Here is a 57075-nt window from a genome sequence, read left to right on the forward strand (position 1 = left end):
CGGCCCCCCCCCCCCCCCCCCAACCCCCCCCCCCCCCCCCCCCACCCCGGCCCCCCCCCCCCCCCCCCCCCCCCCCCCCCCCCGCCCGGTCGTCAAAAGCCGCTCGTCAGAGGGCGCTTCCCGCCGTCCAGGCGCTCCACGACATGTTCCAGCCGTTGAGCCCGTTGTCCGGCGCGACCGTCTTGTCGGGGGAGTTCTTGACCGTCACGACGTCCCCGATGAGGGAATTGTCGTAGAACCACTTGGCGGTCGTGTCCCCGCGCGCGCCCTGCACGTCGGCAAGTCCCACGCAGCCGTGGCTCGTTCCCTGCCGGCCGAAGGGCGGGTTCCCGCGGTTGTACCAGTAGTTGCCGTGGATGAACGTCCCCGACGTCGTCAGCCGCATGGCGTGCGGCACGTCCGCGATGTCGTACTCGCCGCCGTAGCCGACCGTCGAGCCGTTCATCCGGGTCTGGACGAACTTCTCGGAGATCACCATCTGCCCGTTGTACGTGGTGTGCTCCGGGCTGCCCGCCGAGATCGGCACGGACTTGAGGGTCTTGCCGCCCCGCACGACGGTCATGGTCTGCGTGCGGACGTCGACCGTGGAGACCTGGGAACGGCCGATCGTGAACGTGACGGTCTTCTTCTGCACCCCGTAGACGCCGTTCGCGCCTTCCACGCCGTCCAGGTCGATCTTCATCGTGACCTTGGAGCCGGCCTTCCAGTACGTCTCGGGCCGGAAGTCGAGCCGCTGTGCCCCGAACCAGTGGCCCACGACCTGCTGGCCGCTGCTCGATGTGACCTTGATGTGCGACTGCACGGCCTTCTTGTCGCCGATCACCTTGTCGAAGGTGAACGACACGGGCATGCCGACGCCGACGGTGGATCCGTTGTCCGGCGTGTAGGTGCCGATGAAGCTGTTGCCCGAAGACACCGTCGTGAAGATGGAGTTGGCCGCCGAGGTCCGCCCCTTCGCGTCCTTCGCGGTCGCCGAGATCTGGTACTTCGTGCCCCGCTCCAGCTGCTCCTTCGGCTTCCAGGAGCCGCCGCTCGCGGATATCGTCCCGGGCACGGCCGTCCCCGTCCCGGCCACCGTCATCTTCACGTCGGTGAGCTCGCCGTCGCTGACCTTCACCCCGGTCGCGTTGATGGACGCGCCCGTCGAGCCGTCCTCGGCCGAGATGACGATCTTCGCCGTGGACGTCCTGGTCGCGCTCTTGCCGTCCTTGCCGCTGTCGGCGTTGGCGTCGCCGCCGCATGCGGTGAGGGTGAGGGCGCCGACCATCAGGGCGGCACAGGCCCCCAGTGCGCGCCGTGTTGTCCTGTCCGGCGTTGTCACGGGCTGCTCCAGTTTCGTGTGATGCGCGGGTTCCGCTCGGTTTCGAGGACAAAGAGCGAGCGTCGACGCGTCGGGTTCCCTCCGATCGCGCCGGATGCCATCACGTGACAGAACCGGGACAATCGCCCAGCGGCGGCTGCCCGTAGAGCTCCTCGTAGGACGGCCACAGGCCGCCCGGCCCGTCCACCGGCACAGCGGCCCGTACGGCCCGCACGATCGCCCGCGTCACCAGATCCGCGCCCGCCGCGAGAATCTCGTTGAGTGCGAGGGGGTTCTCCGCGTCGAGCGGCCGGGCACCCGTGGCCAGCGCGAACACCGTGTCCCCGTCGTTCAGCAGATGCACCGGCCGCACCGCGCGCGCTATCCCGTCGTGCGCCGTGCCCGCCAGCTTCTGCGTCTGGGCGCGCGTCAGATCGGCGTCGGTGGCGACCACGGCGAGCGTCGTGTTCAACGGGGGCGGGGTGTTCCTCGCCGCGGCCTCGGCGAGCCGCGCCCGCGCCGCCTTGTGCACCGCCGCCGAGGGGTACTCCACCCGCCGGCTCAGCAACTCCCCGTACAGCGCCCCCGTTTCCGGATCCGTCGCCGATCCCGCCGCGTTCGCCACCACCAGCGCGCCCACCGTGATGCCGGACTCCAGCACCGCGCTCGCCGTGCCGACACCGCCCTTGAGCCGCCCGACCACCGCCCCGGTGCCGGCGCCCACACAGCCCTCGCGCACCGGTTCGCCCGGCTCGCTCGCGTCCGCCGCCTCGACCGCGGCCCGGCCGGTGGACGCGTCGGGCCTCGCCCGGAAGTCGCCGCCGCGGCCCAGGTCGAAGACGCATGCCGCCGGCACCACCGGCACCACGTGGGCCGGGTCCGCGCCCACGCGCACCCCACGCCCCCGGTCCTCCAGCCAGGCCATCACGCCCGACGCCGAGTCCAGCCCGTACGCGCTGCCACCGGTGAGCACCACGGCTTCGACCTTCTGCACCAGATTGCGCGGGTCCAGCGCGTCGGTCTCCTTGGTGCCGGGCCCGCCGCCGCGCACGTCGACAGCCGCGGTCGCGCCGCCTTCCGGGGCGAGCACCACCGTGGTGCCGGTGAGCCAGCCGTCCCCGGTGCGCGTCGCGTGCCCCACCCGAAGACCCGTGACATCCGTCAGAGCGTCAACTGTCATGCGCTCAGCCTTCCCCGCACACCGGGTAATACGATCACACCACCGCACAACCACCCAGGCGCATGACGACCCGGGGCACGACCACCCGGGATGTGACCGCCCGGGGCATGGCCACCCGGGCCCCGGCTCCCACCCGACCGCCCTCTCTCTGCCCCGACTGCCCGTCTACGCGGTTCTCGGCGTCCGTCCCGCGATCGTCCGGGCCGGAAGCAGCATCCCGATCACCACCGACAGGGCCGAGACGATTCCCGCGGCGAGCACCGCCCACTCGCCCAGGAACGTGCACACGATGACCAGCAGCGCGGTGGTGGGCAGGACGAGCTGCTGCGCGATCCCCATCTTGAAGTGGCGGGAGTGCAGCGTCCAGACGGTGAGGAAGAACAGCGCCGTCGGGAGAGTCACCGCGGCGGACGCCGAGAGCGTCGAGATGTGCGCCTTGCCGACCGCCTGCTCGACCGCCACCTCCAGCCCCGCGCCGATCGCGGCCGCCGACGCGAAGATCAGGTAGTGGCCGTACCCCCACAGGAACGCGTGCTTGCTGGAGCGCAGATGTCCGTGGATCGGCACCACGAAATAGATCCACCAGGCGGAGAACACGATGAGCAGCCCGCCCACGGCGATCGGGATCAGCTCGCCCACCGCCTCTTGCTCGTCGACGGCGGACTTCACGGCGATCGTGGCCGCGGCGATCGTCTCCCCGAGCACGATGATCGTGAACAGGCCGTACCGCTCGGAGATGTGATGCGGATGCCACGACGTGTTGAAGTCCTTCTCCGCGTACACCGGGACGCACAGTTCGGCGATCACCATCACCAGGTACACCCACGGCCGGCCGGACTCCGGCAGGACCAGCAGCCCCAGCCAGCCGACCTGACACAGCAGCACTCCGCCCGCGTACCGCAGGGCCATGGTTCTCTCGGCGCCCCGCGTGGAGCGTGCGGCCCGCAGCCACTGTGCGATCATCGCGAACCGCATGATCGCGTAGCCGAGCCAGACGAGCATGTAGTCGTGCTTCTCGAAGGCCTCGGACACCCCGGCCGCGAGGACGAGGACACCGGCGATCTGCACCAGGGTGACGAAGCGGTAGAGCGCGTCGTCGTTGTCGTACGCCGAGGCGAACCAGGTGAAGTTCATCCAGGCCCACCAGATCGCGAAGAAGATCATCGCGTAGTTCAGGATGCCCTCGCCGGCGTGCCCCTCGGCCACGGCGTGCACCAGCTGCATGCCCGCCTGGGCGACGGCCACGACGAAGCACAGGTCGAAGAAGAGCTCCAGCGGGGAGGCGACCCGGTGTGCCTCCTCACGGCCGCGGGCGGTCATGCGGCGCAACGGCGTGCGGCCGGAGGGCCGGGGCGGGGCTGCGGCCGGCTCGGAAGCGGGGCTGGACGTCATACGGCCAAGCACAACAGAAAAGCGCCGGAAATTCATGTGAAGGCGTTCACAAGCGATCCTGGGTGCGGTGCCCCCGGCGTACCCTGAACGCATGAGTACCGTCCCCGCCCCCGAACCGCGCGATCCGAAGCCCGCGCTGGTCTTCGACGACCCGCTGAACCAGCAGTCCTCGGACGACACGGACCGTGGGTGGGGCGAGCGGGGCGAGAGCACCGGCGACAGCGCGGCCGACCTGAAGCGCTTCCTCGACGAGAAGCCGCCCCACCACATCTGAGCCCGGCCGCCGCGCGCTCGCGGACGGCAGCCGGGGTCCGCCGTCAGTCCTGGGCGCGTCCCTGGCCGCGCTGGGCGACGAGCTCGTCGCGGATCTCCTTGAGCACCTCCAGCTCGGTCACCTCGATGACCTCGTGCGTGCTCTCCTTCGCCTTCCGGCGAGCCTCCACCCGCGCGAGGTACTTGGCCATCGGCAGCACCATCAGGAAGTAGACGACGGCCGCGGTGATCACGAAGCTGAGCGTCGCGCCCAGCACGGAGCCCCACAGGATCCGGACGCCCGTCGCGGTGTCCCCGCTGCCGGTGCAGGGGTCCTTGATGCAGGTGCTGTAGCTGTCGAGGTTCTTCGTGCCGATCGCGCCCACCAGCGGGTTGATGATGCCCTTCACCACGGAGTTGACGATGTTGGTGAAGGCCGCGCCGATGACCACCGCGACGGCCAGGTCGACGACGTTGCCACGCATCAGGAAGGCCTTGAAGCCCTCCCAGATGCCGGGTTGCTTCTTCTCGCTCACGAGCAGGCCCCTCCGCACAGGTTGTGGAACAAACAGCTCCGCAACCTACGTCAGGCCGTGCGGGGCCTGTCCAATTGGGCAATTCCGACATGGCACTTGGCGCCACGTCCTCACTCATCGCAGCGTCACCGCCAGTCGTGCGCCGGCACTCGCGCCGGCCAGCCGCGCCGCCGTCGGCCGGGGGACCGAGAGGAGGACCAGTGCTCCGCTCTCGGTGGCCTCGACCTCCGGCACCTCGGTGACGCGAGCTCCGGCCGCGACGACCCGGCCCGTGCCGCCGCCGTCCGCGGCGATCACGTCGATCAGGTCGCCCGGCCGCAGCAGACGGACCGTGGCGGCGTCCGTGATCCGCACCGGAGCCGTCACCGTGTCGGCGGCGCGGTGGTCGCGCACGGGATCCGCGGCGGCCGCGGACGCCGCCGCCGAAGGGGCCGGGACGGCGTCCGGTGGATGCCCCCGCGACGGCTCGGAGTCCTGTGGGCCCGCCGCCACGAGCGCAGCCGCCGTGACCGCGAGTCCCGCGGCCAGGGCACGCTTTTGGTGCCGCGCGAGACGCCGCAGCGCATACCGTCCGCCGTGCACGCGCACGGGGGCGAAGTGCGGCACCTCGCAGATCGCAGGCGCGTCCGCGCCGGGCGGGCGCACGAGAAGGGAGAGCTGAGCCATGGGTGACCACCACCTGCGACGAGAGACCGGCTTGCGATCCCACGATGCGGCTTCGTGGCCGAGCCCGCCGCGCCCTGTGGACCACCCCCGGGTTGTGGACAACTCCCTCACCCGAACGGGAAGTTCCACCCTGCAGGAGTCCCTGCCGTCAAGCCACGCGTCCCCCCGGCGTCTAGACGGGTGTCCCCGCCGCCGAGCCAGGTGTCCCCGCCGCCAAGGGCACTCCCGCACCCGCCCGGAGCGCCCCGCACCGCGTCACGGCAGGTCGAACCCCGGGTCCATCCCGCCGAGCGCCTTCGTGCACAGGCAGTCCCGCGTCCCGCTCTCCGGCAGCCCCGCGACCGCGTCGAAGAGCACGCCCCGCAGCCGGTCCACGTTCGCCGCGAACACCTTCAGCACCTCCTCGTGCGAGACGCCCTCACCGCTCTCGGCGCCGGCGTCGAGGTCGGTGACCAGGGTCAAGGAGGTGTAGCAGAGCTCCAGTTCGCGGGCGAGCGCGGCCTCCGGATGGCCGGTCATGCCCACCACCGACCAGCCCTGCGCCTGGTGCCAGAGGGATTCGGCACGGGTGGAGAACCTCGGTCCCTCGACCACGACGAGCGTGCCGCCGTCCACCGGCTCCCAGTCCCGACCGCGCGCGGCGTCGACGGCCGCCTTGCGCCCGACAGGGCAGTACGGGTCGGCCAGCGACACGTGCACCACGTTCGGGACGGAGCCGCCCGGCAGCGGCATCCCGTCGAAGTACGTCTGCGCGCGCGTCTTCGTGCGGTCCACCATCTGGTCCGGGACGAGGAGGGTTCCGGGCCCGTACTCCTCGCGCAGCCCGCCGACCGCGCAGGGGCCGAGGACCTGGCGTACGCCCACGGAGCGGAGCGCCCACAGGTTGGCCCGGTAGTTGATGCGGTGCGGCGGCAGATGGTGGCCGCGGCCGTGGCGGGGGAGGAAGGCGACCCGCCGTCCGGCGATCTCGCCGAGGAACAGGGAGTCGCTGGGTGCTCCGTAGGGCGTGTCCACCTGTATCTCGGTGACGTCGTCGAGGAAGGAGTAGAAACCCGAGCCGCCGATCACACCGATCGCGGCCCTGGCCGCGGTCTGCTCCTCGTCGGGGCGCTGTGCGTTCTCCGTGTTCGCCATGGACCGCACACTAGCCGGACGGGCGGCGTCGCAGCCGGGTCGGGGAACGCCGAAGACCCCGCCGTCGTACGACGGCGGGGTCTCGCGGGAGAACGGGTCCGGGGCCTGACGGCGTTCCGGGAGCAGTGCCGGCCGAGGAAGCCCGGCCGGGCGGTCCGGGCAGCCCTGCCGAGCGGCACGAGACGGCCGGCCCGCGGCTGCGCAGTGGCAGCCGTGCCCCGGCGGGCTAAGCGGCGGAGCTGCTGGACGAGCCGGTGCCCGACGACTTCGAGTCGGAGGACGACGACGAGGCCGTCGAGGACGACGAGGTCGACGTGGAGGAGCCGGACGTCTTCGACGACGCCGGCGAGCTGCTCGACGAGGAGCCGCGGCTGTCGTTGCGGTAGAAGCCGGAGCCCTTGAAGACGATGCCGACGGCCGAGAACACCTTCTTCAGGCGGCCACCGCAGTTGGGGCACGCGGTCAGGGCGTCGTCGGTGAACTTCTGCACCGCCTCAAGGCCCTCGCCGCACTCGGTGCACTGGTACTGGTAGGTCGGCACTTGTCTTCCTCCTGGCACTCTCACTCAATGAGTGCTAACGACGGTCCATAGTGACGTATTCCGAGAGATCAGTCCACTGTCACCGGCACTCGGTGACCGACGCCACGCGCCACGGTGCGCCCCGCACCCCTGGGTGTCAGGCGTGACCGCAGTGTCACCAGGGTCGCCAGAGCCAGCACCGTACCGGCCATCGGGACCAGGAAACCGGCGCCGTCCCAGAGGCGGTCCTCCATCTGCCCGGCCACCGTGACGGCCGCGGCCTGGCCCAGCGCGACGGCGCCGGTCAGCCAGGTGAAGGCCTCGGTGCGGGCGCCCTGCGGCACCAGGCCCTCGACGAGGGTGTAGCCGGTGATGAGGGCCGGTGCGATGCACATGCCCACGAGCAGGCCGATCCCGGCGAGCACGACCACCGAGTGGGCCGTCCACAGGCCGGAGGCGGTCAGTGCCAGGGCCGCGTACCCGATGACGAGACGCCGCTGCGGCGCCGCCTTCCAGGCGATGGCACCGCACACGACGCCGGAGAGCATGTTGCCCGCGGCGAAGACGCCGTACAGGACGCCGTTGAGGCCGGGCTCGCCGATCGACTCGCTGAACGCGGCCAGGGAGACCTGCATGCCGCCGAAGACGGAGCCGATGCCCAGGAAGGTCACGATCAGGACCCGCACGCCGGGGACGCGCAGGGCGGAGACGTGCTCCACGCGCGCGTGCCCGCCGGTCGTGACGGCCGGCTGCGTGCTCCTCTGCGCGGCGAACAGCAGACCGCCGACCAGGGTCAGCGAGGCCTCGGTCAGCAGTCCCGCGGCGGGGTCCACGGCCGTGCACAGCGCCGTGGCGAGCAGCGGGCCGAACACGAAGGTCAGCTCGTCCGTGACGGACTCGAAGGCCGCCGCCGTGGTCATCAGGGGGGAGTCCTGGAGCTTCGCGCCCCAGCGGGCCCGCACCATGGGGCCGATCTGCGGCACCGAGGCACCGGTCGGCACGGCGGCGGCGAACAGCGCCCACAGGGGGGCGTCGGCGAGCGCGAGGGCCGTCAGGGAGAAACCCGCCAGCGCGTGCACCAGGACGCCGGGCAGCAGGACGGCCCGCTGTCCGTGGCGGTCGGCGAGACGGCCCGTGAAGGGCGCGAACAACGCCATGGAGACACCGGTGACGGCGGCCACGGCGCCGGCGCTTCCGTACGAGCCGGTGGTGTGCTGCACGAGCAGCACGATGGAGATGGTCAGCATCGCGAACGGCTGGCGTGCGGCGAAGCCGGGGAGCAGGAACGTCCAGGCGCCGGGGGTGCGCAGCAGCTGTCCGTATCCGGGGCGGGAGGTGACCGTGGATGCCACGGCCCGTGCCTTTCTGCCACCTGGTAGCGCGACCCGTCGCGCGTGCTCGCCTCAGGGGTGCCGGGGCCGGTGCCGGGCGGTGACCGTGCGGGCCCCTCGGACTCGCGCGCTCACGCCCTGGACTCCGGCGCTCCCCTTCGACTCACTCGCCCTGCGGGGGCGCCGAGAGCTGTCCTCTTGCGCGGAACTGCGGTAGATACCGTCGCCCACTGCGGGAGGGCGTCACGGCCGCCGTGCGGTCGCGCCAGCTCTGCGTCAGGCAGAGGTGGTTCGATCTAGGTGTGCCTTCATCGTACAGGGGTCGAAGAGGCCGGGCCTGTGAAAATGAGCACCGCGGCGGCGTCCGCCTGTGAATGCCCATCGCTCCTCAGTGTCCTGTGCGCCGGTGCGTTCCCGGGCCGTCGGTGCCCAGCCAGCCGGCCAGCTTGCCGCCGTGCCCCACGGCGCGCAGCCGCTTCTCGGCGGCGTCCCGGACCTGGTCGGTGGCGACGACCAGCAGTTCGTCACCGCGGCGCAGCACGGTCGTGGGCAGCGGGACGAACGAGGTCTCGTCGCGCACGACGAGGGTCACGGCGGAGCCCGCGGGCAGCCGGAGCTCGCCCACCTCGACGCCGTGCATGCGCGAGCCCTCGGGGATCGCGACGGACAGCAGGTGGCCGCGCAGCCGCTCCAGGGGTGCCGACTCGATGCCGAGGTCGGCGGCGCCCGTGGTCTCGCCCAGGTGCAGCTTGCGCGCCAGCCACGGCAGGGTGGGCCCCTGGACGAGGGTGTAGGCGACGACCAGGACGAAGACGATGTTGAAGATCCGGCGGCTGCCCTCGATGCCGCTCACCATCGGGATGGTTGCGAGGATGATGGGCACGGCGCCGCGCAGTCCGGCCCAGGACATCAGCGCCTGCTCCTGCCACGGGATGCGGAACGGCAGCAGGCCGGTCACGACGCTGAGGGGCCGTGCCACCACGGTGAGGACCAGGCCGATGACCAGCGCGGGCACGATGTCGTCGCCCATGTCGTGCGGGGTGACGAGCAGGCCGAGCAGCACGAACATCCCGATCTGGGCGATCCAGCCGAGCCCCTCCGCGAAGCCGCGGGTGGCGGGCCAGTGCGGCAGCTTGGCGTTCCCCAGGAACATCGCGGCGAGGTAGACGGCGAGGAAGCCGCTGCCGTGGGTGAGCGCGCCGGCGGCGTAGGCGGCGACGGCGATGGCCATCACGGCGATCGGGTAGAGGCCGGAGGCGGGCAGCGCCACGTGCCGCAGTCCGTACGAGCCGAGCCAGCCCACCGCGATGCCGACGGCCGCGCCGATGGCCAGCTCCAGTGTGATCTCGCCCAGCAGCTCGTACCAGTGCTCCACGGGGCCCGCGGCGCAGAACGCGACGACGAGGATCACGACGGGGGCGTCGTTGAAGCCCGACTCGGCCTCCAGGACGCCCGTCACGCGCGCGGGGAGCGGGATCTTCCGCAGCACGGAGAAGACCGCCGCCGCGTCCGTCGAGGACACCACCGCTCCGATGATGAGCGCCTGCCGCCACTCCAGACCGATCAGGTAGTGGGCCGCCGAGGCCGTGACGGAGACGCTCACCGCGATACCCACCAGCGCCAGCGAGGAGGCGGCCGGGAGGGCCGGCCTGATCTCCTTCCACTTCGTGCCCAGGCCGCCCTCGGCGAGGATCACGACCAGTGCCGCGTATCCGATGACCTGGGTCAGTGCGGCGTTGTTGAACTGGACGTCGCCGATCCCGTCCTGGCCGATCGCGACGCCGATGCCCAGGTACACGAGCAGCGTGGGGAGCCCGCTGCGTGAGGAGATCCGGACGGCCACGACCGCGAAGAGCAGGACGAGCGAGCACACGAGCAGGAGCTGGTTGAGGTGGTGGACAGTCAGCGGCCGTTCCTTTCTCGCCAATCCGGTCCCGCCGTGGCGGGCGCCAGGATCTGAGCACTGGAATCCGGTACTTCAGTGCAAGTACTTCGTTACCTTACCTAACTCTTGACGCTTTCTTGACGCTTCCTGGGACAAGATCGAACGTCCGTGCTCCCGGCTACCCGACTCCGCGTCAAGGCGCTCTTGGCCCTGCGCCTATGGTTGCTCCAGCACTCCAGGACCGCCTGCCGCTCGCGTTAGGACAGCAAGGACAGCGATGCCCCCCAACACCACCGCCTCTTCCGGCACGAAGCCCGGCAAGTCCGGCAGGAAGAAGGGGCGCAAAGCCCGTCTGTTCTTGATTGTCCTGGTGCTCGCCGTCATAGCAGGCGTCGCCTTCGGCGCGTACTGGAGCATCAGCACCGTGCGCGCGTCCTTCCCGCAGACGAAGGGCAGCATCCGGCTCGACGGGCTGTCGGGCCCGGTCGACGTCAAGCGTGACAACTACGGAATCCCGCAGGTCTACGCCTCCTCGGACGAGGACCTGTTCATGGCGCAGGGCTTCGTGCAGGCGCAGGACCGGTTCTACGAGATGGACGTGCGCCGGCACATGACCTCGGGCCGGCTGTCCGAGATGTTCGGCAAGGGCCAGGTCGACAACGACGAATTCCTGCGGACCCTGGGCTGGGACCGGATCGCGAAGCAGGAGTACGACACCAAGCTGTCGGCGTCCACGAAGAAGTACCTCCAGGCATACGCCAAGGGAGTCAACGCCTACCTGAAGGGCAAGGACGGCAAGGACATCTCCCTGGAGTACGCGGCCCTCGGCTTCACCAACGACTACAAGCCCCAGGAGTGGACCCCGGTCGACTCGGTGGCCTGGCTCAAGGCGATGGCCTGGGACCTGCGCGGCAACATGCAGGACGAGATCGACCGCTCACTGATGACGAGCCGGCTCGGCCCGAAGCAGATCGCGGACCTGTACCCCGACTACCCGTACAGCCGGAACAAGGCCATCGTGCAGGAGGGCCGCTACGACGACGTCACGGGGTCGTACGTCCAGGGCGACACCACCTCGACGACCACCACGGGCACCGGCCTCGCGGGCGGCGCCACCGCCCCCTCCGGCTTCCAGAGCCAGCTCTCCGGGCTCTACGACGTCCTCGACGACGTGCCCACGGCCGTCGGCGTGAACGGCAACGGCATCGGTTCCAACTCCTGGGTCGTCTCCGGCAAGCATACGATCACCGGCAAGCCGCTGCTGGCCAACGACCCGCACCTGTCGGCCTCGCTGCCGTCGGTCTGGTACCAGATGGGCCTGCACTGCACCAGCCTCTCCGACAAGTGCCGGTACGACGTCTCGGGCTACACCTTCGCGGGCATGCCCGGCGTCGTCATCGGCCACAACAAGGACATCGCCTGGGGCATGACCAACTCAGGGGTCGACGTGACCGACCTCTACCTGGAGAAGCTCACCGGCGACGGCTACCAGTACGACGGCAAGGTGCTGCCCTTCAAGTCCCGCAAGGAGACGATCAAGGTCGCGGGCGGCGCCTCCAAGAAGATCGTCGTCCGGGAGACCAACAACGGGCCGCTGCTGTCCGACCGCGACGACGAACTCGTCAAGGTCGGCAGGAAGGCCACCGTCGACACCGCGGCACCCGACCGCGGCGACGGCTACGGCATCGCGCTGCGCTGGACCGCGCTGAACCCCGGCACCTCCATGGACGCCGTCTTCCAGATGGACAAGGCGTCCGACTGGGCGGAGTTCCGCAAGGCGTCCACGTACTTCGACGTGCCGTCCCAGAACCTGGTCTACGCCGACACCAAGGGCAACATCGGCTACCAGCTGCCGGGCCGCATCCCGATCCGCGGCGAGGGCGACGGCTCGCTCCCCTCGCCGGGCTGGACCTCCAAGTACAAGTGGACCGGCTACATCAAGCAGGCCGAGCTGCCCTACGAGTACAACCCGGACCGCGGCTACATCGTGACCGCCAACCAGGCCGTCGTCGACAAGGACAAGTACCCCTACACGCTCACCACGGACTGGGGCTACGGCACGCGCAGCCAGCGGATCGCCGACCTGATCGAGTCGAAGATCAAGGGCGGCGGCAAGATCTCGACCGACGACATGCGCCAGATGCAGCTCGACAACAGCAGCGAGATCGCCAAGCTGCTCGTGCCCAAGCTGCTCAAGATCGACGTCGACGACCCGGACGTCCGCCAGGCGCAGAAGCTGCTGGAGGGCTGGGACTACACCCAGGACGCCGACTCCGCCGCGGCCGCGTACTTCAACGCGACCTGGCGCAACATCCTCAAGCTCGCCTTCGGCAACAAGCTGCCCAAGGAGCTGCGCGTCAAGGGTCAGTGCCTGTGGGTCGACCCGGTCGACACGACGGGCCCCGCGGACGAGGACCGGTCGGTGCGCGAGTGCGGCCAGCGCGACGCCGACCAGGCGCAGCCGGACGGCGGCGACCGCTGGTTCGAGGTGGTCCGCAAGATCGTCGACGACGAGGACGACGACTGGTGGCAGTCGCCCAAGACGCGCACCGACAGGGCGACCGGCACCCGTGATGAGCTGTTCGGGCGGGCCATGAAGGACGCCCGCTGGGAGCTGACCGCCAAGCTCGGCAAGGACATCGACACCTGGAGCTGGGGCCGGCTGCACCGCCTGTTCCTGAAGAACCAGACGATGGGCACCGAGGGCCCGGCCTTCCTGAAGTACATGCTCAACCGCGGGCCCTGGAAGCTCAGCGGCGGCGAGGCGACGGTCAACGCCACCGGCTGGAACGCGGCGGGCGGCTACGGCGTGGTCTGGGTGCCGTCGATGCGGATGGTGGTGAACCTCGGGGACCTCGACAAGTCCAAGTGGATCAACCTCTCCGGTGCCTCCGGACACGCCTACAACGCCCACTACACCGACCAGACGGACAAGTGGGCCAAGGGCGAGCTGCTGCCGTGGGCCTTCTCGAAGCAGGCGGTCGACGACAAGACGAGCGACACCCTGGTCCTGAAGCCGTGACGCGCTGACGGAGCGGCGCGGGCATCGCCCGCGGCCCGCGCTCCGGCCGAGGTGGCCCTCCACGCACGCGTGGGGGGCCACCTCCGTCTGCGGGGGTCGGCTCCGGTCGCGCGAGCCACGCGCGCGTGGAGCTCCCTCGTGGTCCGGGGGAGGGCGGGCCGTCAGCGGAAGCGGCGCACGCCCGAGGGGGTCACCACGGCATGGACGGGCCGGTCGTGCACCTCCGCCGGCACCCGCTCGACGACCTCCGTGTCGTACAGCAGCACCACGAGCGCCGGATCGGCCCCCGCGCGCTCCAGGCGGGCCAGCACACGGTCGTAGGAGCCGCCGCCCCGCCCCAGGCGCATGCCGCGCGCGTCGACGGCGAGGCCGGGCAGCAGGACGACGTCCGCGTCCTGGACGGCCTCCGGCCCCAACCGGTCGCCGGCCGGCTCCAAGAGAGCCATCTTCCCGCCGTGTTGGACGCGCATCAGCGATTCCTCCCCGGTGTACGCACCCCAGTCCAGGTCGTTGTCCGCCATCAGGACCGGCAGCAACACGCGCACCCCGCGTGCGAGGAGCGCGTCCAGGAGCGCGCGGGTGCCGGGCTCGCTCCCCACTGAGACGTACGCCGCCACCGTGCTCGCCTGCGCCAGTTCGGGCAGTTCCAGTGCGCGGAAGGCGAGTTTCTCGGCCGTTTTCCGCACGTCACCGGCCGTCAACCCGCTTCTCACCGCGAGGAGGTCTCGCCGCAACATTCGCTTGTCAGGCTCCGGTTCAGGTCCGAGCTGGCTCACAGGTGGTTCCCGTATCCTTTCTAATGCGCTCATATGAGAGCGAATTAACCGGAGCCACATGTTCCGCACATAGCCACCGGTTATGGTTGCGGGCATGACTCAGTCGCACCCCAGGATCAGCAAGGCTGTCATCCCCGCAGCAGGCCTCGGCACCCGGTTCCTGCCGGCCACCAAAGCCACTCCCAAGGAGATGCTGCCGGTCGTCGACAAGCCGGCGATCCAGTACGTGGTGGAAGAGGCCGTGTCGGCGGGTCTCGACGACGTCCTGATGATCACTGGGCGGAACAAGCGCCCCCTCGAGGACCACTTCGACCGAAACTACGAGCTCGAGTCGGCCCTCCAGAAGAAGGGCGACGCCGACCGGCTCGCCAAGGTCCAGGAGTCCAGCGACCTGGCCACCATGCACTACGTCCGCCAGGGCGACCCCAAGGGTCTCGGTCACGCCGTCCTGTGCGCGGCCCCGCACGTGGGCCACGAACCCTTCGCCGTCCTCCTCGGCGACGACCTGATCGACCCGCGCGACCCCCTGCTCGCGCGCATGGTCGAGGTGCAGGAGCAGCGCGGCGGCAGCGTCATCGCGCTCATGGAGGTCACGCCCGAGCAGATCCACCTCTACGGATGCGCCGCCGTCGAGGCCACCGAGGAGGGCGACCTGGTCAAGGTGACGGGCCTGGTCGAGAAGCCCGACGCGGCGGACGCCCCCAGCAACTACGCGATCATCGGCCGCTATGTCCTGGACCCGCACATCTTCGACATACTCCGCAAGACGGAGCCGGGCCGCGGCGGCGAGATCCAGCTCACCGACGCCCTCCAGCAGCTCGCGGCGGACGAGAAGGTCGGCGGCCCGGTGCACGGCGTGGTCTTCAAGGGACGCCGCTATGACACCGGCGATCGTGGCGACTACCTGCGTGCCATTGTCAGACTCGCGTGCGAACGTGAAGACCTGGGCCCGGACTTCCGGGCCTGGCTTCGCAGTTACGTAGCCGAGGAGATGTAGGGATTTGAGCAGCGCCGCGACCCGCGCCACCGGCCAGGACCACCTCTGGTCGGTGACCGAGCACCTGGAGGACATCCTCACGACCGTCCGCCCCCTCGAACCCATCGAGCTTCAACTCCTCGACGCCCAGGGCTGCGTCCTGGTCGAGGACGTCACGGTGCCGGTCTCCCTGCCGCCGTTCGACAACAGCTCGATGGACGGGTACGCGGTCCGGGTCGCCGATGTCGCGGGCGCGAGCGAGGAGTACCCGGCGGTCCTCACCGTCGTCGGCGATGTCGCCGCCGGCCAGGCCGAGCAGCCGCACGTGGGCCCCGGGCAGGCCGCCCGGATCATGACCGGCGCACCCCTGCCGCCCGGTGCCGAGGCCGTCGTGCCCGTCGAGTGGACCGACGGCGGCCTGGGCGAGGGCCCGGTCTCCGGGATGCGCGCCCACAGCGCGGCCCCCGAGGGAGCCTCCGGCCAGGTGCACGTCCACCGCCCGGCCGAGGCCCGCGCGCACGTGCGCGCGAAGGGCAGCGACGTGAAGGCCGGTGACCGCGCCCTCGAAGCCGGCACGATCCTCGGCCCGCCGCAGATCGGCCTGCTCGCCGCGATCGGCCGCGGCACCGTGCGGGTGCGCCCGCGCCCGCGCGTCGTGGTGCTGTCCACCGGCAGCGAACTGGTCCAGCCCGACGAGGCGTTGGGCTCCGGCCAGATCTACGACTCCAACAGCTTCGCCCTCTGCGCCGCGGCCCGCGACGCCGGCGCCATCTCCTACCGGGTGGGTGCCGTCGCGGACGACGCCGAGACGCTCCGCGCCACCATCGAGGACCAGCTCATCCGCGCGGACCTGGTGGTCACCACGGGCGGCGTGAGCGTCGGCGCGTACGACGTCGTCAAGGAGGCCCTGTCCTCCGTGGGCGACGAGGACGAGGCGGGTGGCGGCGTCGAGTTCCGCAAGCTCGCCATGCAGCCCGGCAAGCCCCAGGGCTTCGGCTCGATCGGCCCGGACCACACCCCGCTGCTCGCGCTCCCGGGCAACCCGGTGTCGTCGTACGTCTCCTTCGAGCTGTTCGTGCGCCCCGCCATCCGCACGCTGATGGGCCTCGAGGACGTCCACCGGCCCACCACCACCGCGACGCTGAGCGCGGACAAGGCGCTGACCTCGCCCGCGGGCCGCCGGCAGTTCCTGCGCGGCACGTACGCGGACGGCGAGGTGACGCCCGTCGGAGGCGCCGGATCCCACCTGATCGCGGCCCTCGCGCACGCCGACGCACTGATCGTCGTTCCCGAGGACGACACCTCGGTCGAGCCCGGCGCCGAGGTGGAGGTGGTCCTGCTCGGCTGAGCCGGCGGGCCCCGGAGCCCGCCCCGCGATCCGGCGGAGCGGGCGGTTCCTCACGGGGGCGTGGGCGGAGGCGGACGGGCGGTAACGTGTCGCGCACAACAGGCCCACGCGCCGCACCGCGACAGGCCCGGACCGGGAGCGCCCACGCACATGAGTACGCAGGACCGACTGACGCACATCGACGAGGCGGGCGCCGCCCGCATGGTCGACGTATCCGGGAAGGACGTGACCGCGCGCACCGCCCGCGCCAGCGGCCGCGTCCTGGTCTCGCCGAGGGTGGTCGAGCTGCTGCGCGGCGAGGGGGTACCCAAGGGCGACGCCCTCGCCACCGCGCGCATCGCGGGGATCATGGGCGCCAAGCGCACCCCGGACCTGATCCCGCTGTGCCACCCGTTGTCGGTGTCGGGTGTGAGAATTGATCTGTCGGTCGCGGACGACGCCGTCGAGATCCTCGCCACCGTGAAGACGACCGACCGCACGGGCGTCGAGATGGAAGCGCTCACAGCGGTCAGCGTGGCGGCCCTCACCGTGATCGACATGGTCAAGGCTGTCGACAAGGGGGCGGTCATCACGGACGTACGGGTCGAGGAGAAGACGGGCGGAAAGTCCGGCGACTGGAGCCGTTCATGACCGGCGGCCCCTCCCTGGGCGGCGCTCTCGCGGCGCCGTACAGCGCCCTCGTCGTCACGGCCTCCAACCGCGCCGCCGCCGGGGTCTACGAGGACAGGGGCGGCCCCCTGATCGCGGAGGGTCTGACGGCGTTCGGCTTCGCCGTGGACGGTCCGCAGGTCGTGCCCGACGGCGACCCGGTGGAAGCCGCGCTGCGGGCGGGCGTCGAGGCCGGGTACGACGTCATCGTGACCACCGGCGGGACGGGCGTCTCGCCGACCGACCGCACCCCCGAGGCGACGCTCAAGGTGCTCGACCGCGAGATCCCGGGGATCGCCGAGGCCATCAGGGCGTTCGGAAGGGAGAAGGTCCCGACCGCGGTCCTGTCCCGGGGGCTCGCCGGGGTCGCCGGCGGGACGCTGATCGTCAACCTGCCGGGCTCCACCGGCGGGGTGCGGGACGGCCTCGCCGTCCTGGAACCCTTGGTGGTCCACGCCGTCGACCAGATCCGCGGCGGCGACCACCCCAGACCCAGTGGCAGTGGGGGTGCGAGCTGAACAGCCCATCCTGGCCGGTCGAGCTGGTGGACGGCGACGTCGTCCTCCGGCCGATAAAGCTGCGCGACCAGCGGGCCTGGCGCGAGGTGAACCGGCGCAACCGGGACTGGCTGCGGCCCTGGGAGGCGACGATCCCGCCGCCCACGCCCAGCGGGCCCATCGCTCACCGGCCGACGTACCGTCAGATGGTCCGGCATCTGCGCGCCGAGGCCAACGCGGGACGGATGCTGCCCTTCGTGATCGAGTACCAGGGGCGTCTGGTCGGCCAGCTGACCGTCGCGGGGATCACCTGGGGTTCCATGTGTTCGGGGCACATCGGCTACTGGGTGGACCAGTCGGTGGCGGGCCGCGGGGTGATGCCGACGGCCGTGGCACTGGTGACCGACCACTGCTTCCGCACGGTCGGACTGCACCGCATCGAAGTCTGCATTCGCCCGGAGAACGGCCCCAGCCGCCGGGTCGTGGAAAAGCTCGGATTCCGCGAGGAAGGGCTGCGTCCGCGTTATCTCCACATCGACGGGGCCTGGCGCGACCATCTCGTCTTCGCACTGACCGCCGAAGAGGTGCCCGAGGGACTCCTCGGCCGCTGGCGTCGTGCGCGCTCGGCGAGGAACCGTTCGGAGCAGGTGGGATCGGATCAGACGGGACCGCAGAAACCGAGTGCGCCGCGGAACGCCGGACAAGGCCGGGAAATGAAATAGGTGTTCGAAATTGATCGCCGGGTGATCGGCTCGGGGCATTAAATTCGCGCTCCCGGGCGAGCTGCTGATCGCATGGGTCACAAAAAAAGCTCGAAATATCAGCCAGATCGTGCGACACACCGGCCCAATTGGCAGATGGCCTCACGCAAACCCCTCTACCGTGTGAGGCGTGAGCAGCAGCGGCCTCATCTACGCAGTCATCGTCGGGGCCTGGGCCGCCTACTTGGTGCCGATGTGGCTCCGTAGGCAGGACGAGCTGAACGAAGCCCGTCCGACGGAACGCTTCAGCACCGCCATCCGGCTGCTGTCCGGACGGGCGGGTATGGAGCGCCGGTACGCCAAGGACCTGCGCGCACGCTCCGCCGACCAGGGGGAGCCCAGCGCCGACCCGGGCGACGCCACCGATTCGGTGGACGTCCGGGCCTTCGCCGCGCCTCCGTCCCGGGCACAGGCGCATGCCGAGAACCGGCCGCAGGTGCAGGAGCGGGTCCAGTCGCAGGCGCCGGCCCAGGCGGAGCAGAAGCCGGCAGCACGGCCCGCCGCCAGACCGGGCGGCGCCGCGCAGGAGGCGCCGGGCGCCACCAGACCCGTCCCCAAGCAGCAGGGCAAGCCCGCAGCCCAGTCCGCCCAGCCGTCCGCGACCGGGCGGGCACCCGGGGCGCGCCGCGGGCCGTCGGCGGAGGCCGCAGCACGTGCCAGGCGCACGAAGGTGCTCGCGCGCCGCAGGCGTACGACGGTGCTGCTCTTCCTCGCCTTCACGCTCGGCGCGATCGTCGCGGCCGTGGGCGGCCTCGCCTTCCTCTGGGCTCCGGGCGTGCCGGCCATGCTGCTGAGCGGGTACATCGTGTACCTGCGGGCCCAGGAGCGGCGGCGCTTCACCTACACCATGGACCGGCGCCGGGCCGAGGCCGCGGCGCAGCGGCTCAGGGAACGGCAGCCGCGCCGCCGGCCCACGCTCGACGAGGGTGTCGACGAGCCGGAGGAGGGACCAGTGACGGACACCGACACCGGTCTCTCCGCCCTCGCCGCCGACCGTCGCGCGCTCGTCGAGCAGACCGACCACGCCGAGTGGGTCGACCAGCAGCGCGAGCGTCAGCGCGGTCCGGGGCAGGGCGACAGCTGGGACCCGGTGCCGGTTCCGCTGCCCACCTACGTGACCGCGCCCGTCGCCCCGCGGGCCACGTCCAGCGTCGACCTGGGGGCCCCGGACGCGTGGAGTTCCGCGCGCTCCAGCGCCGCGGAACCGGCCGTGCCCGAGACCGCTCCCGTGGCGGAGGAGAGTCCCGACGGCACGGAGGGCGCCGACGACGGCCGCAGCGACGCGCGACGCGCCGCGTCCGCCCGGCGCGCCCGTGAGCGCGGTCGCACCCCGCTCTTCGACCAGTACGAGGACGGGGAGCGGCCGCGCGCGGCCAACGAGTGACGGGCGGGACGGGAGCTGTCCGGGAGTCCTCGGCTGACCTGCCAGGAACGGATTTCCAAGCACCTCGATGAGGATGCTAGAGTTTCACTCGTTGCAAGGGCCTGTGGCGCAGTCCGGTAGCGCACCTCGTTCGCATCGAGGGGGCCAGGGGTTCAAATCCCCTCAGGTCCACTGCAATCACTGTTTCCGAGCTTTGCTCGGGGCAGTTGACTGGATCCCGTCCGATCTCATGATCGGGCGGGATCTTTGCGTTGCGCTCGGGGCGGCGGCCCTGATGGCCGGTCAGAAGACCGGCCCGAAGGGGGCGGCGGCGCCGGCCGCGGGCTGGAGCGGCTTGGCGTAGCAGAGGCTCAGCTCGTGGAAGCGGTAGTAGCCGAACTTCACGCAGGGCTCGTAACCGCTCGACCGGTACAGGGCGACCGCTTCGGGCTGCTTGGAGCCGGTCTCCAGGACCATGCGGGCGCGGCCCGCCGCGCGGGCGTCGTCCTCCAGCGCGGCCAGCATCCGGCGGGCGAGGCCGAGGCCGCGCGCCTCGGGGATCACATACATCCGCTTGAGCTCGGCGTCGCCGTCGGAGTACCCCTCGTCGTTCTCCTCCTGGGTGCGCCAGCCGCCCGTGGCCACCGGACGGTCCTGTTCGTCGTACGCGATGAGGTAGAGCCCCAGCGGCGGGGCGAACATCGCCGCGTCGAGCGGTGTGGCGTCGCCGTCGTCGCCGTAGCGCTCGGCGTATTCGGCCTGCACCTGGTCGTTGAGCTTGACGGCGTCGGAGTGGTCGAAGGGAACGGACCGGATATTCATACAGGAAATCGTACTTCTATGCATAGGGTCAGGGCTACGGATTAAGTATCGTGCCCGGGTGCTGACTGTGACCTCTGTGAATGTGAACGGGCTTCGGGCCGCCGCGAAGAAGGGCTTCGTGGAGTGGCTCGCGGAGACCTCCGCCGACGTGCTCTGCCTCCAGGAGGTGCGGGCCGAGCCGGGGCAGCTCCCCGAAGAGGTGCGGGCGCCCGAGGGGTGGCACGTCGTGCACGCTCCCGCCGCCGCGAAGGGGCGGGCTGGTGTGTCCCTCTACACACGCCGTGAGCCCGACAGCGTCCGGATCGGCTTCGGGTCCGAGGAGTTCGACACCACCGGACGCTACGTCGAGGCCGACCTGCCCGGAGTGACCGTGGCCAGCCTCTATCTCCCCTCCGGTGAGGTCGGCACGGAGCGGCAGGACGAGAAGGTCCGTTTCATGGAGGCGTTCCTGGCCCATCTGAAGGTTCTCAGGGAGCGGGCCGCCGCCGACGGGCGCGAGGTCGTCGTCTGCGGCGACTGGAACATCGCCCACCAGGAGGCCGACCTCAAGAACTGGCGGGGCAACAAGAAGAACTCCGGCTTCCTGCCAGAGGAGCGGGCCTGGTTGGGGCAGGTCTTCGACGCGGGCGACGGCGGCTATGTCGACGTCGTGCGCGCCCTGCACCCCGACGCGGAGGGGCCCTACTCGTGGTGGTCCTACCGCGGCCGGGCCTTCGACAACGACACCGGCTGGCGCATCGACTACCAGGTCGCCACGCCGGGCCTCGCCGGCAAGGCCCTCAAGGGATACGTGGAGCGGGCGGCGACCCACGCGGAGCGGTGGTCCGACCACGCGCCGGTCACCGTCGTCTACGACCACTAGGCGGTCACCCCGGGTGCGGCGGGGCGCCGTGCCCCTTTGGTCCGCGCTCGCCGCTGCCGGGCCGCCGCCCGAGCGGCTCAGGTGTCCCGGTCGCCGCCGTGCGCGCGCAGGCGCCGGTCCAGTGCCATCGACAGCTCCGCCTCCACCACGCTCTTCGCGAGCGGGCGCAGGCGCTGGAGGTCCTCGGTGGAGCGGTCCTCGGTGAGGACGAGGCCGGTGAAGAGTTCGGCGAGCGCGTCGGCGTGGTCGCGTACGCGGCGGGCCGCGCCCAGTACGTCCGCGAGCGGGATGCCCTCGCGGACCAGGGCCGCGGAGACGTCGAGCAGGCGGCGGCTGATGTGCACGATCTCGCCGCCGTCGGTGCCGAGGTAGCCGAGGTCGAGAGCGGCGGCGAGGTTCTCCGGGGTCGCCTGGCCCGCGAAGACGTCGGCCAGCGCCTCCGGGGAGAGGCGGACCGGGGTCTCCTCGGTGGGTTCGCCCAGGCCGAGCAGCTCACCCACGTCGCGGCCGTGGTCGAAGGCCTCGGCCAGCTCGGCGATGCCGTTGAGGGTGTGACCGCGCTCCAGCAGCGCCGAGATCGTGCGCAGCCGGGCCAGATGGGTGTCGTCGTACCAGGCGATGCGGCCCTCGCGGCGGGGCGGCGGTATGAGCTTGCGCTCCCGGTAGAAACGCAGGGTGCGGACGGTGATGCCGGCCTCCTTGGCCAGCTCCTCCATCCGGTACTCGCGCCTGGTCGCTCCCGGCACGCGTGGGCCGGCGCCCGCGTCCGGGGCCGATGCCGCGCCGGGGTCCCGCGTCACGCCGCCGGACCGGTCCGCAGAGCCGGCCTCCGGCCCTCGGCGGGCCGCCCTGCCGGACCGGTCCGCCGTGCCGGTGTCCGGACGGTCCGGCGCCGGTGAGCTGTGCTTCCGTGTCGGGTCGTCATGTCGCGTCCGCGCCCTCACGCCCCGCTCGCGCGCCCCGGCGCCCCGCTTTCCTGATCCCTCGGCCACCTCCGCACCCTACGTCGTACCCCCGGTAACTTTCCCGGTCGCGACCCCTACCCATCAGTACGCCGCTGCTCTACTCTCCCCATTGCGCCAGTGTTCACTGGCAGAGTCGTGCGGACCAGGGAGGCGTCGGGATGACCGAGCACGAGCATGTACGGGTGGCGGTGATCGGGTCCGGCTTCGGCGGGCTGGGGGCCGCGGTGCGGCTGCGCCGCGAGGGGATCACCGACTTCGTCGTCCTGGAGCGGGCCGGCAGCGTGGGCGGCACCTGGCGCGACAACAGCTACCCCGGCTGCGCCTGCGACGTGCCCTCCCACCTGTACTCGTTCTCGTTCGCACCCAACCCCGAGTGGCCGCGCACCTTCTCCGGGCAGGAGCACATCCGGGCGTACCTGGAGCACGTGGCGGACGTCTTCCGGCTCCGGCCCCACCTGCGCTTCGACTCCGAGGTCAAGATGATGACCTGGGACGCCGAGAAGCTGCACTGGGCCATCGAGACCAGCAGCGGCCGTCTCACGGCCGACGTCGTCGTCTCCGCCACCGGGCCGCTCTCCGACCCCAAGGTCCCGGACATCCCGGGGATCGACACCTTCCCCGGCAAGGTCTTCCACTCGGCCCGCTGGGACCACGACTACGACCTGCGCGGCAAGCGCGTCGCCATGGTCGGCACCGGCGCCTCCGCCATCCAGATCGTGCCGTCCATCCAGCCCGACGTGGAGCGGCTGACGCTCTTCCAGCGCACCCCGCCGTGGGTGATGCCGCGCGTGGACCGGGCCATCAGCGGGGCCGAGCGGTGGCTGCACCGCCAGCTGCCGTTCACCACCCAGGCCCGGCGCGGACTCCTGTGGGGCATCAGGGAGTTGCAGGTCCAGGCGTTCACCAAGCGGCCCGACGAGCTCGGCCTGGTGGAGCGGCTGGCCAAGCGGAACATCTCGCGTGCCGTGAAGGATCCGGCGCTGCGGGCGAAGCTGACCCCCGACTACCGGATCGGCTGCAAGCGGATCCTGCTGTCCAACGCCTACTACCCCGCGCTCACCCGGCCGAATGTCGACGTGGTGGCCTCCGGACTGGCCGAGATCGACGGCTCGACCCTCGTCGCCGCCGACGGCAGCAGGGCCGAGGTCGACGCGATCGTCTTCGGCACCGGATTCCACGTCACCGACATGCCGATCGCCGAACGGGTCGTCGGCGCGGAGGGCCGGACGCTCGCCGAGACATGGAGCACCGGGATGAAGTCGCTGCGCGGCGCCACCGCGGCCGGATTCCCCAACTGGATGACGATCATCGGGCCCAACACGGGTCTCGGGAACTCGTCCATGATCCTGATGATCGAGTCCCAGCTGAACTACATGGCCGACTTCGTACGGCAGTTGGACGTCCTCGGGGGCCGCGCCGCCCTCGACGCGCGCCCCGCCGCGGTGGACGCCTGGAACGACCGGGTCCAGGAACGCATGAAGCGCACGGTGTGGAACACCGGCGGCTGCACCAGCTGGTACCTCGACGCCAACGGCGTCAACACCACCATCTGGCCCGGTACGACGGGCGAGTTCCGCAGCGCCACGCGCCGTGTCGACCTCGGGGAGTACGAGGTGCTGCGCGCGCCCGAGCCCCGGGACGCTGCGAAGCCGCGCCGCAAGGGCACCCGCAGGAACAAGGTGGAGGCAGGGGCATGAGCCGACTGACACACGTGGTGCACGGGGCGTACGCGCCTCCCGCGCCGGCCCGGGAACTGACCGCCGTCTCCGCCGACGGCGCGCGGCTGCACATCGAGGTGCACGGCCCCGAGGACGCGCCCACCGTCGTCCTCGCGCACGGATGGACCTGCTCCACCGCCTTCTGGGCGGCGCAGATCCGTGACCTCGCGGCCGACCACCGGGTCGTCGCCTACGACCAGCGCGGGCACGGACGCAGCCCCGCGAGCGCCGCGTGCAGTACCGAAGCGCTCGCCGACGACCTGGAGGCGGTGCTCGCCGCCACCCTCGCACCGGGCCAGAAGGCCGTCCTGGCGGGACACTCCATGGGCGGTATGACGCTCATGGCCGCCTCGGCCAGGCCGCGCTTCCGGGAGCACGCCGCGGCGGCCCTGCTGTGCAGCACGGGCAGCTCGCGACTGGTCGCCGAGGCGCGCGTGGTGCCGATGCGCGCGGGGCGGCTGCGGACCCGCCTCACCCGCTCCGTCCTCGGCTCCCGGGCGCCGCTCGGTCCCGTCACTCCGCTCGCCCGGCGGATCCTCAAGTACGCGACGATGGGGGCCGGTTCGTCGCCCGCCATGGTCGAGGCATGCGCGCGGATCGTGCACGCCTGCCCGCGCAAGGTGCGACATGCCTGGTCGGTCGTCCTCGAAGCGCTCGATCTCGACCACGGCGTCCGGGAGTTGCGGGTGCCCACGGCCGTGGTCGCGGGGACGGCGGACCGGCTGACCCCGGTCGTGCACGCGCGCGCCCTCGTGGCGGCGCTGCCGAACTGCGTCGGTGTCACCGAGTTGCCGGGACTCGGGCACATGACGCCGGTGGAGGCACCGGAGTTGGTGACCTCCCGCATACGCGAGCTCGTCTCGGCGTACACGGACAGCGCGGGCGGCGCGGCGAAGAGCGCCGCGGACGGCGCGGAGATCAAGGAGGGCGCATGAGCAGCAGGGTGAGCCTGGAAGGACAGGTCGCGGTCGTCACGGGAGCGGCGCGGGGCGTCGGCGAACTCCTCGCGCGCAAGCTCTCCGCACGCGGCGCGAAGGTCGCGCTCGTCGGACTGGAGGCGGACGCGCTCAAGCAGGTCTCGGAGCGGCTGCACAGCGAGAGCGACCACTGGTACGCCGACGTCACCGACCACGAGGCGATGGCGCGGGTCGCCGAGGAGGTCAAGCAGCGGTTCGGCAAGGTGGACATCGTCGTCGCGAACGCCGGTGTCGCCAGCGGCGGGCCCTTCGTCGACTCCGACCCCGTCGCCTGGCGGCGGGTGATCGAGGTGAACCTCATCGGATCGGCGGTGACGGCCCGGGCGTTCCTGCCCGTGCTGACGGAGAGCCGGGGCTACCTGCTCCAGATCGCCTCGCTCGCGGCGATCACCCCCGCCCCGATGATGACCGCGTACTGCGCGTCCAAGTCGGGCGTGGAGGCGTACGCGCACAGCCTGCGCGCCGAGGTCGGCTACAAGGGCGTACGCGTCGGCGTCGGGTACCTGTCGTGGACCGACACCGACATGGTGCGCGGCGCCGACCAGGACGAGGTCATGCGCGAACTGCGGCAGCGGCTGCCGTGGCCCTCCAACAAGACCTATCCGCTGGGCCCGGCCGTCGACCGGATCGTCGCCGGGATCGAGCGCCGCTCCAGCCATGTGTACGCGCAGTGGTGGCTGCGCGGCATGCAGGGCATCCGCGGCTGTCTGCCCGGGATCATCGGGGCGGTCGGGCAGCGCGAGATGCGCCGGTTCGAACCGCGGCTGAGCGAGGTCCGCACCGGGTTGGTCGGGGCCGGCGGGGCTGCCGACGAGGAGGAGCGGGCACACAAGTGACCTGCGGTTTCCCCGGGTTGATCACCATGCGTGACTGATCGAAATGCGTGCGTAGTCGTGCCGTGTCAGTCTGGTCGAGCCCGATCCCCCTCACCCGAAACGGGAGTGAATCTCATGGGCATGCAGGACCAGTTCAAGGAGAAGGCCGAGCAGATGAAGCAGCAGGCGAAGAAGAAGATGGGCGACGCCCGCCAGGAGCCGGGCCAGCGTTCGCCGCAGGGTCACGAGCGCTCGCCCCAGGGTCACGAGCGTCCTCAGCAGGGCGGCGAGCGTGCCCAGCAGGGCCGCGAGCGTGGCCAGCAGGGTCGTGAGCGCTCCACGCAGGACGCGGAGCGTACCCAGCGTGAGGCGCAGGACCGCTTCGACCAGGACTACGACGCCTAGTCGCTGCGCTCGCTTGAGCCGGGAGTGGGGTGCCCCCTTTGCGGGTGGGCACCCCGCTTCTTTTGTGTCTGTGGGTGGGGCTGCGGGGGTGGCTGGTCGAGGGGGCGTCGCCTTGTGCGGGTGGGTGGTGGTTGGGCGCGCAGTTCCCCGCGCCCCTGCCGGGGCGCCGCCTGGTTCCTTGTTCCCCTTGGCGGGGGTCTCCTGCGCCGGGTGGGCGGGTGGCTCAGGAGCGCGGGGAACTGCACGATCAGCCCGGCGATCCCGCATGGGACCACGAGCCCGGCCAGGCCCCGGGGCGGGCGAGCTAGTGGTGGGGTCGCGGAGGGAGCTTGGGGCGGGAGCGGTTGGGGACCGTGGAGTAGTCCGGCGGGGAGGCCGCGGGGTGGGACTTCAGGAGGTCCAGGGCCAGCTGGATCGCGTCGTCGAGCTGGGCGTGGCGGCCCTCCGCCCAGTCGAGCGGGGTGCGCAGGATCTCCAGGTCCGGGATGACGCCCCGGTTCTCGACGGACCAGCCGTACGCGTCGAACCAGGCCGCGTTCATCGGGACGGTGATCACCGTGCCGTCGCCGAGACGGTGGCGGCCGGTCATGCCGACGACGCCGCCCCAGGTCCGCTGCCCCACCACGGGCCCCAGCTTCAGCAGTTTGAACGCCGCGGTGATCATGTCGCCGTCCGACGCCGTCGCCTCGTCGGCCAGCGCGACCACCGGTCCGCGCGGCGCGTTCGACGCGTACGACACCGGCTGGGCGTTGCGGGTCAGGTCCCAGCCCAGGATCGTGCGGGTCAGCTTCTCGACGACGAGTTCGCTGATGTGGCCGCCGGCGTTGCCGCGCACGTCCACGATGAGCGCCGGGCGGGACACCTCCATCCGCAGATCGCGGTTGAACTGGGCCCAGCCCGAGCCGCCCATGTCGGGGATGTGCAGATAGCCGCAGTGGCCGCCGCTCAACTCGCGTACGACCTCGCGGCGTTTGGCCACCCAGTCCTGGTAGCGCAGCGGCCGTTCGTCGATCAGCGGCACGACCGCCACCCGCCGCGACCGGCCCTCGCCCGCGGCGGGCGTGAACGTCAGCTCCACCGTCGTACCGCCCGAGCCCGCCAGCAGCGGGTAGGGGCCCGTCACCGGGTCCACCGGACGCCCGTCGACATGGGTGAGCACCGCGCCCTCGCGGATGCCCGAACCGGCGAGCGGCGAGCGGGCCTTGGAGTCGGAGGAGTCGCCGGGCAGGATGCGCTTGAGCATCCAGCTGCCGTCGCGGCGTACGAAGTTGGCGCCCAGCAGGCCCTGCCAGCGCTGGTAGTGGGCCGGGCCCTCGTTGCGGCGCGCGGCGGCGACGTACGCGTGGGACGTGCCCAGTTCGCCGAGGACCTCGCGCAGCAGGTCCGCGAACTCGTCGGGCGACGCGACCCGTTCGACCAGGGGGCGGTACTGGTCCAGGATCGCGTCCCAGTCGACGCCGCACATGTCCGGTTCCCAGAAGTAGGCGCGGGTGATGCGGCCCGCCTCCGCGTAGGCCTGGCGCCACTCGGCGGGCGGGTCCACCTCGTGCAGGATGCGGCGCAGATCGATCCAGACCGTGGAGTCGCTGTCGCCGGCCTCGGTGGAGGGCACGGCCCGCAGATCGCCCTCGTCGGCGACCACCAGCCGGGCCCCGTCGCCGCTCACCGCGAACCAGTCCAGGTGCGAGACGAGTTCGGACTTCTTCGCCTTCGTGATGTTGAAGAACTCCAGGGTGGGGCGGCCGGTCGTGTCGTCGGGGTTCACGAAGGTCTCGCCCAGCGCCCCCGAGATCGGCCAGCGCAGCCAGACCAGGCCGCCGCCCGCGACCGGGTGGAGCGCCGAATACTTGGAGGCGGTGACCGGGAAGGGCGTCACCCGGCTCTCCAGGCCTTCGAGTTCGACGGTGACCGCGCCGTCGCCGCCCTCGTCCTCCACCGGGTCCAGGCCCCCGGCGACCGGCCGCCCGTCCGGGTTGAGCGCGAAGGGGGAGGGCGTCGCGGACGACAGCGGCACCAGGTACGGGCGGCAGCCGAGCGGGAAGGACAGGTCCCCGGTGTGCACGTCGTAGACGGGGTCGAAGCCGCGCCAGGACAGGAAGGCCAGGTAGCGGCCGTCGCGGGTGAACACGGGGTTCTCGTCCTCGAAGCGGCCGTTGGTGACATCGACGATCAGACGGTCCTTTATCCGCGCCATCTTGATCTGCCGCAGCGAGCGGCCGATCCCGGGGTGGGACCAGGTCACCCACGCTCCGTCGGGTGAGAAGGCGAGGTCCCGCACGGGTCCGTTGATCGACCGGATCAGTTCGGTGACCTCGCCGTTGGACTCCTCGGTCGCGTCGGCCAGCAGCAGCCGCCCGTCGTTCGAGGCGATGGCGAGCCGCTCGCCCGCCGGGTCCGACACGAGCTCCTGCACCACGCCGAGTTCGCCGGAGGCGAGGCGGCGCGGTTCGCGGTCGCCGCTCGCGCGCGGCAGGTAGGCGATCTCGATGGCGTCCTCGCCGTCCGCGTCGGTGATGTAGGCGACCTGTCCGCCCGAGCCGAGCATCTCCGGCAGCCGGACCCGGACGCCCGGGTTGTCGATGATGGTGCGGGCCGGCCCGTCGCGGTGCGTGAGCCAGTACAGGCTGCCGCGGACGACGACGGCGCTGGCGCGGCCCGTCTCGTCCACGGAGATGCTGTCGACGTTCTGCGTCGCGGGCACCTGGTAGGTGCGGCGGCCTGCGCGCGGACCGCCCAGGCGCACGTCGAGGCGGCGCGGAATGGAGTGCGCGGTCAGGTCGTCGACGATCCACAGGTCGCCCGCGCACTGGTAGACGACCCGGGTGCCGTCCGAGGCGGCGTGCCGGGCGTAGAAGGCGTCGTGGTCGGTGTGGCGGCGCAGGTCGGTGCCGTCGTACGCGCACGAGTACAGATTGCCGATGCCCTCGTGGTCGGAGAGGAAGGCGATCCGCCCGCCCGCGAACATGGGGCAGGACAGATGTCCTTCGATGTCGGCGAGCAGATGCCGGCCGTGCAGCCAGATGCGCCCCATCGCGCCGCCCCGGTAGCGCTTCCAGGAGGCCGGCTCGTGCGGCGGGGTGCCGGTCAGCAGCAGGGTCTTGCGCTCGCCCTCGATGTCGGCGACCGCGATGTCGGCGACCGGCCCCCAGGGCAGCTTGCCGCCGGGGTCGCCGTCGGTGGGGACCTTGTAGGCCCAGGTGAAGTAGGAGAAGGGCTGGCCGTGCGAGGCGACGGCGAGGATGTCGCCGTCGGGGGACCAGCCGCAGACCTTGGTGTCCGAACTGCCCCAGTAGGTGAGCCGTCTGCCGGGGCCGCCGGCGACCGGCGCCAGGTGGATCTCCGGCACGAGGCTGCGCCAGCTCGTGTACGCGATGTGCCGGCCGTCGGGGGAGAAGCGGGGGTGGCCGACCTTGGTGCGGTCGACGGTGACCCGCCAGGCGCGGCCGGGGCTGTCGAGGGGCGCCACCCACAGGTCGTCCTCGGCGACGAAACAGAGCAGGTCGCCGCTGATGTGCGGGAAGCGCAGGTAGCCGGGCGCGTTGCCGTCCGGGGCCGACGTCTGGGACTGGTCCTCGTACTCGTCGCTCACGTCCCCATGCTTTTCCGCTCGGCGACCCCCGGCAACTCGTGCAATCGGAGACGTGACCCAGCACACGTACGAAACGGTTTCGTTTCGCTTGCGTTGAGGGTATCTTCATGGACGTACACAAGAAGATGTACGCGCAGTCTTTCGGAGCAGGGAAGGTGAGTGGGATGGCTGAAGCCGCGACGGTGCGCCGCAGTCGGATCACGCCGGAGCGCGAGGCCGAGCTGTACGGCGCCGTGCTCGACCTGCTCCGCGAGGTCGGCTACGACGCCCTCACCATGGACGCCGTGGCCGCCCGCACCCGGTCCAGCAAGGCCACCCTCTACCGTCAGTGGGGCGGAAAGGCCGAGCTCGTCGCCAAGGCGATCCGGCACATGAAGCCGTCTGCCGGCGATGTCGACACCGGGTCCCTGCGGGGCGACTTCCACGCGATGGTGACGCGTGAGGACGACTGCCAGATGGAGCAGAACTCCGCGCTCATGCGGGGCCTGGCCATGGCACTGCACGGAAACCCCGATCTCCTGCAGGCCTTCCGGGAGCTCATCATCGATCCCGAGACCGAGGAACTGCGCGCGGTACTGCGGCGTGCCGTCCAGCGCGGGGAGATCCGCCCGGACAACCCCGCGCAGGACTACGTGCTGCACATGCTGATCGGTGCCTTCGCGGTCCGCGGAATCATCGACCAGCGACCGCCCACCCAGGAGTTCCTCGCCTCCTACGTCGACGCCGTGATCCTCCCCGCTCTCGGCGCCTGACTCACCACTTCTGATCTGTCCCTGCCGGCGCACCTGACGCGACCGCTCACGTCGTCGGGCTGATCACCCCTGCCCCACCGGGCGATCACACCAGCCCCTGCCATCCCACGACCTGACCGGGAGAACGCCCTCGTGGCCACGTTCCTCTACAAACTCGGCCGACTCGCCTTCCGGCGACGGCACTTCGTCGCCCTGATCTGGGTGGCGCTGCTGACGCTCGCGGGCGTCGGCGCCGCCTCCGCGCCCGCACCGGGCCCGTCCTCCTTCTCGATCCCCGGCACCGAGGCGCAGAAGGCCTTCGACCTGCTGGAGAACCGCTTCCCCGGCATGAGCGCCGACGGAGCGACCGCGCGCGTCGTCTTCAAGGCGCCGAGCGGCGAGAAGATGACGGACAAGGCCAACAAGGCCACCGTCAAGAAGACCGTCAAGGAACTCGCGAGCGGCTCCGAGGTCACCTCCGTCGCCGACCCGTTCAAGGCGAAGGCCGTGAGCAAGGACGGCTCGGTCGCCTATGCGGCGGTGAAGTACAAGGTCTCCGGCATGGAGCTGAAGGACTCCTCGAAGGACGCCCTGGAAACGGCCGCGAAGGACGCGCGGCACGCCGGGCTGACCGTCGAGGTGGGCGGTGACGCCCTGCAGGCGACGCCCGAGACCGGGTCCACCGAGATCATCGGCATCGCGATCGCCGCGGTCGTCCTCGTCATCACCTTCGGTTCGCTGATCGCGGCCGGACTGCCGCTGCTGACCGCGCTGATCGGCGTGGGCATCGGCGTCTCCACCATCGCCGCCCTCGCGAACGCCCTCGACCTGGGCACCACCACGTCGACCCTGGCCATGATGATCGGCCTCGCCGTCGGCATCGACTACGCCCTCTTCATCGTCTCCCGCTACCGGGCCGAGCTGGCCGAGGGCCGCGAGCGCGAGGAGGCGGCCGGACGGGCCGTCGGCACCGCGGGCTCCGCGGTGGTCTTCGCGGGCCTGACGGTCGTGATCGCGCTGGTCGGCCTGTCGGTCGTCAACATCCCGATGCTGACGAAGATGGGTGTCGCGGCGGCGGGCACGGTCGCCATCGCCGTGCTGATCGCGCTGACGATGATCCCCGCCCTGCTCGGATACGCGGGCCGGAAGGTCCAGCCCGCGGGCAAGAAGAGCAGGCTGCTCGGTGGCGGGCGCGCCGCCAGGAAGACGCCCCGGCCGAACATGGGCACCCGCTGGGCGAGCTTCGTGGTGCGCCGTCCGCTCGCCGTGCTGCTCCTCGGCGTCGTGGGCCTGGGTGCGGCGGCGGTCCCGGCGACCTCCCTCGAACTGGGTCTGCCCGACGACGGCTCGCAGCCGACGTCGACCACCCAGCGCCGCGCGTACGACCTGCTGTCGGACGGCTTCGGCCCCGGCTTCAACGGCCCGCTGATGGTCGTCGTCGACGCCAAGTCCAGCGACTCCCCGAAGTCGGCCGTCGACGAGGTGTCCGACAAGGTCAAGGACCTCGAGGGCGTCGTGACGGTGACCCCGGCGGCGTTCAACAAGGCCGGCGACACCGCGACGATCACCGTGATCCCGGACACCAAGCCGTCCTCGGTCAAGACCGAGGACCTGGTGCACTCCATCCGCGACGCGGGCGGCGAGATCAAGGCGGACACCGACGCCGACGTCCTGGTCACCGGCTCGACGGCGATGAACATCGACTTCTCGCAGAAGCTCAACGACGCGCTGGTGCCCTATCTGGCGCTGGTGGTCGGCCTGGCGTTCCTGCTGCTGATCGTGGTGTTCCGCTCGGTCCTGGTCCCGCTGAAGGCGGCCCTCGGCTTCCTGCTCAGCGTCATGGCGGCCCTCGGCGCGGTCGTCGCGGTCTTCCAGTGGGGCTGGCTGTCCGGCCTCATGGGCGTCGAGGAGACCGGCCCGATCATGTCGATGATGCCGATCTTCATGGTGGGCGTGGTCTTCGGTCTGGCGATGGACTACGAGGTCTTCCTCGTCACGCGGATGCGTGAGGCGTTCGTCCACGGCGAGAAGCCCAGCCAGGCCATCGTGACCGGCTTCAAGCACGGCGCGCGGGTCGTCACGGCGGCCGCGGTCATCATGATCGCCGTCTTCTCCGGCTTCATCGGCTCCAGCGAGTCGATGATCAAGATGATCGGCTTCGGTCTCGCGATCGCCGTCTTCTTCGACGCGTTCATCGTGCGCATGGCGATCGTCCCGGCGGTCCTGGCGCTGCTGGGCAAGCGGGCCTGGTGGTTGCCGAAGTGGCTCGACCGCTCGCTGCCCAACGTGGACGTCGAGGGCGAGGGCCTGCGCGACCTCGACGGCGGACGCCGGGACGAGGACGAAGACCGGGCGCTGGCCGGGGTCTGATCCCCCGGTCACCGTCGGACGGGACGTGTCCCGCGACGGCCGACGACTGCCGGGCGCACCCCCGTGGTGGGTCCGGCAGTGCGGCTTCTCAGTGGGCGACCGGGGTGCCGGCGACCGTGTAGGTGCGGCGCAGGAAGCGCAGCAGCGCCTTCGAGTCGACCTGCACGAGCGCCACGCCCTTCGCCGAGTGGAACTCCATCACCGCCTGCACCCGGCCGCAGGGCCAGACGCGGACGTCGCCGCTGGTGACGGGGCCGCGCAGGCCCTGTTCCAGCAGCTCGCGCTCGAACGTCCACTCGTGGGGACCGGGCAGCGTGATGTGCACCTGGCGTGGGTCGTCCTCGGGGTCGTAGCGGAGGGCCACCGGGACGGTACGGCGTTCGTCGTCGAGGGAGTCGGCGGTATCGGTGACGATGTGGGCGCGGGCGTACTGTTCAACGGCATGCATGGACCGACTCCTTACGCTGCGTGCTCGTGAGCGGAATAGATGAATCCGCCACCACGTCCAATGTGCCACATTTCACGCACATCGCCCTCTGGAGACCCTTGACTACCTGGTTCCGGAAGCGTAAAAGCGGGACCGCGTTATTCGAGAGTGCATCGCTCTTGCAAGCCATTCGCAACAAGGCACTATCATCGAACGGTGCATGTACCTGACGGATTCATCAACGCCCCGGTCTCCGCGGTCACCGGGGTGGTCGCCGCCGGTGCCGTCGCCGTGAGCCTGCGCGGCGCCCGCCGCGAGCTCGACGAGCGGACCGCGCCGCTGGCCGGCCTGGTCGCGGCCTTCATCTTCGCCGTGCAGATGCTGAACTTCCCGGTCGCCGCCGGGACCAGCGGACACCTGCTCGGCGGTGCCCTGGCCGCGATACTCGTAGGCCCCTTCACGGGGGTCCTCTGCGTCTCCGTCGTCCTGCTGATGCAGGGCATCCTCTTCGCCGACGGCGGTCTCACCGCGCTCGGCGTCAACATCACGGACATGGCGATCGTCACCACGATCGTCTCCTACGCCGCCTTCCGCGGCCTGGTGAAGGTGCTGCCCCGCAAGCGGCGGTCCGTGACCGTCGCCGCCTTCGTCTCCGCGCTGCTGTCCGTCCCGGCCGCCGCCGTGGCCTTCACGCTCATCTACGCGGTCGGCGGCACCACCGACGTCCCGATCGCCAAGGTCGCCACGGCCATGATCGGCGTGCACGTCCTCATCGGCATCGGCGAGGCCGCGATCACCGCGCTGACCGTCGGCGCGGTCATCGCCGTACGGCCCGACCTCGTGCACGGCGCGCGCGGGCTCCAGCAGCGGCTCAGGCTGCGGGTGAACGGGGAGCTCGTCGACGCCCCGGCCGCCATCCCCGCCCCGGCGGCCGCCCGCTCCTCGCACCGCAAGGTGTGGATCACCGGCCTGGTCACCTCCCTCGTCCTCGCCGGGTTCGTCAGCTTCTACGCCTCCGCGAGCCCCGACGGCCTGGAGAAGGTCGCCCAGGACAAGGGCATCGACTCGAAGACCGAGAAGCACGCGACGGAGGACTCCCCGCTCGCCGGGTACGGCGTCAAGGACATCTCCGACGCGCGGATCTCCGGCGGTCTCGCGGGCGTGATCGGCGTCGGCGTCACCGTCGTCGCGGGCAGCGCGGTCTTCTGGTCGGTCCGCAGGCGCCGTACGTCCGACGACGTGTCCCCCTCGTCCACCTCCCAGGTGGCCTGACGTGGGCGCGGGGCACGCACACCGCCTCTACCGCCACGGACACTCGCCCGTGCACGCACTGCCTCCGCACACCAAGCTCGCGGCATGCTTCGCCTTCGTCGTCGTGGTCGTCTCCACCCCGCGCGAGGCCATGTGGGCGTTCGCGCTGTACGCCGCGCTCCTCGCGGCCGTCGCGTACGTGGCGCGCGTGCCCGCCGGGTTCCTGCTGAAGCGGCTGCTGATCGAGATCCCGTTCGTCGCCTTCGCGGTGCTGATGCCGTTCGTGGCCGAGGGCGAGCGGGTGGACGTCCTCGGGCTGTCGCTGAGCGTGAACGGCCTGTGGGGCGCCTGGAACGTCCTGGCCAAGGGCACGCTGGGCGTCGCCGCCTCGGTGCTGCTGGCCTCGACCACCGAGCTGCGCGAACTGCTGCTCGGCCTCCAGCGGCTCAAGCTCCCGCCGCTCCTCGTGCAGATCGCCTCCTTCATGATCCGGTACGGCGACGTCATCACCGACGAGATGCGGCGGATGCGCATCGCTCGCGAGTCGCGCGGTTTCGAGGCCCGTGGCGTGCGGCACTGGGGTGTGCTCGCCAAGTCGGCGGGCGCGCTCTTCATCCGGTCCTACGAGCGGGGCGAGCGCGTGCACCTCGCGATGGTGAGCCGCGGCTACGCCGGCTCCATGCCGGTCATCGACGAGGTGACCGCGTCCCGGGCGCAGTGGACCCACGCGCTCGCCCTGCCGTTCGCCGCCCTCGTCGTATGTCTGCTGGGATGGACACTGTGACAGCTTCTCTGGAGGTCTCCGGCCTCGCCTTCGCCTACCCCGACGGCCACCAGGCCCTGTTCGGCGTGGACTTCCGCATCGGGCGCGGCGAACGCGTCGCGCTGCTCGGCCCGAACGGGGCCGGCAAGACCACGCTCGTCCTGCACCTCAACGGCATTCTGACCGGCGGCGCCGGCACCGTGACCGTGGCCGGTCTCCCGGTCGACAAGCGGAACATGGCGGAAATCCGCCGCAAGGTCGGCATCGTGTTCCAGGACCCGGACGACCAGCTGTTCATGCCGACGGTGCGCGAGGACGTCGCCTTCGGCCCGGCAGCGGCCGGCATCAAGGGAGCCGAACTGGAGGAACGCGTCCGCACGGCGCTGGAGCTGGTCGGCATGGCGGCCTTCGCCGACCGCCCCCCGCACCACCTGTCGTTCGGACAGCGGCGCCGGGTGGCGGTCGCGACCGTCCTCGCGATGGAGCCGGAGATCCTCGTCCTGGACGAGCCCTCCTCCAATCTCGACCCGGCCTCCCGCCGTGAACTCGCCGACATCCTCCGCTCGTTGGACGTCACCGTCCTCATGGTCACGCACGACCTGCCCTACGCCCTCGAACTGTGCCCCCGCGCGCTCGTCCTGAGCGAGGGCGTGATCGCCGCCGACGGGAGGACCGGCGAACTCCTCGGTGACGACGAGCTGATGCGCACGCACCGCCTGGAGCTGCCCTTCGGGTTCGACCCGCGCTCCGTGACAATGGGCGCGTGACGAATCGACAGGACCCCGGGACAGCAGCGCCCGCGGCGCCCACCGGGTCCCTGCTGCTCGGCGACCAGCTCTGCTTCGCGTTGTACGCCGCGCAGCGGGCGGTGACCGCCGCGTACCGTCCGCTGCTCGACGAACTCGGCCTCACCTACCCGCAGTACCTGGTCATGCTCCTGCTGTGGGAGCACGGCGAGACCACCGTGAAGGAGCTGGCGTCCGCGCTGCACCTCGACTACGGCACGGTGTCACCGCTCCTCAAGCGTCTGGAGGCGGCGGGGCTGGTGCGACGCGAGCGCTCGGAGCGTGACGAACGCTCCGTGCTCGTCGCGCTCACCGGGCGCGGGGAGATGCTGCGGGAACGTGCGGCGGACGTGCCGCAGGCTCTGCTGGAGGCCACGGGGCTGTGCGGTGCCGAGGCCGGGCGGCTCCGGGAGGAGCTGGGTCAATTGGCGGCGCGGGCCGGGAAGGCGGCGCGGGCTCGCTGATCGCGACGGTCGCCCTGCCGGGGCGCCCGACCGTGATCCCGGCGGTCGCCCCGCGGGAGAGCGTCGCCGTGCCGGGTTACCCGCGGTTTCCACCCCCTGGCGGCACGCCATGTCCTACCGGTCGGTATCTTGTGCGCGATGCATTTGTGCGCAGCTGTATTGCCTGCCATGACGCCTGCCCTGCTGCCCGGCGTCGTGCCCGCCGTGTCGTAAACGCTCAGGGGGAGGTCCCACGATGATCGACGGCAGCGCTGTCGACACCCGCCCGACGAAGATCATGTACGTCGCCGAGGCCACCGCCCACGGCGGTCGCAACGGCTACGTGACGAGCCAGGACGGCCGGCTCGACCTGAAGGTCGCGATGCCTCCCGCCCTCGGCGGCGACGGCGACGGCACGAACCCGGAGCAGCTGTTCGCGGCCGGTTTCAGCGCCTGCTTCCACAACGCGCTGGTCCTGGTGGGCCGTCGCGCCGGATACGACCTCTCCGGCTCCACGGTCGCCGCGAAGGTCGGGATCGGCCCGAACAAGCAGCGCGGCTACGGACTCGCGGTCGCCCTGAGCGTCTCGCTCCCCGTCGTCGACCAGGAACTCGCGACGAAGCTCGTCGACGCGGCCCACGAGGTCTGCCCGTACTCGAACGCCACCCGCGGCAACATCGAGGTCACGATCCTGCTGGGCTAGGACGCGAAGCGCCCGGCCCAGGAATCCGAGCCGGTACGTGCGTGTTGCACTCACCGTCGGCAGTGGTACGAGTGGGTGACAGGAGCGCGGGCGTGGACGTGAACGGCACAGTGGCCGAGGGCTTCGAGCCGGTCAGGGAGGCGTTCGTACGCAACTTCGAACTCCTCGGGGACCGGGGCGCCGCCGTCACCGTGTACCGCGACGGCCGGCGCGTGGTCGACCTGTGGGGCGGCACCCGCGACGTCGACGGCACCGGACCCTGGCAGCACGGCACCGCGCAGATCGTGCGCTCCGCGACCAAGGGCGTCGCCGCCGCCGTACTGCTGCTGCTCGCCCAGCGCGGCGAGCTCGACCTGGACGCCCCCGTCGGCCACTACTGGCCGGAGTACAAGGAGCACGGCAAGGAGCACACGCTCGTCCGGCACCTGCTCGCGCACCGGGCCGGGGTCCCTGTCCTGGACCGCCCGCTCACCCCCGCCGAGGCCGGCGACCCGGATCTCGCCGCCGCGGCCGTCGCCCGGCAGGCACCGGCGTGGGAGCCGGGGACGGAGCACGGCTACCACGCGCACACCTACAGCTGGCTGACCGGCGAACTGGTCCGGCGGGTGACCGGGCGCACGATCGGCGCGTGGATCGCGGACGAGATCGCCGGGCCGCTGGGACTCGACCTGTGGGTCGGGCTGCCGGAGACGGAGACCGGGCGGGTGGGGCGGGTCGCGCAGGTCGAGTCCCCGCCGGCGCCGGGCGGCCTGCGGACCCGCCCCAAGAGGGCCGTCTCCGAGGCGTACGCCGACCCGGAGAGCCTCACGACCAGGGCCTTCAAGGTCATCACCCCGCCTGCGGACGAGAACGACCCGGCCTACCGGGCGGCGGTGCTGCCCGCCTCCAACGGCATCGCCACGGCGGACGGCCTGGCCCGGTTCTACGCGGCGCTGATCGGCGAGGTGGACGGCGTCGGGCTGTTCGCCCCGGACACCGTGACGGCCGCGCGCACGGAACAGTCGGCGGGCCCCGACCGTGTCCTGGTCGTGGGCACCCGCTTCGGCCTCGGCTACATGCTGCACGGCTCGGCCTCGCCCCTGCTGTCGCCGGGATCCTTCGGCCACCCCGGCCGCGGCGGCCCCCTCGGCTTCGCCGACCCCGAGTCGGGCATCGCGTTCGGCTACGTCACCAACGGATTCCGCACGAGCGTGACCGCGGACGCGCGGGCACAGGCACTGGTCCGGGCGGTCCGCGCGTCGATCGACGCCTGACCCCCCACAGGGCGCGCGTCCCGAGCGCGCCCGGGTCCTCGTGCGCGCTAACCGGTGTGCAGCATCAGGCCGATGCCCACGACCAGCAGACCGGCCGCCGCGATCCGGGGCGCCCCGAACCGCTCCTTGAAGAAGACGGCGCCGATGGCCGCGCCCACGATGATCGAGGACTCCCGCAGAGCGGCGATCGGCGCGAGCTCCGCGCGGGTCTGCGCCCACAGGACCAGCCCGTACGCCGCGACGGAGAGGGCCGCGCCGAGGAAGCCGACCGCCGCGAACGGCCGCAGCACGGAGACGAGTTCGCCGCGCCAGCGGTGCACGGCGTACGCCGGGATCACCACGCCCTCGATGGCCATCAGCCAGGCGATGTACGCGAGCGAGGAGCCCGAGGCGCGCACACCCAGACCGTCGACGACGGTGTACGCGGCGATCGACGCGCCCGTCGCCAACGCCGCCCCGATCGCCGCCCAGTTGGGCCGGCGTCCGCGCAGCCCCCACAGGGCCACACCCGTCAGTCCCGCGCAGGACAGCGCGATGCCCGCCGCCGCCCAGCCGTCCGGCACCTCGTGCGCGAAGACCGCCGCGAGCGCGGTGACGATCAGCGGGGCGGTGCCGCGGGCGATCGGATAGGCCTGCCCGAAGTCACCGAGCCGGAACGAGCGCATCAGCAGCACGTAGTACGCGACATGGATCACGGCCGACGCGATCAGGTACGGCCAGGCCCCGGACGCGGGGAACGGTACGAACGGCACCAGGGCGAGGCCGATCAGCATGCCGCCGCCCGCGATCAGCGTGAAGCCGACGAGCTTGTCGCTGATGCGGTGCGCGATCGCGTTCCAGCAGGCGTGGGTGACCGCGGCGAGCAGGACGGCCGCGGTGACGAGAGGGGTCACGCGGTCTGCTCGCGCACGTCCGCCAGCGTGGCCCCGGCGTGTGCGACCAGGCTCTCGGGGTCCATCGGGAAGACCACGTACGGGGTGCCCGCCGCGGCCCACACCGTGTCGTGGGCGAGCAGCGAACGGTCGGCCAGCACACGGGTCCTCGTGCGGTGGCCGAACGGCGGGACGCCGCCGATCGCGTACCCCGTGGTCTCCCGCACCACGGCGGCCTGGGCCCGGGTCACCTTCTCGGCGCCGAGCTCCTTGCGGACGAGCTCCACGTCGACCCGGGACGCGCCGTCCATGAGCACGAGCACCGGCACGCCGTCCGCCGCGAAGATCAGCGACTTGCAGATCTGGCTCAGCTCGCAGCCGATCGCGGCGGCCGCCTCGGCGGCGGTACGGGTCGCGTCGGGGAAGCGGCGGATGCGTGCGTTCAGCTCGTCCAGCCCCAGCTCCGTGAGGGCCTCGGCGAAACGTGGGTGGGCGACGTTGTCTTCCGTGGCGGTCATGAGCAGCACGCTAGCGGTCGGTGTACGCGGCACGCGAACGACTTCCGGCCGCCCCCGCGTGCGGAGCGGGCCGCATCCGGGCCAGGCCCGCCGCCGGGCGTCGCGGACCCGAGCTGGTCCGAACGAAGCCCCCTAGTCCCACCAGAAGCGCCACAGCGGGGCGCCGACGAGGGACTGCGCGTACCGGGGGAACGGCGTCGGCGGGTCGTCCACGATGTTGTCGGCCGTGGTCAGAAGGTGTTCGAGGGCGACGCGCTCGGCCTGTTCCCGGGTGCGCGGCGGGCTCGCCACGGAGACGTACAGCGTCGCCCCCACCAGGGTGAGGACGCGGGCCCCGAAGCGGTCCTCCCAGCTGCGCAGCAGGGCGCACAGCAAGGTCTTCGGAGCGCCGCCGTACCAGTCGAGGAGCGCGGGGATGTCGGCGCTCCGCTCCGCGGCGACCAGACCGAGGCGGGCTCCGGTCAGCGAGTACGGGTCGTCGTCCACGAGGTGCGCGAAGGCGGCCCGGGCGGCCTCGTCGGGGTCGACGCCGCTGCCGGGCAGGGTGGCCGGGGCGAGTCCGGGCCACTGCTCGAAGGGCGGGCCGGGGTCGTCCTCCCACGGCTCGACGTCCTCGGGGCAGTCGAACGGCTCCGGAGGCCCGTCGGACACGGCGAACCTGCGCCGCCGGTACTCGGCCCAGCTCTCGGCCAGTTCGCCTTCGAGGTCGAAGACGTCGACCTCCGCGGGGTCGAAGGGGGCCGGGCGGACGTCGGAGTAGCAGAGGACCGGCAGCAGACCGGTGGCGGCCTGCTGCCGCTGGTGGCCGGTCCAGGCCGCATGCGGGTCGGCCGGGGGTCTCTCGGAGCACCACATGACCGGGGTGCCGTCCGGGGTGCCCATCAGGCGGCCGGCGGGCAGTCCTTCGGGGAGCGGGAACGTCATGCCCGGAGCGTAGGGCCGGCCACTGACAGCGCTCTTCGGGCCGGTCTAGCTTCCGCTCTTGAGCAGGGCCGCCACGATCGGTCCGGCCGTGTCGCCGCCGTGCCCGCCCTGCTGCACGACGCCCGCCGCCGCGAGGTCGCCCTTCCACGCGGTGAACCAGCCGTTCGGCTTCTTCTGGTTGTCGACCTCGGCCGATCCGGTCTTCGCGCCGTAGTCCGGGCCGAGGCCGGACATCGCCTCCGCGGCCGTGCCGTACGCCGCCGTGAACTGCATGACCTCGCGCAGCTGCGAGAGGGTCGAGGCGGACATGGTGCGGCTCGCCTTGGCCAGTGTGCGGTGGTCCACCGACGGGGCGACCAGGTAGGGCTGGTGGAAGGTGCCGGCCTTGACGGTCGAGGCGACCGAGGCCATGTTCAGCGGGTTCATGCGGACGCCGCCCTGGCCCATCAGTTCCGCCGCCATCTGCGCGGCGCTCTGCACCGGCACGGCGCCGTCGAAGGACGGCACACCGATGGACCAGTTGTTCAGGCCGATCCCGAAGACCTGCTGGGCCTGCTTGGTCAGGTCGTCGTTCTCCAGCTCCTTCGCCTGGGTGATGAAGGCCGTGTTGCAGGACCGGGCGAAGCTCGTCTTGAACGTGCCGTTCTTGATCTCGAAGTCGTCGTCGTTGTGGAACTTCCAGCCGCCGTACGTCGCGGTCTTGGGGCACGGGTGCGGCTTGTCGGCGGAGGCGAGCCCCTTGTCGAACAGCAGCGAGGCCGTGATGACCTTCATCGTGGAGCCGGGCGCGAGGGAGCCCTGGAAGGCGGTGTTGAAGCCGTGACTCGTGTTCGCGACGGCGAGGATCTCACCCGTCGACGGGCGCATCACGACCACCGACGCCTTCTCCTTGGCGGCCACCTGACGCTCGGCGGCCGACTGGAGGGCCGGGCTGAGCGTCGTCTCCACGGTCCCCGGCGTGCCCTCGCTCAGCGTCAGCAGGGTCTTGTCGGGGGTCTTCTGCGTGCCCTTCTTCGCGGCCTTGCGGACCACGCGCAGCTCGATGCCCGCCTTGCCGCCGGCCGTCTTGCCGTACTTCTCGCGCAGCCCGTCGAGGACGGTGCCCAGCGAGGGGTACTTCGCGGCGGTCAGCTCCTTGCCCTCACGGTCGAGGGCCCTGACCGGGGGCGTGCCCGACTCGCCGGTGACCAGCCGGTCGCCGTCCTGGAGGTCCGGGTGGACGACGGACGACGCCCAGCCGACCAGCGGGACGCCGTCCTTCGCGCGCCGCACGACCGTCAGTTTCGACTCGTACGAGAGCGGCTTGCTCTTGCCCTTGTAGGTGACGGTGGCCTTGACGGAGAACGGGACGGCGGCGCCCGTCCGCGTGCCGCCGGTCAGCGTCACACCGGTGATGTGCGCCTCTTTGGCGTAGCCGGTCAGCGTGGCGGCCGCGGCGGCCGAGTCGTCGGTGGCCGCGGCGGCCTTCGCGACGTCGCCGCTCTGCCAGGCGGTGAGGAAGGCCGTCGAGGCCTTGTGCACCTCGGCCGCGGACAGCGGGCCCGTCTTCACGGCCTTGCGGGTGGTGGCGCTCGATCCCTCGTCCGCCGCCGCTCCGCCGTACAGGCTGTAGACACCGAACGCCCCGCCGATCGCGACGACGGCGATCGCGCCGCCGAGCACGGCGGGCTGCTTCGTCTTCCGCCGCTCGGCGACGCGTCTTCTCTTGCCCACAGCCACTCGTCCTCCGCTGAATACCCTGGTGCCCCCGTGGCCTCATGTTTCCAACGATGAGCACCACCCTAGGGTCCCGCCACGTCACGGGTGACTTCAGCCACCGGTTCGTAGCACAGCTGCGACGATCGGACCGGCGGCGTCGCCCCCGTGACCGCCCTCCTGGGTCATGGCGGCCGCCGCGACGTCGTTGCGGTAGCCGGTGAACCAGCTGTTCGACTTCGCCTGGCCGTCGACCTCGGCGGAACCGGTCTTGGCGCCGTAGTTCGGGCCGAGCCCGGCCATCACCTGGGCGGCGGTGCCGCTGATCGCGGTGCGGTTCATCATGGCCCGCAGCTGGGCGACCGTGCCCGCGGACAGGCCCCTGGCCTTGGCCAGCTCACGGTCGTCGAGGGCGCGCGGCACGATGACCGGCTGCCGGAAGGCGCCCGTCATGGCGGTGGCCGTCACCGACGCCATGTTCAGCGGCGACATCTGGACCTGGCCCTGGCCGATCAGGTTGGCGGCCGTGTCCGGGCCCCCGGAGGCGGGGACGGAGCCGTCGAAGGACGGGATCCCGGTCTTCCAGTTGTCCTGGCCGAGGCCGAAGTTCTGCTGCGCCTCGTTCGTGAGCCAGTCGACCTTGAGGGCGTCCGCGTACTTCACGAACGCCGTGTTGCACGAGCGCGCGAACGACTCGGACAGCGTGGCGTTCTCGTTGGGCTTCATGTTCTTCAGATTGTGGAAGGTCTGGCTCTGCCACACGGCGTCGGGCGGGCAGGGCGCGGGCCCGGTCGCCGTCGTGACGCCGCGGTCGATGAACATGGCGGCGCTGATGATCTTCATGGTGGAGCCGGGGGCGAGCTTGCCGAGGAAGGCCGCGTTGAAGCCGTCCTCGCGGTGGTTGGCGACCGCGAGCACCTCGCCGGTGCTCGGCTTCACGGCGACCACCGACGACTCGTCGTACCGGCGGACGGCCTTCTCCGCGGCGGCCTGCGCGTTCGCGCTGAGCGTGGTGCGGACCTTGCCCGCGCGCCCCTTCGCGAGCACCACCAGCGGGGTGTCCGGGCTCTGGTCGCCGTGCCGGACGGCCAGCTCGATCCCGGGCGAACCGCCCGCGGTGTCACCGTACTTGTCGCGCAACGCGTCCAGGATCGGCCCCAGAGAGGGGTACTTCTCCTTCGTCAGGACAACGTTGTTCCGGTCCACGGCCTCGATCGCCGGGCTCGCCGACTCGCCCGTGACCAGCGTGTCCCCGTCCTTCAGATCGGGGTGCACGACGGACGGCTTCCAGCCGACCAGCGCCTTCCCCGTCGTCTCGCCCCGCACGACGCTCAGTTCGGAGTCGTACGAGAAGGGCTTGCTCTTCCCCTCGTACGACACCGTCGCGCTGACCGAGAACGGCACGGTCGCGCCGGACGGCGTGCCCGGTGTGATCCGTACCTTCGTGAGATGGGCTTCGGCGCCGTAGGAGGCCAGCAACGGCTCGGCCGCCGTCGCGTAGTTGGTGTACTGCGCCGCCTTGGCCGCGTCGCCCTTCTCCCAGGCCGTGAAGAAGGCGCGGCTGGTCTCCTTGACCTCCGCGCCGCTCGGCGGGCCGGTCTTCACGGGTGCCGGCCCGGCCGCGCCCCCGTCCCCGCTGACCGCGGTCACCAGGTTGTACGCGCCGTACCCGGCGCCCCCCACCATCACCGTGAACACGCTGCCGATGACGACAGCCTTCGCCCCTCTGCGCATCGCGCCGCCTCTCCCCGTAAGCCTTCGCACTGTAGGCCCGGGCAGTGACAGCTGTGACCGGAGTTTCCAGATGTTGTCCGAAGAGAGATCAGAAACAGGACCGAACGGGACAGCGGGCCACAACCTCGAACGCTGTTCATTCATGAGTGCGTGCGAACAGGGCGAGGGCGCGGCGGCTCGCCGCGCCCTCGCACCGGGTCGGAGGTCCGGGGGCGACGGAAGGATCATCAACCGCCGGCCGGCTGCGTCGCCGGGGCGGGTTCGTGCCGGCTGACCCCGACGTTGAAGTCGAAGAGCGCCCGGGGACAGCGACTCGACGGACGACGACGCACCGGTGGCCGCGCGGCCGCAACCGGTCCGGTGATCGCCGGCAACCCCAACTCGCGCGCAACCCTCGGTTTTTGGACGGCCGAATCGCCCTCGCCGGACCGGGGGGACGGGCAGGTGGTGGCTGTGTTGCGACTGTGACGTGCGGCGGTGCCGCTCGATGCCATGCTGCGCACATGTCTGATGAATCAGTCGACGACGAGTTCGCTCCGCCGCCTGCCTCGGCGCCGACACGGCCCGGGCCCGTACGGGGGCGTCGGTTCCGGGGCGCCCTGGTGGCGTCGGCGGTCGCCGGGCTCGTGGTCGGTTCGGGTGCCGTCGCGCTGGCGTGGAATCTGTCCGGATCCGACGACGACCGGCCGTTCACGCTGGTGGGACAGGTTCTCATCGGGGGCGACCTCCCCGGAGCCACGGGGTCCTGCGGCGGCGATCACGAGTTCGGCGACATCGACAAGGGCGCACTGGTGACCGTCTACGACTCGGCAGGCCGGGTCGTCGCGACCGGGTCGCTCGGCAGCGGCGCCTACGACAACTCCTTCCTGAGGTGTGTTTTCCCGATCGCCGTGCGCGGGGTGCCGGGGGGTTCGGCGTCGTACTCGGTGCAGGTCGGCTGGCACGAGAAGCAGCGGATCACGAACGAGCAGGCGCGGACCGGAGGCCTGGCCGTGAAGCTCGACTAGCCGGGACGCCGGCCCGAACGAGCGGACCTGAGCGACGACGACGAGGGCGCGGCCACCGGCCGCGCCCTCTCGGTGTGTTCGCCCGGCTAGACCCAGGTGTCCAGCCACATGCGCGATCTCCAGTCGTCTATGGGGATCGAGGTGCCGGTGTACAGGGGCCAGAAGTAGATGAAGTTCCACGCGATCAGCAGGACCAGGACGCCGGCGCCGGCCGCGCCGATCACGCGGCGGCGTTCTCCGCAGCCGGGTGGGCCGAGGATCGCGCCGATCAGCATGGCGACGGCCAGGCAGAGGAACGGCACGAAGACGACGGCGTAGAAGAAGAAGATCGTGCGTTCCTGGTACATGAACCAGGGCAGATAGCCGGCCGCGATGCCGCAGGCGATCGCGCCCGCGCGCCAGTCGCGGCGGAACGCCCAGCGCCACAGCACGTAGAGGACCGCGAGGCAGGCCGCCCACCACAGGAGCGGGGTGCCCAGCGCCAGCACCTCGCGGGCGCACTTGTCGCCCGCGCCGGCGGGGCAGCCGTCCTTGCCGGGCAGCGGGGACTCGTAGAAGTACGAGACCGGGCGGCCGAGGACGAGCCAGCTCCACGGGTTCGACTGGTAGGTGTGCGGCGAGGACAGCCCGACGTGGAACTTGAAGACCTCGTGCTCGTAATGCCACAGGCTGCGCAGCCAGTCGGGCAGCCAGGTCCAGTGACCGCCCCTGCCGTCGGTCACCGCCCAGTTGCGGAAGTAGCCGCCCCGGCCGTTGTCCGGGGACAGGATCCAGCCGAGCCAGGAGGTGAGGTAGACGGCCAGCGCGACCGGGACCGTCGCGAGGAACGTGATGCCGGTGTCGTGCCGGAGCGCCGCGAGGTAGGGGTGGCGGGCGCCCGCCACCCGGCGCGAGGCCGCGTCCCACAGGACCGCCATGACGCAGAACGCGGCGAGGATGTAGAGGCCGTTCCACTTGGTGCCGATGGCCAGGCCCAGCATCAGGCCCGCGCCCCAGCGCCAGGGGCGCCATCCGAGGCGGGTCGTCTCGGCGATGTGCGCGTCGGGGCGCACCACCCCGTCCGCGTCGGCGGGCAGTGCGGCCGCGAGCCGGGCGCGGGCGTGGTCGCGGTCGATGACCAGGCAGCCGAAGGCGGCCAGCACGAAGAACATCAGCACCCCGTCGAGCAGCGAGGTGCGGCTCATCACGAAGTGCAGGCCGTCCACCGCCATCAGCGCGCCCGCGAGGCAGCCGAGGAAGGTCGAACGGAACAGCCGTCGCCCGATCCGGCACAGCAGCAGCACCGACAGCGTGCCGAGCAGCGCCGTCATGAACCGCCAGCCGAAGGGGTTGAACCCGAACATCCACTCGCCGAGCCCGATGACGTACTTGCCGACGGGCGGATGCACGACGTACGCGGCGTCGCTCGGGACGGTCACATGGCCGTTGCCCTGGAGGATCAGGTCGTTGGCGTCCTTGGCCCAGTTGACCTCGTAGCCGCGGTGGATGAGCGCCCAGGCGTCCTTGGCGTAGTACGTCTCGTCGAATATCACCGCCTTCGGGCTGCCCAGGTGCCAGAACCGCATCAGCCCGGCCATCAGGGTCACCAGCAGCGGGCCGCCCCAGCCGGACCAGCGCGTGATGCGCTCCGCGACCTCGTGGCGCAGCCCGAGCGTGGCCCAGATACGAGGGCTGGGCTCGGAGTAAGGCGGTACGAGCCGGTCGCGCACATCGCTTCTGGGCGGCGCCGTGTAGCCGAAGCGGCGCAGCCGCAGCTGCCACGACGGCCACTGCGCGTCGGTGGCCTGCCCCTGCCGGGTGTCCGTGGAGGACGCGGTACTGGTCACCGCGCCATCGTAGGGAACAGGTCTGTGGGAGTCCCGTGCACCGGCCGTAAATGGGTGGAAGCCGCTGTCCGGGAGGACACCCGAGCCCGATTCCGGCCGCGTGCCGGAGACGGGTTCCGGCCGGACGCCGGAGCCGGATTCCCGCGCGGATCCCCGGGCGGGGCGGCGGCGGGACGGGCGGCGACCGAGGCCGCCGGGCCCTGCGAGGATGGAGCCGTGACAGGAACCCTTGTGTTGGCAGGCACCCCCATCGGCGACATCGAGGACGCGCCGCCGCGGCTCGCCGCGGAACTGGCGAGGGCCGACGTGGTCGCCGCCGAGGACACCCGCCGGCTGCGCCGGCTCACCCAGGCGCTGGGCGTGCAGCCCGCCGGACGCGTCGTGTCCTACTTCGAGGGGAACGAGGCCGCCCGCACACCGGAGCTGGTCGAGGCACTGGCCGGCGGAGCGCGGGTGCTGCTGGTGACCGACGCCGGCATGCCCTCCGTGTCGGACCCCGGCTACCGGCTGGTCGCCGCCGCGGTGGAGAAGGACATCAAGGTGACCGCCGTACCCGGCCCCTCCGCCGTGCTCACGGCGCTGGCGCTGTCAGGGCTGCCCGTCGACCGCTTCTGCTTCGAGGGCTTCCTGCCGCGCAAGGCGGGCGAGCGCCTGTCGCGGCTGCGCGAGGTCGCCGACGAGCGCCGCACCCTCGTCTACTTCGAGGCCCCGCACCGGCTCGACGACACGCTCGCCGCGATGGCCGAGGTGTTCGGGACGAAGCGGCGCGCCGCCGTCTGCCGGGAGCTGACGAAGACGTACGAGGAGGTCAAGCGGGGGCCGCTGGGCGAGCTCGCGGCCTGGGCCGCCGAGGGCGTGCGCGGGGAGATCACCGTCGTCGTCGAGGGCGCCGCGCAGAAGGGTGCCGAGGAGCTGGACGCCGCGGAGCTGGTGCGCAGGGTGCGGGTGCGCGAGGAGGCGGGGGAGCGACGCAAGGAGGCGATCGCGGCGGTGGCCGCGGAAGCAGGTCTTCCCAAACGTGAGGTCTTCGATGCCGTCGTCGCGGCAAAGAATGCCGAACGAAGCGCCCCATAGAAGGGCAAAGGGCTGTGCCGCAAGGCAAAGCCCAGGCCGGGTGGCGGGACCTTTCCGACAAGGAACGGCCAAAACGGATCCAACAGTCGACAGGCCTGATGCGTTCGCGTGCGCGAAAGCGTCCACTGGTCGAAGGGACGCACCCGTCCCTCGCCCCCGTTCACCGGGGGCGCTCGTCCAGCGGACGACAGGAGCCGGCATGAGTGAGATCGCAGGACAGACCGGGCATCGCAGCGCGGCGACCGCCGTCGTCCACGAGTCGTACTCCTTCGCCTGCATGCGCTGCGGGCACGGCTGGGAGCAGTCGTACGAGATAGAGCACCACCTCGACGCCGAGGGCAGTGAGTTCGTGATGTACGTGGCGAACGGGCACGTCGTGCCGTCGCCGCTCAGCCGGCCCACCTGCCTCAACTGCGACAGCCATGTGGTGCGGATCATGCGCGCCGGTCAGGTGTCCTCCGCTCTGAACTCCATGCACGCCGCGCACCTGCACCGCGCGGTGCCCCGGCAGCCCGAGCAGGCACCCCGGGAGCGCGGCGGCGACGGCACGGCCCCGGCGGAGCCGAAGGAGCCGCACCACTGGCACCTCTCGGACCTGCTGCACCCGTTCCAGCACCGCAAGGCGGGATGACCTTCCTCGGGTGAGGGCCGGCATGCCCCTTTCGTAGGATCGGGGCATGCCTTCCTCCGCCTCCGACAAGAACGCCGCACCCCCGCTCCCCGAGCCCCTGCGGGTGCCCGTCGCCGACTCGCACACCCATCTCGACATGCAGTCCGGCACGGTCGAGGAGGGTCTCGCCAAGGCCGCGTCGGTCGGAGTCACGACGGTCGTCCAGGTCGGCTGCGACGTGAAGGGCTCGCGCTGGGCCGCCGAGACGGCCGCCGCGTACGACGCCGTCCACGCGACGGTGGCCCTGCACCCCAACGAAGCGCCGCGTATCGTGCACGGCGATCCCGACGGCTGGTCCCGGCAGGGGGCACGGCGCCCGGGCGGCGAGGCCGCGCTGGACGAGGCGCTCGCCGAGATCGACCGCCTCGCGGCGCTGCCGCAGGTCAAGGGCGTCGGCGAGACCGGGCTGGACTACTTCCGTACGGGCCCCGAGGGCAAGGCCGCGCAGGAGCGCTCCTTCCGTGCCCACATCGAGATCGCCAAGCGGCACGGCAAGGCCCTCGTCATCCACGACCGCGACGCCCACGCCGACGTGCTGCGCATCCTCAAGGAGGAGGGCGCGCCCGAGCGGACCGTCTTCCACTGCTACTCGGGCGACGCGGACATGGCCGCGATCTGCGCCGGCGCCGGCTACTTCATGTCCTTCGCCGGCAACATGACCTTCAAGAACGCCCAGCCGCTGCGTGACGCGCTGGCGGTGGCGCCCCTGGAGCTCGTGCTCGTCGAGACCGACGCGCCCTTCCTGACGCCCGCGCCGTACCGCGGACGGCCCAACGCGCCGTATCTCATTCCGGTCACGGTGCGTGCCATGGCCGAGGTGCGCGGTATCGGCGAGGACGCGCTGGCGACCTCGATCTCCGTCAACACTGCGCGCGCGTTCGATTACTGACGGATAACGGTTCCCGGGGTTCTCCCTGGTCATGCGCGGGTCGCTCGCGGGGGAGTGTCGCGACACAGCGTAGTCGCGTTGCTTGGGAGAGTGACGGCCGCTCCGCTAGGTTCTGGTCGCCCCTTCCGGACCCTGGAGCGTGTCGTCGTGAGCAGCTCGCAGTACGAGACGTATGGAACGACTGGTGTCACCACCGGTGCGACGGGAGCGCCGCACCCCGACGAGACGCCGCCGTACGACGACGAGACGCCGCCGTACGCGGAGGCCGCGGCGGCGCGGGGGAGCGAGGAGCCGCACCGCGCCGCTTTCCCCGACACCTACCGGCCCGCGTACGAGTCGCCCCGGGAGCCCCGGCACGAGGCGCCCACGGAGCCGCTGCTCTCCCGGCACGAGGCGCCCACGGAGCCGCTGCTTCCCCGCCATGAGGCGCCGACGGAGCCGCTGCTCTCCCGGCACGAGGCGCCCACGGAGCCGCTGCTTCCCCGCCATGAGGCGCCGACGGAGCCGCTGCTTCCCCGCCATGAGGCGCCGACGGAGCCGCTGCTCTCCCGGCACGAGGCGCCGACCGAGCCCATGCTGCCCCGGCAGGGCCCGGACGCAGGCGCCGGCCGGCCGCCGGCAGCCGTGGGGGTGCCGCGGCCCGGCGGGCGGGCCGAGGTGCGGCGCGCGGCCCGGCGCAAGCGGACCGCCGAGCGCCCCGACCCGCTCCGGCGACTGCTCCCGCAGGCACTCGTCGTCGCGTTCCTGGCCGGAGGCACCTCGGCGTTCGTCGCCAGCGACAAGGCGATCGAACTCACCGTCGACGGGAAGTCGCGCACCCTGCACACCTTCGCGGACGACGTCACCGAGCTGCTCGCCGAGGAGGGTGTGCGGGTGGGCTCGCACGACGTGGTGGTGCCCGCCCCGGGCACACCGCTCGCCAGCGGTGACGAGGTCGCCGTCCACTACGGGCGTCCCGTGGAGCTCACCCTCGACGGGCAGCGGCGCCGGGTGTGGACGACGGAACCCACCGTGGACGGGGCGCTCAGACAGCTGGGGGTGCGCGCCGAGGGCGCGTACCTGTCGGCATCGCGGTCCCGGACCATCGGACGCACGGGCCTCGACCTCGCCGTCCGCACCGAGCGCACGGTGACGATCATGGCGGACGGCCGGGCACGGACCATCCGTACGAACGCGGCGAGCGTGCGGGAGGCCGTCGAGGAGGCCGGCATCACCCTGCACGGGCAGGACACGACCTCCGCGCCGCCCGGCAGCTTCCCGCGCGACGGTCAGACGGTCACGGTCATGCGGATCACCGGGAGCCGGGAGGTCCGCGAGGAGGCCATCCCGTACGGGGTGCGGCGGACCCAGGACCCCTCGCTCTTCAAGGGCACCGAGGTCGTCGAGCAGGCCGGGCGGACCGGGGCGCGCCGGGTCACCTACGCCCTGCGGACCGTCAACGGCGTCCGGGAGCGGCCGCGCCGCATCGGGGCCGAGACGGTGCGCGAGCCGCGGGTGCAGCTGGTGAAGGTCGGCACGAAGCCGCTCCCGATGTCCGTCGACGACGCCGACGGCCTCGACTGGGCGGCCCTCGCGGCCTGCGAGTCCGGGGGCCGGCCCCGCGCGGTCGACCCCTCCGGCACCTACGGCGGGCTCTACCAGTTCGACAGCCGCACCTGGCACGCCCTCGGCGGCAAGGGCCGTCCCCAGGACGCTCCCGCCGCCGAGCAGACCTTCCGGGCGAAGAAGCTGTACGTGCGGCGGGGAGCCAGTCCCTGGCCGCACTGCGGGGCCCGGCTGCACGGGTGAGCGCCCGGCCCGGGGCCCTGCGGCGGGGGCGTGAAGACGGCGGGGCCCGCCGCCCCCGTACGCTTGGTCCGTGACCAGCCCCACCCCCGACGCCCTCCTCGGCCCCGCCGACATCCGTGAACTCGCGGGAGCCCTCGGCGTACGCCCCACCAAACAGCGCGGCCAGAACTTCGTGATCGACGCGAACACGGTGCGCCGGATCGTCCGCACCGCCGAGGTGCGCGACGACGACGTCGTCGTGGAGGTGGGACCCGGCCTCGGCTCACTGACGCTCGCTCTGCTGGAGGCCGCCGACCGGGTCGTCGCCGTCGAGATCGACGACGTGCTGGCGGGGGCGCTGCCCTCGACCGTCGCGGCCCGCATGCCGGAGCGAGCGGACCGGTTCGCGCTGGTCCACTCCGACGCGATGGACGTCCGGGAGCTGCCCGGCCCGCCCCCCACCGCGCTGGTCGCCAACCTCCCGTACAACGTCGCCGTGCCCGTCCTGCTGCACATGCTCGACACCTTCCCGACCATCGAGCGCACCCTCGTGATGGTCCAGGCCGAGGTCGCCGACCGGCTCGCGGCCGGGCCCGGCTCGAAGGTGTACGGCGTCCCGTCCGTCAAGGCGAACTGGTACGCCGAGGTGAAGCGGGCCGGGTCCATCGGCCGCAACGTCTTCTGGCCCGCGCCCAACGTCGACAGCGGACTGGTCGCGCTCACCCGGCGCGCCGAGCCCCTCAAGACCTCGGCCTCCAGGCGCGAGGTGTTCGCCGTGGTGGACGCCGCGTTCGCGCAGCGCCGCAAGACCCTGCGGGCCGCCCTCGCGGGCTGGGCCGGCTCCGCGGCGGCGGCCGAGGCCGCGCTGGTCGCCGCCGGTGTCTCGCCGCAGGCCCGCGGGGAGTCGCTGACCGTGGAGGAGTTCGCCCGTATCGCCGAGCACCGTGCCGCCCCCGGCGGCACCGGCGCCGAGAACACCGAGAACCCCGAGAACCCCGAGAACCCCGAGAACGAGGAGTCGGCCCAGTCGTGACGCAGACGGTGACGGTACGCGTCCCTGCGAAGGTCAACGTCCAGCTCGCGGTCGGCGGCGCCCGCCCCGACGGCTTCCACGACCTGGCGAACGTCTTCCTCGCGGTCGGCCTGTACGACGAGGTGACGGTGACCCCGGCGGACGAGCTGCGCATCACCTGCGCGGGCCCGGACGCCGCCGAGGTGCCCCTGGACCGTACGAACCTGGCGGCCCGTGCCGCCATCGAACTCGGCCGTCGCCACGGGATCGACCCGGCCGTCCACATCCACATCGCCAAGGACATCCCCGTCGCCGGCGGCATGGCGGGCGGCAGCGCGGACGGCGCGGGCGCCCTGGTCGCCTGCGACGCGCTGTGGGGCACCGACGCCTCGCGCGACGAACTCCTCGGCATCTGCGCCGACCTGGGCAGCGACGTGCCGTTCAGCCTGGTGGGCGGGGCGGCGCTCGGCGTCGGCCGGGGCGAGCAGCTGCGGGCCCTGGAGGTCGGCGGGACGTTCCACTGGGTCTTCGCGATGGCCGCGCGCGGCCTGTCCACGCCCGCGGTGTTCCGGGAGTTCGACCGGATGAACCAGGGGGTGCGGGTGCCCGAGCCGGTCGCCTCGCAGGAGCTGCTGGACGCCCTCGCGAAGGGCGACGCCGGGGCCCTCGCGCGCGCCGTCTCCAACGACCTCCAGCCGGCCGCCCTCTCGCTCTTCCCGGAGCTCGCCGACACCCTCGCCGCGGGCCGGGCGGCCGGCGCGCTCGCCGCGCTCGTCTCCGGGTCCGGTCCGACGACCGCGTTCCTCGCGGCGGACGCGGAGTCGGCGGACGCGGTCGCCGAGGCACTGCGCGCCTCCGGCACCTGCCGCTCGGTGCGCGCCACCGTGAGCCCGTCCCCGGGCGCGACGGTCCTGTAGCGAGCCGCTCTCCCGGACACCGCCCGGTGCCCGGGGACGACCCCCGCCCGGGCCAGGTGTGGAGGTGCGCTCCGCTCGGTGACCGGGGTCCCGGTGCGTCCCGTCAGGGGCGCGGGGAACTGCGCGCTCAGCCCCTGCGGAGGCGCGGGGGAGTGTGTGCTCGGCCCTTGCGGAGGCGCGGGCGCGTCCGCGGGCGACGGGTTTCGGGCGGGTGCGGCTCGTCGTGGCTTGCTCGTGCAGTTCCTCGCGCCCCTGACGGTGCTCCGGCCGGCGGCGCGGGGGAGTGCGTGCACGGAGCGGAGGGGGCGGTGGTCCCGCGTCCCGGGAACGGCCGGTGCGGCGGGGGCCGGGGAACGCCCTGGCTCGGCCCCTTCGCCGCGCGGACTACTCTTGAGGGTCGATCGTCCCCCTTGGCAGGAGAGAAATGGCCGTCAACCTGGTCAATGTCGAGTCCGTCAGCAAGGTGTACGGCACCCGTGCACTGCTCGACGGAGTCTCCCTCGGCGTCAGCGAGGGCGATCGGATCGGCGTCGTCGGACGCAACGGCGACGGCAAGACCACCCTCATCCGGATGCTCGCCAAGCTGGAGGAGGCCGACAGCGGACGCGTCACCCACTCCGGCGGCCTGCACATCGGCGTCCTGACGCAGCACGACTCCCTCGACCCCGCGGCCACCGTCCGCCACGAGGTCATCCGGGACATGGCCGACCACGAGTGGGCGGGCAACGCCAAGATCAGGGACGTGCTGACGGGCCTGTTCGGCGGGCTGGACCTGCCCGGCTTCCCGCAGGGCCTGGACACGGTCATCGGCCCGCTGTCCGGTGGTGAGCGCCGGCGCATCGCGCTGGCCAAGCTGCTCATCGACGAGCAGGACCTGATCATCCTCGACGAGCCGACCAACCACCTCGACGTCGAGGGCATCGCCTGGCTCGCCCGGCACCTGCGCGAGCGCCGCTCGGCGCTGGTGTGCGTGACCCACGACCGCTGGTTCCTCGACCAGGTCTGCACCCGCATGTGGGACGTGCAGCGCGGCGCGGTGTACGAGTACGAGGGCGGGTACTCCGACTACGTCTTCGCCCGCGCCGAGCGCGAGCGCATCGCCGCCACCGAGGAGGTCAAGCGGCAGAACCTGGTGCGCAAGGAGCTCGCCTGGCTGCGCCGCGGTGCCCCGGCCCGTACCTCCAAGCCCCGCTTCCGCGTCGAGGCCGCCAACGAGCTGATCGCCGACGTGCCGCCGCCGCGCGACAAGAGCGAGCTGATGAAGTTCGCCAACTCCCGGCTCGGCAAGACCGTCTTCGACCTGGAGGACGTGACCGTGCAGGCCGGGCCCAAGGTGCTGCTCAAGCACCTGACCTGGCAGCTCGGCCCCGGCGACCGGATCGGCCTGGTCGGCGTGAACGGCGCCGGCAAGACCTCGCTGCTGCGCGCGCTGGCCGAAGCCGCCCGCAGCGACGGGGAGCGTCAGCCCGTGGCAGGCCGGATCGTCACCGGCAAGACCGTGAAGCTCGCCTACCTCTCCCAGGAGGTCGCCGAACTCGACCCGAACTGGCGCGTCCTGCAGGCCGTGCAGCAGGTGCGCGACCGCGTCGACCTCGGCAAGGGGCGCGAGATGACGGCGGGTCAGCTGTGCGAGACGTTCGGCTTCAACAAGGAGAAGCAGTGGACGCCCGTCGCCGACCTGAGCGGTGGTGAGCGGCGCCGGCTCCAGCTGCTGCGACTGTTGATGGACGAGCCCAACGTCCTCTTCCTCGACGAGCCCACCAACGACCTCGACATCGAGACGCTCACCCAGCTGGAGGACCTGCTCGACGGGTGGCCCGGCTCGATGGTCGTGATCTCCCACGACCGGTTCTTCATCGAGCGCACGACGGACAACGTGTTCGCGCTGCTCGGCGACGGCACCCTGCGCATGCTGCCCCGTGGCATCGACGAGTACCTGGAGCGCCGCCGCACGATGGAGGAGGCCGCGGCCGCCGCCGTGCTCGCCGCCGCGCCCGCGCCCGCGAAGACGGCGTCCGCCGCCGACGCCCGCGCCGCGAAGAAGGAACTCCAGAGGATCGAGCGGCAGCTGGACAAGATCTCCGAGCGGGAGACCAAGCTGCACGCCCAGATCGCCGACAACGCCACCGACTTCGGGAAGGTGGCCAAACTCGACGCCGAGCTGCGCGAGTTGGCGGGGGAGCGCGAGGATCTGGAACTGCGCTGGCTGGAGCTCGCCGAGGACGCGTGACCTGGGGCGTGCGGAGCGCCGCCGTGCTGTGCGGCGGCGGCGCGCGCCCGGCGTGAAGAGCGCGTGAAGGCGCGTAACGGCGGCATCACAGGCCGGTTCTCCCTTGGGAACAGGGGTCGGACCAGCCCCCTGCGTGTACGCGACAGAGTGATAGAAAGGGCCGTCTGAGAACACTCTGAGATCCACCGGGACAGAGCGGAAATCCAGCGCCGCCGGTGGGGCGCCACATCAGTGAAGAGGGGGAAGCGCTGATGAGTCAGCCGCCTGGTCAGCCGCCGCAGGGCGGTTTCGGAGCACCACAGGATCCGCCGCCGCAGGGCGGTTTCGGCGCTCCGCAGGACCCACGTGCGCAGGGCGGCTTCGGTACGCCTCCGCCGCCCGCGCAGCCGCCCGCGTCTCCACCGACTCCGCCGGCCGGTGCTCCGCAGCCCGGTTACGGATACCCGCAGCAGCCCGGTCCCTACAGCCGGCCGGGACCGTACGGCCAGCCGCAGCAGCCCGGGCCGTACACCCAGCCCGGCCCCTACGGGCAGCCGCAGCAGCCCGGTTACGGATACCCGCCCCAGGCGCAGTACCCGGGCGCGCCCGGCACCCCGCCTCCCGGCGGCGGCTCCAAGAACCCCTTCAAGGGCAGGCCCGCCGTCGTCATCGGCGCCGCGGTGGCCGCGCTGCTCGTCGTCGGCGGCACCGTCTGGGCCGTCAGCGCCGGCGGCGGTGACGACGGCAAGAAGCCCGTCGCCGACAAGAGCCACAGCCCGAAGCCCACCGTCTCCGACGACCCGGTCAACCCCGGGGACGGCAGCGGCGACGGCGGCGAGGACTCCGAGAACCTCAACGAGGGCCGGAAGCCGGGCGAGGCCAAGGTGCTCTGGTACAAGTCGGCGCCCGACGCGCCCGGTTCCGGTGCCGACGCCCCCGGCCTGTGGGTCACCGACAAGGCGGCGGTGAAGGCCGCGTACAAGCAGGTCTTCGCCTTCAACGTCACCGACGGCAAGCCCACTTGGGACGCGCTGACCATGCCGCAGAAGATCTGCGCGGTCAGCCCGCAGAAGACGTCCGACGACAAGGCCGTCATCGCGTACATGAGCGGCCCCGGCAGCAGCGCCAAGTGCAACCAGCTCCAGCAGATCGACTTGAACACCGGCGCCAAGGGCTGGAGCGGCAAGGTCCCCGACGGCGAACTCTTCGACAGCACCATCTCGGTGGAACTGTCCATCACCGGCGACACCCTGATGGTCGGCCGTTCCATGTCCGGCGTGGCCTACGACGTCGGCAGCGGCAAGAAGCTCTGGGAGAAGAAGAAGTACGGCACGGGCTGCTACCCGGCCGGCTTCGCGGGCGGCGCCAAGCTCGTGGCCGTCTCGTCCTGCTCGGTCGGCAGCGACAACAAGCACGACGAGGTGCAGGAGCTGGACCCGGCCACCGGCAAGGCCAAGTGGACCACGAAGATCCCCAAGGGCTGGACGGTCGAACG

The 57075-nt window shown here is 71.8% G+C and carries 50 protein-coding genes and 1 tRNA gene (1 of these 51 running past the window's edge); 31 read left to right on the forward strand and 20 right to left on the reverse strand.

The window, feature by feature from the left end; genetic code table 11:
• Positions 1 to 106: 106 nt before the first annotated feature.
• From ACZ4IF_RS31740 to ACZ4IF_RS31750, 3 genes are all read right to left on the reverse strand, one after another.
• Positions 107 to 1321 (reverse strand): L,D-transpeptidase, encoded by a 1215-nt coding sequence (locus ACZ4IF_RS31740; RefSeq protein WP_467569002.1) that lies wholly within the window; start codon positions 1319 to 1321, stop codon positions 107 to 109.
• A 100-nt stretch (positions 1322 to 1421) separates the two neighbouring features.
• On the reverse strand, positions 1422 to 2480 hold the full coding sequence (locus ACZ4IF_RS31745) for a P1 family peptidase (protein ID WP_467569005.1): 1059 nt from the start codon (positions 2478 to 2480) through the stop codon (positions 1422 to 1424).
• A gap of 165 nt (positions 2481 to 2645) precedes the next feature.
• Positions 2646 to 3872 (reverse strand): low temperature requirement protein A, encoded by a 1227-nt coding sequence (locus tag ACZ4IF_RS31750; protein ID WP_467569008.1) that lies wholly within the window; start codon positions 3870 to 3872, stop codon positions 2646 to 2648.
• A 91-nt stretch (positions 3873 to 3963) separates the two neighbouring features.
• Here ACZ4IF_RS31750 and ACZ4IF_RS31755 point away from each other — a divergent pair, with 91 nt between their 5' ends.
• Positions 3964 to 4146, forward strand: coding sequence for a hypothetical protein (locus tag ACZ4IF_RS31755; protein WP_467569013.1), 183 nt, complete (start codon positions 3964 to 3966; stop codon positions 4144 to 4146).
• 43 nt (positions 4147 to 4189) lie between these two features.
• Here ACZ4IF_RS31755 and mscL read toward each other — a convergent pair whose 3' ends face one another.
• The 6 genes from mscL to ACZ4IF_RS31785 form a co-directional block, all read right to left on the reverse strand.
• The gene (gene mscL, locus ACZ4IF_RS31760; RefSeq protein ID WP_345646074.1) at positions 4190 to 4660 is read right to left on the reverse strand and encodes a large conductance mechanosensitive channel protein MscL; all 471 of its coding nucleotides are present in this window, start codon (positions 4658 to 4660) and stop codon (positions 4190 to 4192) included.
• A gap of 114 nt (positions 4661 to 4774) precedes the next feature.
• On the reverse strand, positions 4775 to 5326 hold the full coding sequence (locus ACZ4IF_RS31765; RefSeq protein ID WP_467569016.1) for a hypothetical protein: 552 nt from the start codon (positions 5324 to 5326) through the stop codon (positions 4775 to 4777).
• Between the two features lie 255 nt (positions 5327 to 5581).
• Positions 5582 to 6460, reverse strand: coding sequence for an S-methyl-5'-thioadenosine phosphorylase (locus ACZ4IF_RS31770; RefSeq protein WP_467569019.1), 879 nt, complete (start codon positions 6458 to 6460; stop codon positions 5582 to 5584).
• Between the two features lie 226 nt (positions 6461 to 6686).
• Positions 6687 to 7001, reverse strand: a complete 315-nt coding sequence (locus ACZ4IF_RS31775) for an FmdB family zinc ribbon protein (RefSeq protein WP_467569021.1) — start codon at positions 6999 to 7001, stop codon at positions 6687 to 6689.
• Positions 7002 to 7069: 68 nt separating this feature from the next.
• Positions 7070 to 8332 (reverse strand): MFS transporter, encoded by a 1263-nt coding sequence (locus ACZ4IF_RS31780; protein WP_467569023.1) that lies wholly within the window; start codon positions 8330 to 8332, stop codon positions 7070 to 7072.
• 367 nt (positions 8333 to 8699) lie between these two features.
• Positions 8700 to 10238, reverse strand: coding sequence for a potassium/proton antiporter (locus tag ACZ4IF_RS31785; RefSeq protein ID WP_467569026.1), 1539 nt, complete (start codon positions 10236 to 10238; stop codon positions 8700 to 8702).
• A gap of 235 nt (positions 10239 to 10473) precedes the next feature.
• Between ACZ4IF_RS31785 and ACZ4IF_RS31790 the strand changes: the two genes are divergently transcribed.
• Positions 10474 to 13218, forward strand: coding sequence for a penicillin acylase family protein (locus tag ACZ4IF_RS31790; protein WP_467569028.1), 2745 nt, complete (start codon positions 10474 to 10476; stop codon positions 13216 to 13218).
• 161 nt (positions 13219 to 13379) lie between these two features.
• Here ACZ4IF_RS31790 and ACZ4IF_RS31795 read toward each other — a convergent pair whose 3' ends face one another.
• Positions 13380 to 13955, reverse strand: coding sequence for a 5-formyltetrahydrofolate cyclo-ligase (locus tag ACZ4IF_RS31795; RefSeq protein WP_467569031.1), 576 nt, complete (start codon positions 13953 to 13955; stop codon positions 13380 to 13382).
• Positions 13956 to 14088: 133 nt separating this feature from the next.
• Between ACZ4IF_RS31795 and galU the strand changes: the two genes are divergently transcribed.
• From galU to ACZ4IF_RS31830, 7 genes are all read left to right on the forward strand, one after another.
• Positions 14089 to 14991 (forward strand): UTP--glucose-1-phosphate uridylyltransferase GalU, encoded by a 903-nt coding sequence (gene galU / locus ACZ4IF_RS31800; RefSeq protein WP_467569034.1) that lies wholly within the window; start codon positions 14089 to 14091, stop codon positions 14989 to 14991.
• A 4-nt stretch (positions 14992 to 14995) separates the two neighbouring features.
• Positions 14996 to 16318, forward strand: a complete 1323-nt coding sequence (gene glp, locus ACZ4IF_RS31805; RefSeq protein ID WP_359496354.1) for a molybdotransferase-like divisome protein Glp — start codon at positions 14996 to 14998, stop codon at positions 16316 to 16318.
• Between the two features lie 150 nt (positions 16319 to 16468).
• The gene (gene moaC, locus ACZ4IF_RS31810) at positions 16469 to 16948 is read left to right on the forward strand and encodes a cyclic pyranopterin monophosphate synthase MoaC (RefSeq protein ID WP_028804863.1); all 480 of its coding nucleotides are present in this window, start codon (positions 16469 to 16471) and stop codon (positions 16946 to 16948) included.
• Complete coding sequence (locus ACZ4IF_RS31815; protein ID WP_467569038.1) at positions 16945 to 17484, forward strand: MogA/MoaB family molybdenum cofactor biosynthesis protein; 540 nt, start codon at positions 16945 to 16947, stop codon at positions 17482 to 17484. The genes moaC and ACZ4IF_RS31815 overlap by 4 nt, the downstream gene beginning before the upstream one ends.
• A gap of 26 nt (positions 17485 to 17510) precedes the next feature.
• Positions 17511 to 18185 (forward strand): GNAT family N-acetyltransferase, encoded by a 675-nt coding sequence (locus tag ACZ4IF_RS31820; RefSeq protein ID WP_467569042.1) that lies wholly within the window; start codon positions 17511 to 17513, stop codon positions 18183 to 18185.
• A gap of 169 nt (positions 18186 to 18354) precedes the next feature.
• Positions 18355 to 19608, forward strand: a complete 1254-nt coding sequence (gene sepX, locus ACZ4IF_RS31825; protein WP_467569044.1) for a divisome protein SepX/GlpR — start codon at positions 18355 to 18357, stop codon at positions 19606 to 19608.
• A gap of 97 nt (positions 19609 to 19705) precedes the next feature.
• Positions 19706 to 19779: transfer RNA gene (locus ACZ4IF_RS31830), tRNA-Ala, on the forward strand.
• Positions 19780 to 19890: 111 nt separating this feature from the next.
• Here ACZ4IF_RS31830 and ACZ4IF_RS31835 read toward each other — a convergent pair.
• A complete protein-coding gene (locus ACZ4IF_RS31835; RefSeq protein WP_467569046.1) occupies positions 19891 to 20409 on the reverse strand; it encodes a GNAT family N-acetyltransferase in 519 nt (172 codons plus the stop codon).
• Positions 20410 to 20467: 58 nt separating this feature from the next.
• Here ACZ4IF_RS31835 and ACZ4IF_RS31840 point away from each other — a divergent pair, with 58 nt between their 5' ends.
• Positions 20468 to 21271: an exodeoxyribonuclease III gene (locus ACZ4IF_RS31840; protein ID WP_467569048.1), complete on the forward strand. Its 804-nt coding sequence runs from the start codon at positions 20468 to 20470 to the stop codon at positions 21269 to 21271.
• A gap of 77 nt (positions 21272 to 21348) precedes the next feature.
• Here ACZ4IF_RS31840 and ACZ4IF_RS31845 read toward each other — a convergent pair whose 3' ends face one another.
• On the reverse strand, positions 21349 to 21987 hold the full coding sequence (locus ACZ4IF_RS31845; RefSeq protein WP_467569383.1) for a MerR family transcriptional regulator: 639 nt from the start codon (positions 21985 to 21987) through the stop codon (positions 21349 to 21351).
• 407 nt (positions 21988 to 22394) lie between these two features.
• Between ACZ4IF_RS31845 and ACZ4IF_RS31850 the strand changes: the two genes are divergently transcribed.
• The 4 genes from ACZ4IF_RS31850 to ACZ4IF_RS31865 all read left to right on the forward strand — a co-directional run bounded on the left by ACZ4IF_RS31850 (position 22395) and on the right by ACZ4IF_RS31865 (position 26151).
• On the forward strand, positions 22395 to 23933 hold the full coding sequence (locus ACZ4IF_RS31850; protein WP_467569050.1) for a flavin-containing monooxygenase: 1539 nt from the start codon (positions 22395 to 22397) through the stop codon (positions 23931 to 23933).
• On the forward strand, positions 23930 to 24889 hold the full coding sequence (locus ACZ4IF_RS31855; RefSeq protein WP_467569053.1) for an alpha/beta fold hydrolase: 960 nt from the start codon (positions 23930 to 23932) through the stop codon (positions 24887 to 24889). Before ACZ4IF_RS31850 ends, ACZ4IF_RS31855 begins: the two co-directional genes overlap by 4 nt.
• The gene (locus tag ACZ4IF_RS31860) at positions 24886 to 25767 is read left to right on the forward strand and encodes an SDR family oxidoreductase (RefSeq protein WP_467569055.1); all 882 of its coding nucleotides are present in this window, start codon (positions 24886 to 24888) and stop codon (positions 25765 to 25767) included. Before ACZ4IF_RS31855 ends, ACZ4IF_RS31860 begins: the two co-directional genes overlap by 4 nt.
• A gap of 114 nt (positions 25768 to 25881) precedes the next feature.
• Positions 25882 to 26151, forward strand: a complete 270-nt coding sequence (locus tag ACZ4IF_RS31865; protein ID WP_359496375.1) for a hypothetical protein — start codon at positions 25882 to 25884, stop codon at positions 26149 to 26151.
• Positions 26152 to 26455: 304 nt separating this feature from the next.
• Here the strand turns inward: ACZ4IF_RS31865 and ACZ4IF_RS31870 are convergent, their stop codons facing one another.
• Positions 26456 to 29740, reverse strand: coding sequence for a S41 family peptidase (locus ACZ4IF_RS31870; RefSeq protein ID WP_359496377.1), 3285 nt, complete (start codon positions 29738 to 29740; stop codon positions 26456 to 26458).
• A gap of 164 nt (positions 29741 to 29904) precedes the next feature.
• On the opposite strand from ACZ4IF_RS31870, the gene ACZ4IF_RS31875 reads away from it, so the two are divergent.
• Both ACZ4IF_RS31875 and ACZ4IF_RS31880 read left to right on the forward strand, forming a co-directional pair.
• The gene (locus ACZ4IF_RS31875; RefSeq protein WP_467569058.1) at positions 29905 to 30492 is read left to right on the forward strand and encodes a TetR/AcrR family transcriptional regulator; all 588 of its coding nucleotides are present in this window, start codon (positions 29905 to 29907) and stop codon (positions 30490 to 30492) included.
• Positions 30493 to 30624: 132 nt separating this feature from the next.
• On the forward strand, positions 30625 to 32841 hold the full coding sequence (locus ACZ4IF_RS31880) for an MMPL family transporter (protein WP_467569061.1): 2217 nt from the start codon (positions 30625 to 30627) through the stop codon (positions 32839 to 32841).
• A gap of 88 nt (positions 32842 to 32929) precedes the next feature.
• On the opposite strand, the gene ACZ4IF_RS31885 is transcribed toward ACZ4IF_RS31880, so the two are convergent.
• Complete coding sequence (locus tag ACZ4IF_RS31885; protein WP_028804874.1) at positions 32930 to 33289, reverse strand: SsgA family sporulation/cell division regulator; 360 nt, start codon at positions 33287 to 33289, stop codon at positions 32930 to 32932.
• A 195-nt stretch (positions 33290 to 33484) separates the two neighbouring features.
• Between ACZ4IF_RS31885 and ACZ4IF_RS31890 the strand changes: the two genes are divergently transcribed.
• The 6 genes from ACZ4IF_RS31890 to ACZ4IF_RS31915 all read left to right on the forward strand — a co-directional run bounded on the left by ACZ4IF_RS31890 (position 33485) and on the right by ACZ4IF_RS31915 (position 38466).
• Positions 33485 to 34540, forward strand: coding sequence for an energy-coupling factor ABC transporter permease (locus tag ACZ4IF_RS31890; RefSeq protein WP_467569063.1), 1056 nt, complete (start codon positions 33485 to 33487; stop codon positions 34538 to 34540).
• 1 nt (position 34541) lies between these two features.
• Positions 34542 to 35303 (forward strand): cobalt ECF transporter T component CbiQ, encoded by a 762-nt coding sequence (cbiQ, locus tag ACZ4IF_RS31895; RefSeq protein ID WP_467569066.1) that lies wholly within the window; start codon positions 34542 to 34544, stop codon positions 35301 to 35303.
• Positions 35291 to 36049: an energy-coupling factor ABC transporter ATP-binding protein gene (locus ACZ4IF_RS31900; protein WP_359496390.1), complete on the forward strand. Its 759-nt coding sequence runs from the start codon at positions 35291 to 35293 to the stop codon at positions 36047 to 36049. The genes cbiQ and ACZ4IF_RS31900 overlap by 13 nt, the downstream gene beginning before the upstream one ends.
• The gene (locus ACZ4IF_RS31905; protein WP_467569068.1) at positions 36046 to 36531 is read left to right on the forward strand and encodes a MarR family winged helix-turn-helix transcriptional regulator; all 486 of its coding nucleotides are present in this window, start codon (positions 36046 to 36048) and stop codon (positions 36529 to 36531) included. Before ACZ4IF_RS31900 ends, ACZ4IF_RS31905 begins: the two co-directional genes overlap by 4 nt.
• Before the next feature lie 235 nt (positions 36532 to 36766).
• Positions 36767 to 37213, forward strand: a complete 447-nt coding sequence (locus ACZ4IF_RS31910; RefSeq protein ID WP_359496395.1) for an organic hydroperoxide resistance protein — start codon at positions 36767 to 36769, stop codon at positions 37211 to 37213.
• A gap of 92 nt (positions 37214 to 37305) precedes the next feature.
• Positions 37306 to 38466 carry a serine hydrolase domain-containing protein gene (locus ACZ4IF_RS31915; RefSeq protein ID WP_467569071.1) on the forward strand — a complete coding sequence of 387 codons (1161 nt, stop codon included), beginning with the start codon at positions 37306 to 37308 and terminating at the stop codon, positions 38464 to 38466.
• Positions 38467 to 38513: 47 nt separating this feature from the next.
• Here ACZ4IF_RS31915 and ACZ4IF_RS31920 read toward each other — a convergent pair whose 3' ends face one another.
• From ACZ4IF_RS31920 to ACZ4IF_RS31940, 5 genes are all read right to left on the reverse strand, one after another.
• Complete coding sequence (locus ACZ4IF_RS31920) at positions 38514 to 39359, reverse strand: EamA family transporter (protein ID WP_467569074.1); 846 nt, start codon at positions 39357 to 39359, stop codon at positions 38514 to 38516.
• On the reverse strand, positions 39356 to 39856 hold the full coding sequence (locus ACZ4IF_RS31925; protein WP_467569076.1) for a YbaK/EbsC family protein: 501 nt from the start codon (positions 39854 to 39856) through the stop codon (positions 39356 to 39358). Before ACZ4IF_RS31925 ends, ACZ4IF_RS31920 begins: the two co-directional genes overlap by 4 nt.
• A gap of 132 nt (positions 39857 to 39988) precedes the next feature.
• Positions 39989 to 40780 carry a DUF4253 domain-containing protein gene (locus tag ACZ4IF_RS31930; protein ID WP_467569079.1) on the reverse strand — a complete coding sequence of 264 codons (792 nt, stop codon included), beginning with the start codon at positions 40778 to 40780 and terminating at the stop codon, positions 39989 to 39991.
• Positions 40781 to 40825: 45 nt separating this feature from the next.
• Positions 40826 to 42493, reverse strand: a complete 1668-nt coding sequence (locus tag ACZ4IF_RS31935; RefSeq protein WP_467569081.1) for a penicillin-binding transpeptidase domain-containing protein — start codon at positions 42491 to 42493, stop codon at positions 40826 to 40828.
• Between the two features lie 96 nt (positions 42494 to 42589).
• Positions 42590 to 44209, reverse strand: a complete 1620-nt coding sequence (locus ACZ4IF_RS31940; protein WP_467569084.1) for a penicillin-binding transpeptidase domain-containing protein — start codon at positions 44207 to 44209, stop codon at positions 42590 to 42592.
• Positions 44210 to 44712: 503 nt separating this feature from the next.
• On the opposite strand from ACZ4IF_RS31940, the gene ACZ4IF_RS31945 reads away from it, so the two are divergent.
• The gene (locus ACZ4IF_RS31945; RefSeq protein ID WP_467569087.1) at positions 44713 to 45216 is read left to right on the forward strand and encodes a hypothetical protein; all 504 of its coding nucleotides are present in this window, start codon (positions 44713 to 44715) and stop codon (positions 45214 to 45216) included.
• Positions 45217 to 45302: 86 nt separating this feature from the next.
• Here the strand turns inward: ACZ4IF_RS31945 and ACZ4IF_RS31950 are convergent, their stop codons facing one another.
• Entirely contained in the window at positions 45303 to 47042 is a 1740-nt protein-coding gene (locus ACZ4IF_RS31950) for a dolichyl-phosphate-mannose--protein mannosyltransferase (RefSeq protein ID WP_467569089.1), read from the reverse strand.
• A 216-nt stretch (positions 47043 to 47258) separates the two neighbouring features.
• Here ACZ4IF_RS31950 and rsmI point away from each other — a divergent pair, with 216 nt between their 5' ends.
• The 8 genes from rsmI to ACZ4IF_RS31990 form a co-directional block, all read left to right on the forward strand.
• A complete protein-coding gene (gene rsmI / locus ACZ4IF_RS31955) occupies positions 47259 to 48116 on the forward strand; it encodes a 16S rRNA (cytidine(1402)-2'-O)-methyltransferase (RefSeq protein ID WP_467569092.1) in 858 nt (285 codons plus the stop codon).
• 199 nt (positions 48117 to 48315) lie between these two features.
• Positions 48316 to 48747, forward strand: coding sequence for a hypothetical protein (locus ACZ4IF_RS31960; RefSeq protein WP_467569095.1), 432 nt, complete (start codon positions 48316 to 48318; stop codon positions 48745 to 48747).
• A 46-nt stretch (positions 48748 to 48793) separates the two neighbouring features.
• Complete coding sequence (locus tag ACZ4IF_RS31965) at positions 48794 to 49675, forward strand: TatD family hydrolase (RefSeq protein WP_467569097.1); 882 nt, start codon at positions 48794 to 48796, stop codon at positions 49673 to 49675.
• A 507-nt stretch (positions 49676 to 50182) separates the two neighbouring features.
• Positions 50183 to 51463 (forward strand): ubiquitin-like domain-containing protein, encoded by a 1281-nt coding sequence (locus ACZ4IF_RS31970; RefSeq protein WP_467569385.1) that lies wholly within the window; start codon positions 50183 to 50185, stop codon positions 51461 to 51463.
• A 70-nt stretch (positions 51464 to 51533) separates the two neighbouring features.
• Positions 51534 to 52475: a 16S rRNA (adenine(1518)-N(6)/adenine(1519)-N(6))-dimethyltransferase RsmA gene (gene rsmA, locus ACZ4IF_RS31975; protein ID WP_467569100.1), complete on the forward strand. Its 942-nt coding sequence runs from the start codon at positions 51534 to 51536 to the stop codon at positions 52473 to 52475.
• Entirely contained in the window at positions 52472 to 53371 is a 900-nt protein-coding gene (locus ACZ4IF_RS31980) for a 4-(cytidine 5'-diphospho)-2-C-methyl-D-erythritol kinase (protein WP_467569103.1), read from the forward strand. The genes rsmA and ACZ4IF_RS31980 overlap by 4 nt, the downstream gene beginning before the upstream one ends.
• 424 nt (positions 53372 to 53795) lie before the next feature.
• Positions 53796 to 55601, forward strand: a complete 1806-nt coding sequence (locus ACZ4IF_RS31985) for an ABC-F family ATP-binding cassette domain-containing protein (protein ID WP_467569106.1) — start codon at positions 53796 to 53798, stop codon at positions 55599 to 55601.
• 251 nt (positions 55602 to 55852) lie between these two features.
• A protein-coding gene (locus ACZ4IF_RS31990; protein WP_467569108.1) for an outer membrane protein assembly factor BamB family protein crosses the window boundary here: on the forward strand, positions 55853 to 57075 show its 5' portion. Its footprint extends 571 nt past the window's final position; 1223 of the gene's 1794 nt are visible here — the first part of the coding sequence; the start codon lies at positions 55853 to 55855; its stop codon lies off the right edge, out of view.

This window comes from Streptomyces sp. NPDC025784 (genome assembly GCF_055558435.1).

Excerpts from the sequence above, each read along its gene's own strand:
- ACZ4IF_RS31845 (WP_467569383.1), bottom strand. The coding sequence starts at position 21,987 with ATGGAGGAGCTGGCCAAGGAGGCCGGCATCACCGTCCGCACCCTGCGT.
- ACZ4IF_RS31940 (WP_467569084.1), bottom strand. The coding sequence starts at position 44,209 with ATGCGCAGAGGGGCGAAGGCTGTCGTCATCGGCAGCGTGTTCACGGTG.
- ACZ4IF_RS31985 (WP_467569106.1), top strand. The coding sequence starts at position 53,796 with ATGGCCGTCAACCTGGTCAATGTCGAGTCCGTCAGCAAGGTGTACGGC.
- ACZ4IF_RS31765 (WP_467569016.1), bottom strand. The coding sequence starts at position 5,326 with ATGGCTCAGCTCTCCCTTCTCGTGCGCCCGCCCGGCGCGGACGCGCCT.
- ACZ4IF_RS31855 (WP_467569053.1), top strand. The coding sequence starts at position 23,930 with ATGAGCCGACTGACACACGTGGTGCACGGGGCGTACGCGCCTCCCGCG.
- ACZ4IF_RS31930 (WP_467569079.1), bottom strand. The coding sequence starts at position 40,780 with ATGACGTTCCCGCTCCCCGAAGGACTGCCCGCCGGCCGCCTGATGGGC.
- moaC (WP_028804863.1), top strand. The coding sequence starts at position 16,469 with ATGAGTACGCAGGACCGACTGACGCACATCGACGAGGCGGGCGCCGCC.
- ACZ4IF_RS31770 (WP_467569019.1), bottom strand. The coding sequence starts at position 6,460 with ATGGCGAACACGGAGAACGCACAGCGCCCCGACGAGGAGCAGACCGCG.
- ACZ4IF_RS31925 (WP_467569076.1), bottom strand. The coding sequence starts at position 39,856 with ATGACCGCCACGGAAGACAACGTCGCCCACCCACGTTTCGCCGAGGCC.
- galU (WP_467569034.1), top strand. The coding sequence starts at position 14,089 with ATGACTCAGTCGCACCCCAGGATCAGCAAGGCTGTCATCCCCGCAGCA.
- ACZ4IF_RS31745 (WP_467569005.1), bottom strand. The coding sequence starts at position 2,480 with ATGACAGTTGACGCTCTGACGGATGTCACGGGTCTTCGGGTGGGGCAC.
- ACZ4IF_RS31865 (WP_359496375.1), top strand. The coding sequence starts at position 25,882 with ATGGGCATGCAGGACCAGTTCAAGGAGAAGGCCGAGCAGATGAAGCAG.
- ACZ4IF_RS31960 (WP_467569095.1), top strand. The coding sequence starts at position 48,316 with ATGAGTGAGATCGCAGGACAGACCGGGCATCGCAGCGCGGCGACCGCC.
- ACZ4IF_RS31790 (WP_467569028.1), top strand. The coding sequence starts at position 10,474 with ATGCCCCCCAACACCACCGCCTCTTCCGGCACGAAGCCCGGCAAGTCC.
- ACZ4IF_RS31900 (WP_359496390.1), top strand. The coding sequence starts at position 35,291 with ATGGACACTGTGACAGCTTCTCTGGAGGTCTCCGGCCTCGCCTTCGCC.
- ACZ4IF_RS31750 (WP_467569008.1), bottom strand. The coding sequence starts at position 3,872 with ATGACGTCCAGCCCCGCTTCCGAGCCGGCCGCAGCCCCGCCCCGGCCC.
- ACZ4IF_RS31945 (WP_467569087.1), top strand. The coding sequence starts at position 44,713 with ATGTCTGATGAATCAGTCGACGACGAGTTCGCTCCGCCGCCTGCCTCG.
- ACZ4IF_RS31850 (WP_467569050.1), top strand. The coding sequence starts at position 22,395 with ATGACCGAGCACGAGCATGTACGGGTGGCGGTGATCGGGTCCGGCTTC.
- ACZ4IF_RS31795 (WP_467569031.1), bottom strand. The coding sequence starts at position 13,955 with ATGTTGCGGCGAGACCTCCTCGCGGTGAGAAGCGGGTTGACGGCCGGT.
- ACZ4IF_RS31875 (WP_467569058.1), top strand. The coding sequence starts at position 29,905 with ATGGCTGAAGCCGCGACGGTGCGCCGCAGTCGGATCACGCCGGAGCGC.
- ACZ4IF_RS31965 (WP_467569097.1), top strand. The coding sequence starts at position 48,794 with ATGCCTTCCTCCGCCTCCGACAAGAACGCCGCACCCCCGCTCCCCGAG.
- ACZ4IF_RS31860 (WP_467569055.1), top strand. The coding sequence starts at position 24,886 with ATGAGCAGCAGGGTGAGCCTGGAAGGACAGGTCGCGGTCGTCACGGGA.
- ACZ4IF_RS31815 (WP_467569038.1), top strand. The coding sequence starts at position 16,945 with ATGACCGGCGGCCCCTCCCTGGGCGGCGCTCTCGCGGCGCCGTACAGC.
- ACZ4IF_RS31755 (WP_467569013.1), top strand. The coding sequence starts at position 3,964 with ATGAGTACCGTCCCCGCCCCCGAACCGCGCGATCCGAAGCCCGCGCTG.
- ACZ4IF_RS31910 (WP_359496395.1), top strand. The coding sequence starts at position 36,767 with ATGATCGACGGCAGCGCTGTCGACACCCGCCCGACGAAGATCATGTAC.
- ACZ4IF_RS31835 (WP_467569046.1), bottom strand. The coding sequence starts at position 20,409 with ATGAATATCCGGTCCGTTCCCTTCGACCACTCCGACGCCGTCAAGCTC.
- ACZ4IF_RS31885 (WP_028804874.1), bottom strand. The coding sequence starts at position 33,289 with ATGCATGCCGTTGAACAGTACGCCCGCGCCCACATCGTCACCGATACC.